Below are 57,671 nucleotides of genomic sequence, written 5' to 3' on the forward strand. Positions count from 1 at the left end.
GCCGACGGTGCCGGCAGCCCGGTACGCCGCAGCCTGGGTCTCCCCATGGTCGGGGAGACCAACCTGGCGCATCTCATCACCATCAATTTCGAGGCGGATATCCGGCATCTGGTCAAGGACAGTCCGTCGATCCTCTTCTGGGTCCTGTCGGCCGCGGCGCCCGGCACTTTCATCGTGCACGATGCGGCGCGCTACTCGGTTTTCATGACGCCGTACTTTCCGCAGTACGAATCTCCGGCCGACTTCCCCCCGGACCGCTGCGAGCGCATTCTCCGGGCCGCGCTTGGCGACCGCCGTTTGCCGTTGCGCATCACGTCGCTGTCGAACTGGACGATGCAGGCTCACATTGCCGCGCCATACAGCCAGGGGCGCACCTTCCTCGTGGGCGATGCCGCGCACCGCTTCCCGCCCACCGGCGGGCTCGGGCTGAACACGGGCGCCGCCGACGCGCACAACCTGGCGTGGAAGCTGGCCTGCGTGATGAAGGGGTGGGCGGGCCCGGGGCTGCTCGATACCTATGGCGACGAGCGCAAGCCTGTCGCCGAGACGAACAGCCGCGTCAGCGTGGCAAACCACCGCAAGATGCGGCAGGTCACCGCGGCATTGGGCCTTGATGAGGATAAGCTGCCGACGATGGCGCGGCTGCGCGCCAGTGCGCCGGCCCGCGCGCTGCCCACCGCGCTGCGCTCCGCCGTGAAGCGCCTGTTGGTCGCACCGATCGACTCGCGGACCCGGAAAGTGCAACGGGCGGCTACGCCCAGGTTCGCGGGCATCCGGCGAAACGTGCAACTGGCCGCCGAGGCGCAGATGGAGCATTTCAACACGCTCGGCCTGGACCTGGGCTACGTGTACCGGAGCGCGGCGGTCTGCGACGGCGGCGCGGCGGCCCCGATGACGTCAAATCCCGTACTCGAAGTGGCGCAGTCGCTCACGCCGGGCGCGCGGTTGCCGCATTTCCGGCTGCAAGGCGCGCCGGGGTCGCCTGCCACTTCGCATGATCTGATTGGCCATGGGCACTTCCTGCTCGCCGGCTTTGGGCACCATGGCAAGGCGTGCGCCGGGCTTGCCGAGTCAGCGAGCCAGCAGCTTGGCGGCGTAGCCGTGTACGGCGTGGACCTCGACGCCGTCACGCATCACGCCGACAGGCCGCAACTATCCGCATGGAACCTTGGGCTGCCCGACGCCGCCATCCTGGTGCGCCCCGATGGGCACATCGCATGGCGGCATGCAGCGGCGACGGACGCGCGGTTGGAGGACGTGCTCGGAGCCCTTTGCCGGGTGCTTCAAGTCCCCATCCCGTCACGCGAACCGCTGCCATCCGACGCACGGGCTGGCGCGCGTGTCTCGTAAGCGCGTCCGGTCCGGGCCAAGGCTCCCGGCTGTCGCCACGCCCCGCCGCGCAGGCACTCATCAACACTCTCGCGAAGGTTCACCTGTGACACACAATCCCGAAGCCGCGCCGCTCCGCCAGGGTGGACATCCCACCCCCGTTGCGATCGTCGGCGCCGGCACGGCTGGCTCCGTGCTGGCCCTGCTCCTCGCCAGCCGCGGCATCCGCAGCGTGCTGATCGAGCGCCAGCCGGATGCGGATACGCATCCGCGCGGACACGTCTGGTCTGCCCGCGCGATGGAGGTGATCCGCTCCATCGATGCCGAACTTGCCGAGGCGCTGCGCGAGATCAGTTCGGCGCCGCTCAAGCTTCGCTACATCACGTGGTGCACGTCGCTGGCGGGGGTGGATCTTGGGCGCTGCGTGCCGATCGGCAACGACCCGGTGCATACCGCCCGACTGCTGGGCAGCGGGCCTTGCCGCCCGCTGCACCTGTCCCAGAACGTGACCGATCTGATCTTGCGGCAGCGCGTTGCGGGCAGCGAGCTGATCGAGTTCCTGGCGGGATACGAGCTGGAGGCGCTGTCGCAAGACGATGACGGATGTGTGTTGACGCTGCGCGAACTGCGCAGCGGCCGGCGCGTGCGGCGCACCGCGCGCTTCATCGCGGGTGCGGACGGCGCGCAGAGCACCGTGCGGCGCCTGCTCGGGGTGCGCTCGGCCGAGACGCCGTTGCAGGCGGTCGCGCAGATCCATTTCCGTGCGCGGCTGGACAGGCTGACCACGTCGCGGCCAAGCCCGTTGTACTGGATTCTCAACCCCCGGGTGGTGGGCACGCTCACGGCCCACACCGCAGACGAAGAGGACTGGGTCCTGTCGACGGCGGTGCTGCCGGAAATCGAGCCGGGTGGCGAGATGCCGGCCACGCGGGCGCTGGCGCTGGTGCGGGCGGCGATTGGCGATGACAGCATCGACGTCAAGGTCCAGTCGGTCCGGCCATGGGCCATGGCGCTACGGCGCGCCGAGACCTGCCGGGTGGGCCGCGTAATGCTGCTGGGCGACGCAGCCGCCGGATTCTCCGCCATCGGGGGCTTCGGCATGAACCATGGCATCGAGGATGCGGCGAGCCTGGCGTGGCGGCTGCAGATCCTGCTGGGCAGCTTCGTGCGCGGGGACCTCGCGCAAGCGCTGTTGTCCAGTTACGCCGCCGAGCGGACCGCGAGCGCGGATGCCCATGCGCGCCGGACGCTGCAACTGAGCGAGCTGTCCGACGAGGTGTTGCGTGCCGCCGGCGTGGAGCCTGCCGGCTTCAAGACGTTGTCCGCGCTGTCCCGGTCCGCATGGGTGCGCATGCTGCCCAAGCGCGTGGCACGAGGGCTGTTCCGTACTGTGACGGGCGCCGGCCTGAAGCCGCTGGGCCGCCTGGCGGGCGCGGAGCCCGGCGGCGTCGATGCCCGGGCAAAAGTGCGAAGGGCGATCGACAAGCAGCGCGAAGTGTTCGTGACGCTCGGCACCGATCTAGGCTACGCGCATTCGGGCGGATTCGTCTGCCGCGAGCCGCATCCGCACCCGCAGTCCCCCCATGCCGGCGCCGAATACTGGCCGAGCACAAGCCCCGGCTCGCTGGTTCCCCATCTCTGGAGCGAACGCGATGGCGAGTCACTCTCGACGCGGGACCTGGCGCGGCGCGCACCGATGACGTTGCTGGTCAACGAGAAGGAGCGCGTGCGCTGGCAGGCGGCCCTGTCGCAACTGCATTCCGATTGGGGCATCGAGGTGGCGTGTCCGCTTGTCGGCAGCGGCGACGCCGCGCAGTTCCGCATCAACCCGTCGGCATTCGCCGCGGCGCTGGAGATCGACGAGTCCGGCGCCGTGCTGCTGCGCGGCGACGGCATCGTGGCCTGGCGCAGCCGGCGTCAGTGCGCCGATCCTCGGGCGGCGTTGCGCGACGTTGTCACCCGCCTGGTTTCCCAGTCCGTCACCACCATCACCACCATCAGCACCAGCGCCGCAAGCGCGGCCCACCTCACGAAGGAGAGGCAATGAGCGACATCATGGACCAGTTTCCTATCCCCTGCCCGGACCCGGACGCGCGCCCCCCAGCGAAGCTCGCCCATATCGTGCTCACCACGCGGCGCTTTGACGAAGCGATCCATTGGTGGAGCATCGTGCTGGGCGCTCGCGTGATGTTCCGAAATGCCTTGCTTTGCTTCCTGTCCTACGACGAAGAGCACCACCGCCTGGCACTGATCAACGCCGCGAATTTCGAGCCCAAGCGGCGCGAGAGTACGGGCCTGGACCATGTGGCATTCACTTTCGGCTCGCTCGGCGACCTGCTTCACACCTATGAACGCCTGAAGGCGCACGCCCTCATGCCGGAATGGTGCATCAACCATGGGCCGACCACGTCGCTGTACTACCGCGACCCCGACGGCGTACAGGCCGAACTCCAGGTTGACAACTTCGCGGCGCCGGAAGACCTGCAGGCCTGGTTCCGCTCGGGCGCCTTCGCCGAAAACTCGATCGGCGTCGAGTTCGATCCGGAGCATTTGCTCGAACGCTACAAGGCGGGCGAACCCGACAGCCTGCTGATGCGGCCCGGCGAGGTGACCAGCCGCCAGTTCCTGGCGTTGCGCTGAGGGAGTCAAGGCCGTGAGACTGTGTACGTTTTCCTCGGCGGACGTGGCAAGCCATGTGGGGCTCTCGCTTTCGGGCGGCCGCGTGCTGGACGTGACCGCTTCCTTTTCGGGCGACGCGCGCTTCGCTTCCCTGCTGGCGCTGATCGAGCATCAGGATGAGACGCTGCCGGTCATTCGGAAACTGGCGGCGGAAAGCGCCGGGGCGGGCCGCGCGCCGGGGGTCCATGCGCTGGGGGAGGTCCGGCTCCAGGTCCCTTACCGTCCCCCGCAGATCCGTTGCTTCAGCGTGTACGAGCAGCATCTCAGGAATGCGTTCCGGCAGGTCATGGCGCATGGCGTCAGCCCGCTGACAGGTTTGCTGATGCGCATGCTGGGCGCGGGGAAAGTCCCGAAGGCCTTCTTTGAAACGCCCATGTACTACAAAGGCGCGCGCCTCAATCTTTCCGGTCATGGGGGCAGGGTGCGCCGGCCCGCGCCGGGCACCAAGCTGGACTACGAGGCCGAGCTTGGGGTGATCGTCGGGCGTCCGGGCAAGAACATCGACAGCGCGGCGGCGATGTCGCACGTGTTCGGCTACGTGATCTTCAACGACTTCTCCGAGCGCGCGCAGCTGATGAAGGAGATGCGCGCCCGGCCCAGCGCAGGCCCGGCCAAGGGCAAGGACTTCGATGGCAGCAACAGTCTCGGCGCCTGGGTCGTCACGGCGGATGAGATCGGCGATCCGCATGCGCTCGACGTCATCGTGCGCGTCAACGGTGAGGTGCGCGGCAAAGGCAGCACCTCGGGGATGACCCATCGCATCGACCGCATCGTCAGCTATGCATCGTCCAACGAGACCCTGCACGGCGGCGAACTGCTCGCCACCGGATGCGTGCCGAACTGCGCCGGCATAGAGCAGTGGCGCTTCCTGCACGACGGCGATCGGGTCGAGGTTGAAATCGCCGGACTTGGCGTCCTGACCAATCTGATCACCGGCCACTGATCGCATCAAGCCCCCGCCGCGAGGAGGCAGAGACATTCCCGCGGCCATAACAATGACAATGGAGACAGCAGTGAATTCGAAACAGTGGATCGTCACGTCCGCGGCAGCCCTGTGTCCCGCGCTTGCGCTTGCCGACAACGGCTACTTCCAGATTGGCTACGGCGCCGAAGCGCGCGGCGTGGCCGGTGCCGCCGCCGCATCGACGCGCGATGCGTTCGGCGGCGCCAGCAACCCCGCTACCACGGTATGGGCCGGCAACCGCTTCGACGGCAACCTGATCGCCACCAACGGCCGGACCAGCATGAGCCGCTCGGCGGGCCTGCCGCCGCCATTGACCGGCGTGCTCGACACCCGCGCGGATAGCGCGAACCGCTGGGTGCCGCTTGCCGACATGGCGGTCAGCAAGATGATGAGTCCCGACCTGTCGCTGAGCCTCGTCGGCTACAGCAATGGCGCGGGCACCTACTTCACGGGCAGCGCCACAACCTGCCTCGCACCGCCGCCGGCGGCGCCCGGCGCCACCTACCGTGGCAATGTGCTATGCGGCAACGGCAGGGCCACCACCACCATCCAGCAGTTGACGATAGCGCCAACGGTATCCGCACGGGTTTCCGATACGTTCTCGGTCGGCTTCTCGCTATTGATCGCGGCCCAGTTGTTCAGTGCCGAGGGCTTGCAGGCGTTGGCCCCGCAGTCGGCGGCGCCGGACCACCTGACCAACCAGGGCACGGCGTCCTCGTTCGGCGTGGGGATGCGCATCGGTTCCTACTGGCGTGCCAGCGATACGCTCGGCTTCGGCGTGGCGTACTCGCCCCGTATCCGGATGGGACGGCTCACGGAGTATGAGGGCTTGCTGGCGGACCAGGGCCGCCTGGATATTCCGGAGAATATGCTGGCCGGCATGCAGTGGTCGCCCACGCCCGAGCTGTCCTTTCTCTTCGATTACCAGCGCATCAACTATTCGGGAACGTCCGGGCTCGGCAATCGCCCCTTCGACGGCACCGCCTTGCGCGGCAGCAGCGGCGGCCCGGGCAATGGGTGGAAGGACATGAATGTCTTCAAGCTCGGTGTGCGCTACCAGGTGACCCCCGCCTTGCACGTGTCGGGCGGCGTCTCATTCAACAGTGCGGCCTACGCGGATGAGGACACCGCTAGCAACGTCACCTCGCCTGCCACGTTCCGCCGGCACTACACCCTCGGACTCGGCTATGCGACCGGGCCGAACAGCAAATGGTCGGTCTTCTACTCCTTGTCTCCCGGCTACACCACCACCGGCAGCTCGGCACTGGGTTCGGCCGTTGCCACACAACTTTCAGGCAATCCCACGGTCGCGGGCCAGGAAACCCTGTCGACGCGGCAGCAGAGCATCGGCGTGCAGTACTCGCAGCGCTTCTGATTGCCATCGATACCTTAATCATTCATCACGGAGTTCGTTTCGATGACGGCTTGTCTTATTCCGCGTGCCAGCGGTAACCGGGTACTCACAGGCGATCAGCCATGAACGCGCGCACGGAGCCAACGGCATTGCCGTCGCCCCGGCTGGACGACCGCTTCGAGCAACTCGCCGGCAAGGTCTTCCTCACCGGGAACCAGGCAATCCTGCGCATCGCGCTGGACCAGCGCCGCATCGATGTGCGCCTGGGCAAGAATACCGGGGGCTTTATCTCCGGCTACCGCGGATCGCCGCTGGGCCGGCTCGACATGGAGCTGTGGCGCGTCCAGCCGCTGCTGCAGGCGATGAACGTGCGCTTCCAGCCCGGCGTCAACGAGGACCTGGCCGCCACTGCCATCTGGGGCACGCAATACGTCGGCACTTTTCCCGGCGCCACGGTGGAAGGCGTGTTTGGCATCTGGTACGGCAAGGGGCCGGGCGTCGATCGCAGCGGCGATCCGCTGAAGCACGGCAACCTGGCCGGCACCAGTGCCGCCGGCGGCGTGCTGGTCCTGGCGGGCGACGACCATAGCGCGAAGTCGTCGACCACCGCGCACCAGTCTGACTTCTCGCTGATCGCGGCAGGCATACCGGTGCTGTACCCGGCGAACGTCCAGGACATCATCGACTTCGGCTTGCGGGGGATCGAGATGTCGCGCCACAGCGGATGCTGGGTCGGCATGAAGCTTGTGACCGACGTGGTGGAATCCGCCAGCGAAGTCGAGGTGGGGCAGCGTGCCCCGATCGGTGCATTGCCCGCAGCCAATGGACCCCTGCATATTCGCGCCTTCGAAATGGCGCCGGTCGCGGAAGAGCGCCTGTACGTGCACAAGCTACCGGCAGCCGTCCATTTCGCCCGGGCGGCGGGGCTCAACCGGCTAGTGTGGCCTGCCCCGGCCGCGCGCGTGGGCATCGTCACCGCCGGCAAATCCTACGCCGATACGATGCAAGCCTTGCAGCGGCTCGGCATCGACGCTGCCAGTCCGCACGGCGCGGCGCTGCGCGTATTGAAGATCGGCATGGTATGGCCGCTCGAAGACGAAATCGTGCGCGCCTTTGCCGAGGGTCTCGACACCATCCTGGTGATCGAGGAGAAGCGGCCGCTGCTCGAGTCGCAACTGAAGTCCATCCTCTTCGATGCGCGCATGGCGCGGGCGCCCTTGGTGCGTGGCAAGTTCGACGGCGCGCCTGAGTGGTCCGCGTCGCGGGGCGCCCCGGTGCTGCCCATCTGCAATGAGCTGACGGTGCTCCAGATCGCCGATGCCATCCACCGGCTGCTGGGATTGCCGGGGCAGGCCGTGGCGGATGTGAATGCGCCATTGACGAGCGCGGCGGAACCTGCCGCGCCGCTGCGCCGGCCGAGCTTTTGCGCGGGTTGCCCGCACAACACGTCCACCAGGCTGCCGGACGGCAGCAGGGCGCTGGCGGGCATCGGCTGCCATACCATTGCCATGCTGAACGACCCGAAGAAGACGCACACCGTCTCGCACATGGGTGGCGAGGGGATGATGTGGATGGGGCAGGCGCCGTTCACTAGCGAGCCGCATGTCTTCGCCAACATGGGCGACGGGACTTACTTCCATTCCGGCTATCTGGCGATCCGCCAGGCGCTGGCGGCCAATCTGCGGATGACCTATAAGCTGTTGTTCAACGGCTTTGTCTCCATGACGGGCGGCCAGCCGGTCGATGGCGAGCTGAGTGTCGACAAGGCTGTCGCCCAGTTGCGGGCGGAGGGGATCAGGAAGCTCGTCGTGGTCACGGATGATGTGACGGCTTACGACCAGCGCCGCCGCGCAGCGCTGGACGTGCCGGTATACGACCGCGCGGCACTGGAGACCGTGCAGCGCGAACTGCGCGAATACGCCGGGCTGTCGGTGCTCATCTACGACCAGGCCTGCGCCACCGAGGCGCGGCGGCTGCGCAAGCGCGGCAAGCTGCCCGACCCGCCGGTGCGTACCTATATCGATCCCGAGGTCTGCGAGGGCTGCGGCGATTGCGGCGACCAGTCCGGATGCCTGGCCATCGAGCCGCTGGAGACGGCGCTGGGCCGCAAGCGGCAGATCAACCAGTCATCGTGCAACAAGGACATGTCGTGCGTGCGCGGTTTTTGCCCGAGCTTTGTGACGCTCGACGGGGCAAAGCCGCGCCGGCCCGAAACTAAGGGTGGCACGCCAGGCGACCTGAAGATTCCCGCGCTGCCGGACCCCGCCATCCCGGGCGATTTCGAACCGGCGTCGATCCTGGTGGCGGGCATCGGCGGCACCGGCGTCGTGACCATTGGCGCCGTGCTGACCATGGCGGCGCACCTGGATGGCAAGGCCGGCAGTTCACTGGACATCACCGGACTATCCCAGAAGTACGGTGCGGTCGGGTCGCATATCCGGATTGCCCCCAACGCGGAACTGCTGCACGCCGCGCGCATCGGCAGCGGCGAAGCCGATGTCCTGCTGGGATGCGACCTGATCGTCGCGGCCGGCGCCGACGCCCTGTCGCGGCTGCGACCGGGGCTGGCGCGCGCCTTCGTCAATACCGAGATCGTTCCCACCAGTGACTTCACCAGCCAGCCGGACTGGTCGGCCAATGAGACGGGTCTCAGGCATCGGCTGACCGCGGCACTGGGCGGGCGAGCCGAATTTGTCGACGTGGCAGCGCTGGCGCGGCAACTCCTTGGCGATGCCATTCTCTCGAACATGCTTTTGCTTGGCTACGCCTGGCAGAAGGGCTCGATCCCGGTGCGGCGGCCCGCGATGGAGAAGGCAATCGAACTCAACGGGGTGGCGGCCGCCACCAACCAGAAGGCGTTCGCGCTGGGCCGGTGGCTCGCGCATGACAACGCGGCGGTACTGCGGCTGCTGGCGCCCGTGCAGGTTGTCCGGATGCAGATGAAGGCGGGCGGATCGCTGGCCGGGCTGATCGAGGACCGGGCCCGGCGACTTGTCGGCTATCAGAACACGGCGCTTGCCGATCGCTACCGCAAGCGGATCGCAGCGGTCCAGCGCACGCTGGCAGGCCGTAGCGACGCCGAGGCCCTGGTCCGTCAGGTGGCGACGCAGTACTTTCGCGTGCTTGCGGTCAAGGACGAGTTCGAGGTGGCACGCTTGTATGCCAGGCCCGAGTTCCTGCAGTCCCTGCGCGATGCGTTCGAAGGCGAGTTCAAGATTGGCTTCCATCTGGCGGGCGGCCCCTTCGGCAAGCTGGACAAACTTACCGGAAAGGTCAGCAAGACACGCGTTGGCGGCTGGATACGTCCCGTGTTCCGCATGCTGGCCAGCGTGCGCTTCCTGCGTGGCAGCTGGCTCGACCCGTTCGCACGCGGCGCGGAGGCAGTACTGAATCGCCGCGTGCGCGATGCCTACGAAGAAGACCTCGACGCTATTGAACAGGTGGCGGCGCAATGGCCCGCGGAGCGCTTGCGGGAACTGCTGGCCTGGCCTGCCAGCGTGCGGGGGTATGGGCATGTCCGGGAACGGCTGGCGCAGTCCGGCTTCGCCAGGCGGGATAAGGCCCGCTCGAACCCATTCCCCAACGAGGAAGCATCTTGAACAAAGTCATCATCGCCTGCGCCATTACCGGGTCCATCCACACGCCATCCATGTCGCCCCATCTGCCTGTCACGCCTGACGACATTGCAGCGAGCGCGATTGGCGCCGCGCAGGCCGGCGCCGCCATCGTTCACCTCCACGCGCGCGATCCCGGCGATGGACGTCCTTCGCAGGACCCGGCGCTATTTCGCCGGTTCGCACCGGCCATCAAGGCGGCTTCGGATGTGGTGATCAACCTGACCACGGGCGGCGCGCCGACGATGAGCGTCGAGGAGCGGCTGCAGCCGGCGCTGCAGTTGCGGCCGGAACTCGCGTCCCTCAATATGGGCACGATGAACTTCGGCCTGTACGAATTGCTGGACCGCTTCAAGGACCTCAGGCACGACTGGGAGCGTCCCTACCTGGAGCAAAGCTACGACGGCATCTTCAGGAACACGTTCAAGGACATCGCATACATTCTCCAGTCCTGCGGTGAAAACCAGACGCGGTTCGAGATCGAGTGCTACGACATCGGGCACCTCTACACGGCGGCGCACTTCCTCGATCGCGCGCTCCTGACACCACCGCTGCTGATTCAGTCCGTGTTCGGGCTGCGGGGCGGCATCGGTGCGCATGTGGAGGACCTGATGCACATGCGCCGCACCGCGGACCGGCTGTTCGGCAGGGACTACGTCTGGTCGGTGCTGGGCGCCGGACGGCATCAAATGCCGCTGGCGGCGATTTCCGCGTCGGTCGGCGGCAATGTGCGCGTTGGGCTGGAGGATTCCCTGTGGGATGGCCCCGGCAGGCTTGCGCACAGCAATGCCGCGCAGGTACTGCGGGTGCGCAGTGTGATCGAGGCGCTGTCGCTCGAGATCGCTACGCCGGAAGAAGCGCGGTCGCTGCTGCTACTGAAGGGGCGCAATAGCGTCGGCTTCTGAAGCGGAAGGTGGCCCGGATCAACGCGTGCCGGGCCTCGTTCGAAGCTTGCAAGCAAGGGTGTGGAAGGGTGTGGAGGGGGGTGGACAATGGATCCGCCTTCTCCAATTTCATCAGAATCCTGATTTGTGCTCAATCCGTCTCATCGATATAATTCACCGACTATGCGGCCTGACCGGGGCATTTCATTCTTATATCCATTGAGCTGGAGCATTTAATGTTTTTGATTTGGCAAGGTTTAGGTTTTCTCGTTGTCATCGTTCCGCTTGCCGTCATGCTTGTCATGAGCCTGCTGGGCTCGGTGCTGAATCTTTCCAACGTGGCAACGATTGTCGTTGCACTGATTTTGTCCGCCGTGGCCGTCTTCTATCTCGGGCGCCGCCTCAACTCCCGCCCCGGGCGCATCCTGGTCGATCCCAAGACCCAGGAACCCGTCGAGCTTCGCAAGCGCCATACGCTGTTCTGGATCCCCATGCAGTATTGGGCGGTTCCTATCCTGATCATTGCCGGCATCGCCGCGATGGCGCTGTTTACCGCTGGCGCATAGTCTCCACGGGCAGGCCGGTTATCTTGTCCGCCCGTTCCCGCATCGCCGGATGACGAGCAGGGCCGGACGCCTGTCCGGTCCTGTTTTGCAAGCCTCGAACACCAATGCCAGCGGCGGATCATCGGGAGGCCGCGTAGAATGTCGGTCTTTCAACCTGAACGGCGGCCCGCCATGCAAGCCTCGGGCACCCAGGGCGCGCAGGCACTTTCAAGAGTCGACCTCGCCAAAGGTTGATGGTTTTCGTCAAGAGATTTCAAGTTGAAAAATCCGGTCAGTTACTGGCGCAATCGCCGGTTCTCCTCCGCGTTGCCTGAGGAGAGAGCATTGCATGGCGCCAGTACGGCGGCCCGGCGTGCCCGGCGCGGTATTGTCCTGCTGACCTTCGCCTTCGCGCTAAGCCAGTTCTATCGCAGCTGCCTGGCCGTGATGGCGCCCGAACTCCAGCATGACTTTGGCTTGACCGCCGCGGGTTTCGGCAGCTTGTCCTCCTGCTTCTTCCTGGCATTCGCTGTCGCGCAGATTCCCGTCGGGATCGCCTTCGACCGATATGGCGTGGGCAAGCCCACGGCCCTTCTTCTTGCCATCGGCGCGGTGTCTTCCTTGCTGTTTACGGCCGCGCCCAACGGCACGGTCGCCATGCTTGCGCAGGCGGGGCTTGGACTGGCCTGCGCACCGGTCTTCATGGGGCTGCTGCATTTCGCTTCCGAGCAGCTCTCCGAAAAGAACTACACCAGGGTTGTCAGCCAGTCCAACGCCACGGGCATGATTGGGGCACTGTGCGCAACGGCGCCGCTCGGGTGGGCCATGCACTTGCTCGGCTGGCGCGTTGCCATGTCCTTCGCGGCGCTTTGCATGGTTGTCGCCTGCTACGGCGTCTGGCGTTTCGTCCGGGACGAAGGGCACGCCGAGGCCCGCCATGTTCCGCTGTGGCCCATGCTCTCGCAGAGCGCGAAGCTGTTGGCCATCGCGCCCTTGTGGACCCTCATCCCGATGTGCGTCGCCATGTCGGCGGGCACGGCGTTCCGCAATGCGTGGAGCGGGCCCTATCTGGCCAATGTGTATGGCCTCGACTCCGGCGCCCGTGGCGTCGCGCTGGCCTTGCTCAGCGTCAGCGGGTTCCTGACCGCATTCTTCCTGCCTGTGCTGGTGCGGCGCAGCTCGCTCAAGACGACCATCGCGGCATGGTCCTGTTTCGCGATGACGGGTGCGATCTTCCTGACCATCTGGCCTGCGAGCGGCATGATTTCCGGCGTGGGCCTGATGGCGTTGCTGTCGACCATCGGCATGCTGCATCCGCTGGTCATGGCGCAGGGCCGTGGCCTGGTTCCGCCGTCTTCGCGCGGGAGAGGTCTCGGCGTGCTCAACACGTTCGTCTTCCTCGGCTCGGCGCTGACCTCGTGGGGCTTCGGCATGATTGCCCGGATGGGCGACCTCCAGCGATGGCCGGTATCGAAGACCTACGCCGCGATTTTCCTCACCGCAGCGGTGGTGGTAGCGCTGGCGGTGGTGCCGTATCTCTTTAGTCCGACGCCGAAAAGAAGCTGAGCCGCGCGCCGGCGCAAACGCATTTCACCCGACCCTGGCTATTATTTTGGAGGCACGGGTCGAAGCGAGCCTGGAAAACAATGAAAAAACGGATTCGCCTTATTTGCTTCGCCGTGGCGGTCGCCGTCCTGGCTTATCCATCGTATCTTTACCTGTACTACGGCGTGCCTCATGGGGCCAGGGTATATAGCCCGAACCAGGCGTTCTACTATCAAAAGTACAAACTGTTCAGTTGGATAAACCTGATCCCGACAATGTCCACCCCCGGGCAGGGATCGGACAAGCTCTACTATGTGAACGGCTATGTCCGGGTGTATACAGCCAATGGCATGCAGGTCGGCGAGACCCCTGCGTCCGGCGTGCCGGTGGCGGAAGTGCACTGGGCAGACGATGCGGTGGTGGTGATGGACGGCCACGACGGCGGCATCATCGAACTGCCGGGAAAGTCCGAATAACCGGGGCCAGAGGAGGGCGGGATATCAGGCAGGCGCGCGTGCGGAATGCGCCGCGCCCCTCGCCCCCGTTCGCCAGGCAGGCGGCGATGTGGTCGACAAGATGCAGCACCCGGATCTGGCATAGCGTTCCCGGTGGGGATCAACCCACGATCAGTTTCAACCCGGCGGGCAGGGACTCGCCAAACACGCGCCCCTCGTCGGCTTCATCGAGTTCCACCGTTTCGCGCACCATGGCGATCCAGCTTTGCGGTGCGTGGGCGGCTTCCAGCCGCCGGACTACGCTCGCGCGGATCTCGGGGGACAGGTCCCTGGAGCGGTCGCCTGTCATGCGGGCGATCTGGACGGCGGCGAACGCGGCCGGCTCGACCTTCTTCCAGTCGAGCGCAAGAATCGCTTCCAGCCATTGCGCGGCGACCTCGGCAGGCACGACGCTGTGCGCGCTGCCATAGAACGGCCGGCGTGCCCCGATGCGGCCCACGGCCCACCAGCCCTGGCTGTTTTCCGAGGGCTTGCGCAGCCGGGCCAGCAACCATTCGGCGAGTTCGATCTTGCGCTCGGCCGGGATGCGTTCGAGGGACCCGGCAAGGCGCACCATGTCGGCGTAGCCGGCCCTTGCGGGGCCGGCAGGCCGTTTATACCGCGTGCTGCCGGGCGGCTGCAGATGGAAGGCCATGTCGTCCAGCAAGCGCAGTTGCGCGCTCTCGTCCAGGCCGCCCGCCGCCCGCCGCCACAGCGTCCACCACTCCGACCAGATCTGGCTTTCGTTGACGTACTGGATCCCTTGCTCGTACAGCGACCAAAGCTGTTCGACGCGCCAGTCGTCGAGCGGGTAGCCGAACCCCGGCCGCACGCAGTAGCCGGCCAGGTTCAGCCACAGGCGTTCATGGTCGGCCGTGCGCCGCCGCCGCCGCGCGCGCTCCCAGAACGTGCCGAACAGTTCGCGCAGCAGCGCGCTGTCCCAGCGCTCGCGCGTGCCCAGGAGTTGCTCCAGTTGCGCCCGCATCCGCTTGACCTCCTTGGGGCCGACGTCTTGCGAGCGCGCGCCGAAGGTACGGTCGATGGTTTCGACCGCTTGCGGCAAGGCTGCGTTCGGCGTATCCGGCGTTTCAGCGGGCGTGGGCGCTGCCGTGCCGTTGGCGCGCAGCTGGAATTCGAGCAGCCATCGCTGCGAGGCATCGGCCATATCGATGCAGTGCACCTCCAGCGTGCCGACCTCGGTCAGCGATGTGGTGAGCTGCACCGGCGTTTCCCGGGGCCCGCTCGCGCCGCGCGGCTGCACGACCGTGGCAATCGGCGGCAGGCGAACGAAGTCGCCCTTCGACAGATCGGTCAGCTCGCCCGGCCGATAGGCCGTGTCGGCGACGGAGGAAACCAGGTGGAAGCGCACCGGATGCCCGAGCCGCAGGGCGAAGGCGCGATCCTCCAGATGGATCTCGTGGCCTTCTTCCGTGCCTCGCGGCAACAGGCAGATGCCTTGCTGCCCCTGCGCGCCATCGTCGAGAACGAGGAAGTAGCTGCGCGGCGATCCCCCGCCGATGCGCGGCGCCTGGCCGGTGCGCGCGCGCGCGTACGCTACCGCGCCACGGGCAACGGCTACGTCGGGGTTGTCGTTGTGCAGTACCTGCACGGGCGCACCGCGCCAGGTGCCCAGGGTGCCGGCAACGCGCCCCGCCAGCGCATCGGCGCGGAACACCCCGCCGTTGAGCAGCAGGGTGTCGGGCATCGCCAGCGCGTCATCATGCGTCTGCGCCGTGCCCAGTGCCGTTTGCGACTGCGCAGCGTGCTGGCTCAGGAAGGCCGCAACGTGCCGCGTGACCGCCGGGTCGGCCGCATAGGGCAGGCCAAACTCGACAATGGCGCCCCGTGCGCGGCCGGGCCGTTCGCTGGACGACACCGCAGGGAAGAATCCATCGACGATGAGCTGTTCGATTTCCTGCCGCGTCACTTCCACCGAGCGTGCCGCGCCGATCAGCCGGGAGCCCGCGCCCAGCAGCGTCACCGTGACCGAGTCCGGCGGCTGCGCGCCGAGGAGCTGCTCCTTGGCGGCGCGGCAGCGCGCGACGAGCTGCGACAGGCTGGCCGCCGACAGCCGTGTCTCTGCCGTGGCGAGACGCGCTTCGACAAGATGCGCCAGGGCGAGGTCCATATTGTCGCCGCCGAGCATCAGGTGATTGCCCACGCCGATGCGGGTCAGTTGCGGCTGCCCGTCCTGCATCTCCACCTTGATGAGGGTCAGGTCGGTGGTGCCGCCGCCGACGTCGCAGATCAGCACCAGGCGCGTTTGCGCAAGGTCCGTTTCCAGCGTCTGGCGATGATGGAACAGCCAGTCGTAGAACGCAGCCTGCGGCTCTTCGAGCAGGCGCAGGGCGGGCAGCCCGCCCATGCGCGCCGCTTCCAGCGTCAGCGCGCGCGCGCCTTCGTCGAATGAGGCGGGCACGGTAAGCACCACGTCCTGTTCTTCGAGCGGGGCCTGCGGGAAACGGTGATTCCATGCCGCGCGCACGTAGCCCAGATAGCTGGCGCTTGCCGCGACCGGCGAGATCTTGCCGACCTCTTCGTCCGCCCCCCAGGGCAGGATTGGCGCGGTCCGGTCGACCGAGGCATGCGACAGCCAGCTTTTCGCGCTGGCCACGAGCCTGCCGGGCACCTGCGCGCCCAGCGTGGCCGCGAGGCGGCCGATCACGGTCCGGCGCGCTCCGGCGCTCGCGGCGTGTTGCCACGGCAACTGCAGGTCGCCCCCGTTGAGTTCGCCGGGCGCCGCGTGGTAGCGCACGGATGGCAGGAGAGGCCGCGCGGCGACCTCTCCCAGGCTGACCAGCTGATCGATATCGAAGACGCGGATCTGCTCGGACCCCGCCTCCGCATAGGCGACGACCGTGTTGCTGGTGCCAAGGTCAATGCCGACGATGTACGGCTTCATCTCAATCAGGCATTGGGGTTGCCGCGCACGTCGAACTCGACCTTCCAGCGCTCGCCGGCGCCGCGGGGCACGGCTTCCAGTTCCAGCGTCCCGGCCTCGGTGACCCGCGCGTGCAGTTTCACTGGCACCACTTCGCCGGGCGTGCGCCCTTCGGGCGGCAGCGTGGCCTGGATTTCATCGAGTTCCTGCAGTTCCTCGGGCGACCAGGAGTCGAGCAGGGTGCCGACCTGGTCCTGGCGTCGCACCGACGAGCCGAAGAAGCGGAAGTGCACCGGCTCGCCCACCACCAGGCCGAATTCCTGCGGCGGCAACGCGGCCTCGGTCCCTTCTTCCATGCCGAACGGCGCCACGCACAGCGCCTGTATGGGCGGCTCGAAGCCAGGCACGGCGGGCATCGACGATTCCACGGCGATATAGTAGGCACGCGCGGTGCCGCCACGGATACGCACGCCCTTGCCGCGCCGCACGTAGCCGTAATACGCGGCGCCGCGCGCCACGGCCAGGTCCAGGTCGGCGCCTTCCAGCAGGCGCGCAGGCGCCGCGCCTTCCGCCGCAAGCCAGCCATTGAGCGTCTGCAGGATGCGCTCCACCAGCAAGCCCGACTTGAACACGCCGCCATTGAAGAGGACGGCGGTGGGGTGCAGGAAGGTCGCGCCTTCCGGCTGTGCGCTCTGGAAGCCTTCAAGTTCCGCGAGCGCTGCCACCTGGCGGCCCAGGAACGCGGCCAGATGCCGCGTGATGGCCGCATCCTGCGCATACGGCAGGCCGAGTTGCGTGAGCCCGCCGCGCGCCCGGCTTACCGGGCGGGCCGAGCCCTCCACTTGAGGGAAGAAGCCTTCCAGGATGGTCTGGGTGAGCTCGGCGCGGGTCAGCTCCGTGCGGATCGAGCCGCCAATCAGCTTGGACCCCCGGCTCGGCACGACCAGCGGCACGGCATCCGTAGCCGGATCGGTGAGCAGCGTTTCCTTGGCAGAGCGGCAGGCATAGGTGAGTGCGCGCAGTTGCCACGGATCGGCCTGCGTGCCCTGGCCAGCCAGCTTGCGCGCTACCACATGGGCCAGCGCGAGATCCATATTGTCGCCACCGAGCAGGATGTGCTCGCCCACGGCAACGCGGTGCAGTTCGAGGTTGCCATCGCGCTCGACCACGGCGATCAGCGAAAGGTCGGTGGTGCCGCCGCCGACGTCCACGACGAGGATGATGTCGCCGACCCTTACCTGCTTGCGCCAGTGGCCGTCGCTCTTCTGGATCCAGCTATAGAGCGCGGCCTGGGGCTCCTCCAGCAGGGTCATGCGTGCATACCCGGCTGCTTCGGCCGCTTCGGCGGTCAGCTCCCGCGCGGCGGGGTCGAACGAGGCGGGAATCGTGACGGTGATTTCCTGCTCGCCGAACGGGGCTTCGGGATGCGCGTGATCCCACGCCTCACGCAGGTGCGTGAGATAGCGCACGGAGGTCTCGAGCGGCGAGACGCGCGTCACTTCAGGCGGCGCGTCGTTCGGCAGGATCGCCGCCCGGCGATCCACGCCGGGGTGGCACAGCCAGCTTTTCGCACTCGACACCAGCCGGATCGGCGTGGCTGCGCCGCGGGTGCGCGCCAGCTCGCCGACCGCGAAGTCGCGCGTGGCGTTCCACGGCAAGCCCAGGTCGCCCGGGGCGAGTTCGCTCGGGTGCGGCAGGTAGAGGAAGGAGGGCAGCAGATCGAGGTCTTCGATGGCACCCGGCGCGGTGAGTTGCGTGACCGGCAGGACACCCTGGCTGGTCTTCTCGCCGTCGCTGGCAGTGAGGTCGACGTAGGAGAGGGCGCTATGCGTGGTGCCCAGGTCGATGCCGATGGAATAGCGTGCTGCGCTCATAGTTCCACCTCGGCCGGGGCGATCACGGTGGCGTCATGGCGTTCGGCCAGCCGGGGCAGACGGACTTCCGCGACTTTCCAGCCGCGGTGGCTGATGCTGCCGTTGAACGGCGCGCTGCCTACCACGTTGCCGGTCAGCCGGACGGCGGTGGCGTCGAAGCCGTCGGCCAGCGTCACGCGGCTGCCCTCGGCTTCCTCGCGCACCGGCTTGATGGTGAAGTGCTCACGCAGCACCGCGCGGCAGCCATCGTGCACGAGGCGGGCGGCGGCACCGATTTCCGTGTCGGAATAAGCCGCGATGTCTTCCTCGACAAAGTCCACAAAACGCGCGTCGCGCTGGAGCAGTCCCAGCAACTGGAGTGCCGCGGCCGGGCTCGCTTCCTTCAGCGCGGGGGCGGCAGGCTGCGGCGCCGGTGCGGCAGCTTGCGGCACCGGGGCCGGGGCTGCGGCTGCAAGGCCTTCGCCGCTGCGCAGGCGGCACACGCCGGCGGCGAAATCGCGGTCGCCCAGGATGGTGAAGAAGGTGCCGACGGCAAGAGAGACCCTGCCGAAGAAAGATAGATTCGAGTCGGTCATTAAATGCTCCTGGTGTGCTCTGTTCAAGGACGAGCTGTCCCCTCGCGACGCTGGACAAGCCCCGGAGGCTCATGCGATTCCGGACACCTGGGCACGAGCCGGGCGTCAGCGTCTTATGCTTTTGGCCCTGCCGGGCCTCTCAGGTGCGTATTTTGCCCTATTGCGCCTGCGAACCGGCCCCGCCGGTTATACAGCATCGCGGTGTGTTTCATATGGCGTCGGCACAGGCCTGCGCTTTTCAGGCAGCCACGAAGTCCTGGCGGCATGCCGCAACCAGCTCGCGCGCCGTCTGTTCCCGCCGTGTGCGCTCAAGCACCTGCGCCTGGCCAATGCCATCGGCAAGCGCCTGCACCGCCACAGTGCACAGGGCCTCCGGCGGCTCCCAGGTGGCGGCGAACGCGGCCTGTTTGCTGGTCCCCGGATCCAGCCCCGGCCGTATGATGTTCACGCTCGGCAGGGCAAATGCCATGGCCACGATGCGGCCGTGGAGGCTGCTGCCGGCAAAGCCGCGGCTGTGCGCGATCACGGCGCAGATGTCCCAGATATCCAGGGACTGGACGATGCCCGGCGCGGGCGTGCCCATGCGTTGCGCCAGCCGCCGGTAGCAGGACAGCTCGTCATGCCAGGGCGCGGCGCCGGCGCGGAACAGCACCACGCCGTATCCGGTTGCCCGCGCGGCGCGGTCGAGCTGGCTGGCGATCTCGCCGAGGGTTTGGTCGTCGCCGAAGTCCGCGCTGAACTGCACGGCAAGATAGCCCTGCGGGAAGGCGTCGGTCATGCGCGCCAGCTCACCGTGGCGGACCCGCTGGCGGATGCGCTCGCCAAACAGCGCCTCGACCATCACCGCCGGATCCGGGGCAAGGCTGGCCGCTATGCCGTTGGCCCGCAGGATCTGCCTGGTCCGGGCATCCCTCACGCTGACATGGGCCGCGGCCCTCAGCTTGCCCAGCACTTCCGCCCGCATGGCAGGGTCGCGCTGGTCCAGGCCGACGCCGCCCACGGCGTTGTAGATCACGGCCCGCGCCTGGGGGAACAGGCCCTGCGGCAGCACGTAAGGCGCCCGGTCCGCCACGCCCAGCACGCTGCGCGCCCATGCCTGGCGCTCCCGCGGCCGGTCGTCGAGCCGCGCGATCAGCACATCTGCCTTGCCCGGTGGCTGTAGCATCACAGCCGCCTCCCACGCTTCGCAGCAAAGAATCTCGCCACCCACATGGATGATGCCGGGCGCTTGCAGGTCCGGCTGCGCCGCCAGATGCAACAGGGAATCGACCCGGTGGCCGCCGTGCGGCAGCAAGTTGCGCCGCGCCAGCCCGGCATAACGCAGCGGCTGGTCTTTCAGCAGGCAGGTGAGGACATGGGGCAACAGCAGATCGCCGAAGTTATGGCGATCGAAGGCACCAAACAGGATGACGGGACAACCGGCTTCGAGGGCAGGGGGCACGGGGCGGGTGAGCCAGGGATCTCATCCAAGCATAGGCGGCCCGTGGCGGGTCTCTCCTATATTAGTGAGTGTCATTGAGCGCGCCGCCGCCATCCGGCGCCCGGGTTCAGGCATCGAGCGGCATCGCGCTGGTGCACTTGATCTCATCCAGGCAAACGCTGGACTTCACCCCGCTCACGCCAGGGATGCGCATCAGCGTGTCGAGCAGGAAATCCGAAAGCGATTTGAGATCGCGCGCCACCACCTTCAGCACGTAGTCGATATCCCCCGTGACGGAGAAGCATTCCTGGATCTGCGCCAGTTCGGCGACAAGCCCCTTGAAATTCGACAGATCCCGGATGTGGCCCCGCTCCATCGTGACATGGATGAAGGCGACGACGCCAAAGCCCAGGCTGGCGGAGTCCAGCCGGGCTTCGTAGCGCTTGATGATGCCGGCCTCTTCCAGCCGGCGGTGCCGGCGCAGTGTCTGCGCCGGCGACAGGCGGATAGCCTCGGCCAGTTCGAGGTTGGAGGCGCGTCCATTTTCCTGCAGCGCCGCCAGCAAGCGGCGGTCTATGCGATCAAGCTCAGGATTGTGCACTTTTGTTTCCTTTGTTCCTGCAATGATGAAATTTTATCTCATGATCTAGGGTTTGCCTGCGTGGATAACGAAATCCTATTTACCGGAGCGGAATATAAACTCAGTGCCAGATTGACGGTACGGACGGGGAGTTGAGAGCCCACGCCGTACGTGTCTGGCGCTGCGCACCAACGCGTTGGCGTACAGCTGCCGCAATATTATTTCTCTCGTCCCCCCAACTTCCTGTTGAGCACACCATGGCCGATCTGTTTGAAAACCCGATGCAGTTGATGGGCTTCGAATTCGTGGAATTCGCCTCGCCCACTCCCAACCTCCTGGAGCCGCTGTTCGAACAGATGGGCTTCAGCCTGGTCGCGCGCCACCGCTCCAAGGACGTGGTGCTGTACCGCCAGGGCGATGTCAACTTCATCGTCAACCGCGAGCCGAACAGCCCGGCGGCCTACTTCGCGGCCGAGCACGGCCCGAGCGCCTGCGGCATGGCATTCCGCGTGAAGGACTCGCACAAGGCTTATGCGCGCGCCCTGGAACTCGGCGCCCAGCCGGTGGAAATCGCCACCGGCCCGATGGAACTGCGCCTGCCGGCGATCAAGGGCATCGGCGGTGCGCCGCTGTACCTGATCGATCGCTTCGAGGAAGGCAAGTCCATCTATGACATCGACTTCGAATTCATCGAAGGCGTGGACCGCCACCCGGTGGGCCATGGCCTGCGCCTGATCGACCACCTGACGCACAACGTCTACCGTGGCCGCATGGCCTACTGGGCTAATTTCTACGAAAAGCTGTTCAATTTCCGTGAAATCCGCTACTTCGACATCCAGGGCGAATACACCGGACTGACCTCGAAGGCCATGACCGCCCCCGACGGCAAGATCCGCATCCCGCTGAACGAGGAATCGTCCAAGGGTGCCGGCCAGATCGAGGAATTCCTGATGGCCTTCAACGGCGAGGGCATCCAGCACATCGCCTTCCTGACGGACAACCTGATCGAAGTCATCGACAGCCTGCAGATGGCCGGCGTGCCCCTGATGACCGCGCCCAACGATTACTACTATGAAGGCCTGGAAAAGCGCCTGCCGGGCCACGGCCTGCCGGTGGACCAGCTGAGGGCGCGCGGCATCCTGGTGGACGGCACGACCGAAGGCGGCAAGCCGCGCCTGCTGCTGCAGATCTTCTCCAAGACCGCGCTCGGCCCGGTGTTCTTCGAGTTTATCCAGCGCAAGGGCGACGAGGGCTTCGGCGAAGGCAACTTCAAGGCGCTCTTCGAATCGCTGGAGCGCGACCAGATCGAACGCGGCACGCTAAAGGTCTGAGGCCCACAAGGCAGCGAGACACCGAGGCACTGAGCCGCGGACTGCAACAACACCGCCCGGCGCCCGCAGCAAGACTGCGCGCCGGCGGTGCCTGGCCAAAGCGCCCGCAACACGCGAGAGGCGCAGGCCCACATTCCAAAAGAGTGGGTAGAGACACAATATGGTTCCCAATTCCAAGAGCACGGAAGAGACACTCAAGCGCGGCTTGAAAAACCGGCATATCCAGCTGATCGCGCTGGGCGGTGCCATCGGCACCGGGCTATTCCTGGGCATTGCCCAGACCATCAAGATGGCAGGCCCTTCGGTCCTGCTCGGCTACGCGGTGGCCGGGATCATCGCCTTCTTCATCATGCGCCAGCTCGGCGAGATGGTGGTCGACGAACCCGTCGCCGGCTCCTTCAGCCACTTCGCCAACAAGTATTGCGGCAGCTTTGCCGGCTTCATGTCGGGCTGGAACTACTGGGTGCTGTATATCCTGGTCAGCATGGCGGAACTGTCGGCGGTGGGCATTTATGTCCAGTACTGGTGGCCGCACATTCCCACCTGGGTATCCGCGCTGGCGTTCTTCCTGCTGATCAACGCCATCAACCTGTCGAGCGTCAAGTCGTTCGGCGAGATGGAGTTCTGGTTCTCCATCGTCAAGGTCCTGGCCATCGTCGGCATGATCGTGTTCGGCGGCTACCTGCTGGCGTCCGGCACGGCCGGTCCGCAAGCGAGCGTGGCCAACCTGTGGCAGCACGGCGGCTTCTTCCCGAACGGCATCAGCGGCCTGGTCATGGCCATGGCGGTGATCATGTTCTCGTTCGGCGGCCTGGAGCTGGTGGGCATTACCGCGGCAGAGGCGGATGCGCCGGAAAAGACCATCCCCAAGGCCACCAACCAGGTGATCTACCGCATCCTGATCTTCTACGTTGGCGCGCTGGGCGTACTGCTCTCGCTCTACCCGTGGGAAAAGGTCGTGACCGGCGGCAGCCCGTTCGTGCTGATCTTCCATGCGATGAACAGTGAAATCGTGGCCACGGTGCTGAATGCCGTGGTGCTGACCGCCGCGCTGTCGGTCTACAACAGCGGCGTGTACTGCAACAGCCGTATGCTGTACGGCCTGGCCAAGCAGGGCAATGCGCCGCAAGCGCTGCTGAAAGTCAACAAGCGCGGGATTCCGCTGGCCGCGCTGGGTGTTTCGGCACTGGCCACGGCTGCCTGCGTTGTGATCAACTACTTCATGCCGGGCGAAGCCTTCGAACTGCTGATGGGCCTGGTGGTCTCGGCGCTCATCATCAACTGGGCGATGATCAGCATCATTCACCTCAAGTTCCGCCGCGACAAGCGCATCGCCGGCCAGGAGACGCGCTTCAAGAGCCTGGGCTATCCGTTCACGAACTACCTGTGCCTGGTCTTCCTGGCGGGTATCCTGTACGTGATGTACCTCACGCCGGGGCTGCGCATTTCGGTGTACCTGATTCCGGCATGGATGGCCGTGCTGGGCGTGAGCTACCGTTTGCGGCAAAAGAACGCGGCGCCGGCCCTGCAGCAGAGCGTATCGGCATAATGATGACCCTGGCGGCCCTCCGGCCGCTGGCCACAACCCATTCCAGCCAGAGTATCCAATGTTCGAACATATCGATGCCTATCCCGGCGACCCGATCCTTTCGCTCAACGAGAGCTTTCAACTAGATCCGAGGACCGACAAGGTCAACCTGAGCATCGGCATCTACTTCGATGGCGAAGGCAAGCTGCCCGTGATGCAGGCGGTGGCGGAAGCCGAAGGCGCGCTGATGGCCGACATGGGCCCGCGTCCCTACCTGCCCATGGCCGGCTTCGCGGCCTACCGTGACGCCGTGCAGGCGCTGGTTTTCGGCGCGCAATGCAAGGCGCGCGCGGAAGGCCGCATCGCCACCGTGCAGACCCTGGGCGGTTCGGGCGCGCTGCGGGTCGGCGCCGACTTCCTGAAGCGTTATTTCCCGGAGGCGCAAGTCTGGATCAGCGATCCGAGCTGGGAAAACCATCGCGTGATCTTCGAGCGCACCGGCTTCACCGTCAACACGTATCCGTACTACGACGACGCCACCGGCGGCCTCAAGTTCGACGCCATGATGGACGCGCTGCGGCTGATCCCGAAGCGCAGCATCGTGCTGCTGCACGCCTGTTGCCACAACCCCACCGGCGTGGACCTGAACCAGGACCAGTGGCGCAAGCTCATCGCGCTGCTGAAGGCGAACGAGTTGCTGCCCTTCGTCGACATGGCCTACCAGGGCTTCGGCGCCGGCCTGGACGACGATGCGTTCGCGGTGCGCGAGCTGGTGGCGCAAGGCGTGCCGTGCCTGGTGGCGAATTCATTCTCGAAGAATTTTTCGCTGTATGGCGAACGCTGCGGCGGGCTGAGCGTGGTCTGCGACAGCGCGGAAGAAACCGGCCGGGTACTGGGCCAGCTGACGGGCGCGGTACGTGCCAACTACAGCAACCCGCCGACCCACGGCGCACGGGTGGTGGCCAAGGTATTGACCACGCCGGCACTGCGCGAGACCTGGGAACGCGAGCTGGCGCAGATGTGCGATCGCATCGCCAGGATGCGCGCGGCGATCCACGACAGCCTGCGCGACCATGTCAGCGGCGAGGCGCTGTCGCGCTACCTGACCCAGCGTGGCATGTTCACCTATACCGGCCTGATGGCCGACCAGGTGGACCGCCTGCGCGCGGAGCACGGCGTGTACCTGCTGCGCTCGGGGCGGATGTGCGTGGCTGGCCTGAACGAGCGCAACGTGAAGCAGGTGGCGGGGGCTATTGCCAGCGTGCTGGCACCGGCTGCGTAAGGGCTGCGGGTTCGGCATTGGCCGGTATGGCAACGCCGCCTGCAACGACGACTGCTGAATCCGTTGATTCTTGTGTGTGGCCCCGGGGGGCCACACCGCCGCGCGATGCGCAGCGAGCGACCCGATGAAGCCTGTTCCGGCGCAATGAGCGAGTCCGCCCGGACTCATCCTGCCTCGTCTATCGATTAACTGTGCCACCCGGGCATGCCGCGCACCGCGGTGATCGTGTCATCGATGGGTTAATGGAGCGTGGCCCTCGCACGCGATGCTGCACTACGGGGGATTCCCTCCGGACTGATTTTCCAACAATGAGCCCGATGCCCGGTACCAGACCGGCTATTTGCGCTCGCACTGACTGTGCCGGGATGCAGATTCGCGCCCGGGATGCGCACTCGATTCTGTGTGGCTATTACGTTACTATGGAAGCGTTCTCCATGCTCTGCAAATAGCCAGTTGCGGGATTAGCCCCGGCCGACAGACGTTTGCAGTGTAATGCTCCCCATTTATCCAACGTCCCACATAAGGATAGCCTTGATGTCTCCCCGTCTTTTTCTTCGAAGCACGCTGCTCTGCGCTGTCACGCTTGTTCCGGCCGCGCCGGCTTTCGCATACTTCGACACGTTCATCCATGGCACCGTGATCGGGAGCATGAGCCAAAAGGAATCGGCCGCGCTATCCAGGGCAGTCGGCAAGACGCTGAACGAAGGCGCCGACGGAGCGGAGGTGCCATGGACCTACCCGGCGTCGGGAAAGCGCAAACCGATCGAGGGTAATCTGACCCCGATGGGCGCGAAGACCGACAAAGGCCAGTCCTGCCGGCAGTTGAAGGTTCAGCTGAAACGCTCTGACCTGGAAGACAACTGGACCGGCTGGTTCTGCAAGCAGAGCGACGGGCACTGGCGCTCGCGCCAGCTCAGCGAAGGTTGAGCGCCAGTCAACTTCAATGGCTTAAAGCCTTAAAGACTTAAAGTCAAAGGCGGTTTCACCACCCCTGCGGGGCGGCGACCTACTTTTTTGTCTTGCCAAAAAAGTAGGCAAAAAAGGCGCGCCGGATGGGGCGACCCCCCCCTCGTCGGCAGACAAAAAGAGCGGCCGGGACCCAAACTCGCATCGCCTTAAGGCGATACTCAAACATGGGTCCCTCTTTTCCGCTCTTTTTGCCTGCCGACGAGGCGCCCCATACGGCTTGGTACACCTTGACGGCTCGCTTCGCATCGCGGGGTGGTGTGGCCCGCCCCTCGGGCGCTCCACACGGCTACGCCAATCTTGTTCTGGCGGCGGCGCTGTTATTCGCGGTCCTCGAATATTGCGCGTGGGGCTTCCGGGGGCTCTGATTCTGCGGTCGCGGCTCAATTGGACATGATGCGCTCGATAGCAGAGACCGCGCCGGCCAGGCCGTTCTCCGTCCGCATGCTGGCACCTAGTGCCTGGGCACGGGAGCGCGCTTCGGGGCTCTCGGCGAAGGCGATGCCGCGTGCCAGGGCAGTGGCTTGCAGGTGCTTCCCGTTCACGGCGCCGGCGGCAATGCCTGCGCGCCTGAGCCGGTCGGCCCAGAAGAACTGGTCGCCCGCGAACGGCACCACCACCGACGGCACGCCGGCCCGCGCCGCGGAATGGGTTGTGCCGGAACCGCCATGATGGATGACCAGCGAGGTCCTGGGAAACAGCCAGTCATGGGGCGTGTCGCCCACGACATGAAAATTCGCCGGCAGCACGGTGGCGTCCGCACCGCTCCAGCCCTGATAGAACAACGCCCGGCGGCCCGCGGCGGCGGCGATCAGCGCTTCCAGCGTTTTCTGCCGGTCAAAACCCGCCATGCTGCCGAAGCCGATGTAGATCGGTGCCTCCCCGGCCGCGAGGAAGTCGAGCAACGACTGCGGCGCGGACCAGTCCGGCGACGGCGGGATCCATTGCCCGCAGACATGCGTGTTGCCGGGCCAGTCGCCAGCGCGGGGCAGCAGGCTGGGCGATATCCCGTACAGCATCGGGTGCCGGGTCCAGAGTTCCCGCTGTGGCGGCAGCCCGCACACGGCCGCGCGCGCTGCGTTGGTCTGCTTGCGGAACGCGCGCCACAGCAGCCCGTTGACGAAGTGATGGCTCGCGCGGTTGAGCAGGCCCGGCACCCGGTTCGGCGGCAGGAAGGGCGAAGCGAATGCCGCGGTCGGTGTGATCGGGATGAGTCCGGTGCCGATGGCCTTCACGCCGAGATGTTCTGCCGCCGACAAGCCGACAAAGGCGGCCAGCGCCGAGACGATGATGGCATCGCAGCCCTCGCCGGCCGCCACGATCGCCCGCAGCCAGGCCTCGGCATTGGCATTGGCAATGCCCGCCAGCGCGCTCGCGGTGCTGGTGAGCCCGCTGTTCCCGGCAACGACGCTGGCGATCGCGTTCTCGGGCTGCAGCGTTCCCTTGATGTCTCCCGCCAACGCGGTCGTCGGGATGCCAAGGGACCGGGCGCTGCCCAGGGTGGCTTCATCGGCGAGCAGCCGGGTTTCGTGACCGGCGTCCATCAGGGCGTGGCACAGTGCCGCCAGCGGGCGGGTATCGCCTTCCGTTCCATAGGTAACAACGACGAATTTCATGTTTTCTTGCGGCTCCTGGTGCTCGGTACGGCTGGCCGGTTCAAGCCAGAGGCGAAGGCCGGCAGCGGCACCAACTATTAGGCAACCCTGCAAATAAGCACAATCCCGGATCCGTTCTCCTAGACTTGAAAACCGCGAGGCCGCCACCGGGCGATCCGGGATGTGGCGTTCGAAGATCTTACTGATACGGGGCGCAATATGGAATTCCTGAACTCCGGCAAGATTCTGCCCGCAGGGCTGCCTTTCTCCGAGTGCGTGCGGGTTGGCGAGCTGTTGTACCTCTCCGGGCAGATGGGCATCGTGCCCGGCACCACCCGCCTTGTGCCAGGCGGAATCCGCGAAGAAGCCAGGCGGGCGCTGATGAATATCCGCATCGCGCTCGAAGCGCACGGCCTGTCGCTAAAGCATGTGGCCAAATGCACCATCATGCTGGCCGATATCGGCGAGTGGCAGGTGTTCAACGAGGTCTACAAGGAGTTTTTCGAGGAACCGTATCCGGCGCGCAGCGCGCTCGGCGCCAACGGGCTGGCGCTCGGCGCGAGGGTGGAGGTGGAGTGTATTGCTGCGTTTGGCGGCTGAACGGCGATTCCGGCGCCGTCGCGCCGGATGCCAATTTACTTGCTGGCGTCACGGCTGTCGCCGCCGATCATGTCGAGGATGATCATGGTGCGGTCCAGTACGCCGCGGTCGTCAAAATAGGCGCTGAAGTGGGCCGGCATGTAGCCGCCTGTATAAAGCCGGTACGACCATGCCTCGCGCTTCATGAGGGGGTAATACTGGACCGGCTCGCGCGGCATGCCAAAGCGCTCGGCTACGTCGCGCTTGGTCCAGACACCCGGCCGTGCCTCGTAGATCTCCTTCTCGGTCAGCATCTGGCGGAAGTTGGAAAGGTTTCCGCTTGCGTCGAAATCCGCGGCGTAGACCTCGAATCCGAGCGGCTGCTTGGAGTAGATCCAGCGGCTGGTGCCCCCGGCGAGCTGATAGGTCTCGGTGGGGGCGCCGAACGTGTCGCGCACGGTACTTTGCGGACTGCCGATCATTTTTTGCGCGGTCTGCACGGGGTTCAGGCTCGCGCAGGCACACAGCGCGAACGCGGCGGCGGCCGCGGCCATCCATCTGACTAAGCGATATTGCATGACCATTCTCCAGCGTCTGCGCGGGTCGTGTTTATCGGGGACATCCGTCCAGCATAGCGCATGCGCACGCACATGCACATGCCGCACCCGTCGCGCATCCCTTGCCCTCACGGTAAACGCATCGGGCGAGGGATTTATTCCACCAGCCCAAATCGCGCGGCGCCCGTGATTTTCCGCCTTGACTTTCATTTAACCAGAAGGTTAAATGAGTCCATGCCATCCTCCATCGACCCGCTCACCACCATCTTTGCCGCCCTGGCTGACCCGACCCGCCGTGCGATCCTGGCGCGCCTGGCCGAAGGGGAGGCGCCGGTAAGCGAGTTGGCGCGTCCGTTCGAGATGTCCGCTCCGGCGATTTCGAAGCACCTGCGCGTGCTTGCGGAAGCCGGACTGATCGAACGCGAAGTCAACGCGCGCTGGCGCATCTGCCACCTGCGGGCCGATGCGTTGCGCGACGCGCATGACTGGCTGGGTACTTACCGGCGCCATTGGGAAGGCAACCTGGATCGCCTCGTTGAGTTCGTCGAACGCACCCATGCGGCGGGCGTCACCGAAGGCGCCCGCAGCGAAAGCAAATCCCGAGGGAAAAAATCATGACCCAAGCCGCTACCTTTCACCTGGAAATGGAACGCTTCATCCGCGCCCCGCGCGAGAAGGTCTTCGATGCATTTACCAGCCAGGCCGCGCTGGCCGCGTGGCATTGCCCGCGGGGCATGAGCGTGCTGGAAGCCAGCGCCGACGTACGCGTCGGCGGCAAGTACCGCATCGTGATGGGCGGGCGCGATGGCGCGAAGCACATCGTGGGCGGCGAGTACCAGGCGATCGACCGCGCTGACTTCCTCGCCTATACCTGGACCTGGGAATCCGGCGAAATACCGCGGGAGATCAAGACGCTGATCGAAGTCACGCTGACGGAGACGGAGGGCGGCACCCGTCTGCACATGCGCCACAGCGGCTTCCCGGAAGCGCGCGAGCGCGACTCGCATATGGGCGGATGGCAATCGGTGTTCAACCGCCTCAGCGACTACCTCGATCCGGCGGGCAGCGCTGGCACCGTGACCGTGATCGGCGATCCGCGCAGCAGCTACTGCCGCACGGTGCGCATGGCGCTTGAGGAAAAAGGCGTGGCTTACACGCTGAAGCCGGTGCCGCCGCATTCGCCGGAGGTGCTTGCGCACAATCCGTTCGGGCGCATTCCCGTGCTGACCGACGGACCGATCGCGTTCTACGAAACCCGCGCGATCCTGGGCTATATCGAGGAAGCCTTTGACGGACCGAGCCTGCTTGAAAAATCCGGCCCCATCGCCCGTGCGCGCTGCGAGCAGTGGATCAGCCTGATCAACTGCCATGCCTATGACACGATGGTCCGCCGCTATGTCCTGCAGTACATCTTTCCAAAGGGAGAGAACGGCCAGCCCGATCGCGGGGTGGTCGATGCGGCGCTGCCGGAGATAGCCGCGCAACTCCAGGCGCTGGAGGGCGCATACGGCGATCGCGACTACCTGGCTGGCACGGCGCTGTCGATGGCGGACCTGTTCCTCGCGCCGATCCTGACGTATGTGGGCATGTTCCCTGAAGGGGCCGAGTTGCTGGAGAAGTGCCCCAACGTGCGGCGCGCGCAGGCGGTCATGCGCGAGCGGCCCAGCTTTGCCGCCACGCAGCCGCAGCTTGGCTGACGGCGGGACCTGAGTGGAGGCGGATCAGCTATCCGTGCCGCTTGTCCGGGTACAACGCCTCCAGGCGGGCCCGGACAGCGGAAATGTGATCGCCTGTGTTTGCCACGGCCTCCTGGAGTTCGGACTGCGTGCAGTTAAGCTCCGTGCACCAGTACTGCACTTCAAGTGCGTCCATCATGTTGATCCTTCCCGGATCCAGTGGCCTGAAGTGCTTCGGATCGTTGCTCATGCGGTTCTCCCAGCCTTTGCCGGCCGCGTCACATGGGGTCGTGAGCGGGGCGTGTTGCTGTCGAATGGCTGCCTTGCATTGTAGTCATTGATCGGCCGCGCATGGCAGCGTGTTAGCGCGTGCGGCCGCTTGGTTCAGCGCAGCGGTGTCATGCGGCCGGAAGGACGACCGCCGTGGCCTCCACTTCGACCTTTAGCCCGAAATGCAGCGGACCGGTCGGCACGATCGCCCGCGCCGGGCGCGCGTTGCCCGCCCATGCCGCGTAGATGGCGTTGAATGCCGGCCAGTTCTCGATGCTGTCCACGTAGACGCGGACCTGGACCAGCCCGGCGATGCCGCTCCCGGCGGCAACCAGCGCCGCCTCCACGTTTGCCAGCACCTGCCGCGCCTGCTCGTCGAAGGGGGCGCCGGAGAGCTTTTGCCCGTCAGGCGTGACCGGAAGCTGGCCGGACACGAAGACAAAGCCATTGGCGACCGTTGCGTGGCTGTAGTGTCCGCCCGGCGCGGAGAGCCCGGCGGGCGAGACCGTCTGCAGAGACTGCACAGTCTGTGCAGTCTGGACTGCGTGATTCTGATTACCATCCATGAAACCGGCTCCAGGTGGCGAGCTCGCCGTCTTGCGCGAGCACGTGATATTCAGGAAATTGCGCCCCTGTCGCGCAGGCATGATTGGGCGGGATGCGCAGCAGCGTGCCGACAGGGAAGCGCGTTGCGATGTCGGGCTCCGGGGAGCCTTCTCGCGAGAGAATGCCATGTTCCTGGTTGGCGCCGCTGAGCACGTACCCCGGCAGCACGGCGCCGATCCGGCGAGCCCGATGGGCTTGAAGTCCGCGACCGGGTCGTAGGGCAGCTTCTTGTACAAGGCCACGTTGGTCACATGGGTTCCGTCGTGCCGAAGCCCGGCGTGTAGCCGTTAGGCGCGGCCTTCGCCAGCCTGGCAAGGCCTATGGTGCCGCCCGCGCGGGCGAGATTCTCGATGACCATGGGCTGGCCGAGCTGATCGCCCATCTGTCTGCCAAAGCCCCGCGCGAGCGCGTCACTGGGTCCGCCAGCCGGAAACGGCACCACCAGCGTGATGGGCCGCGCGGGAAACGCCGGACTTTGTGCCATGGCTTGCGAATCCAGGGGCAGGGTGGCTGCCGCCAGCAGGCGGCGGCCAAAAGGAGATGGAATGCCGGACATGGCGGGCGTTCCCTAGCAAGTTGCAGCGTGAAGGGACCGCAGCCAAGGTAGCGCCGGCTCCAGCGTCGCGAACTCGGCCTCAGGCGCCGGCGCGCCCGCGGGCAAGGCCAGGCGCACCCGGTTATGCCAGTAGGTGCGCAAGCCCACGGCCGAGGTCCCGAACATGTCATAGCCCGAGCCCGCGACGAAGGCGGCACTCGCGGCAGGCACGCCGAGCTGCTTCAGCGCCAGTTGATACGGGCGCGGATCCGGCTTGTAGAAGCCGGCTTCCTCGGAGGTGACGACCACATCCCAGTCGATATCGAGCAGGGCAGCGGCACGGCGCCCCAGGCGTTCGGAGCAGTTGGTCACCACCGCCAGGCGGCAATGCGGCCGCAGCGCCCGCAGCAGTTCGCGCGCGCCATCCCATGCCGGGAGCGCGTCCCAGCCGGCCTCGAGCGCTTCCGGCGCGCTGGCGGGCAGGCCGACATGCCGGGCTGCCTCCCGCACCAGTTGCTCATAGCTGACGTAGGCGCCGCAGCCATAGGTCCGCTTCAGGTACTCCGCCCGCCACGCCCTGCCTTGCGCCTCCGATCCGGCGGCGGCGTTCCAGATAGTCCAGGAATCCAGCAAGGCAGTGAGCAGGTCGAACAGGACGGCGCGGGGCCAGGCAGGGGCGGGAGAATTGTCGGGGGTATCCATGGGGGCCTTTTACGTGAGTGGGGTGGTTGTCAGTGGCAATCGGCAGTCGCGACAGGCCCTCAGTGTACGAAGGAGTCTGTGGCTCGTGGTTAAATACCGGAACATCAATCGTTAAGCTGAAGTGAATGATCCAGATCGAGGACCTGCGACCGGTCGGCGCGGTACGGGACTCCTCCTGGATCGCCCGCACGCTCGCGCCGAATGCGCGCTGGCTGTGCGCAAGCCCGGCTTACCTGCGCGCGCATGGTACGCCCGCCGATTCGCGTGAGCTGCTGGAACACGCCTGCATCTGCATTCGCGAGAACGACGAGGACGTGACGCTGTGGCGCTTTCGCCGGCCGGGTCAGGGCGCCGCGCGCCGGCCCCCGGCAGTGGGCGGAACAAGGGCTGGGCCTGGTGCTGCGCTCGGAACGGGATACGGCGGAGGCGGTGGCGCGCGGCTCGCTGGTCCGCGTGCTTGCCGACTGGGAGTTCGACAGCGCCCCGGTGACTTTGCTGGTGCCGACGCGGTGTGGGCGTACGGCACGGGCGCAGGCGCTACAGCAGTTCTTCGAGGAGGGATTGGGGAAATAGCGATCCGGAAAATGCGGGTTTGCCGAGGCGAGCTTTCCCGGCGCGTATGCAGGCGTCTATTGCTCCGGGTTGGCGCAGTAGCCGTCGAATGATTCCAGGGTGAGCTTAAAGCCCTGTTTCCGGGCCAGCTCGCCGGGACGCACACATTGCCTGGTGCGCGTGCACCAGGCGTATCCGGCCGAGGGGATGCAGCCATTCGCATCCCGATCGGAGCCAGGCATATTCGCCGCGGGAGCGGGCGTTTGCGGCTTCGCCGGTGCCACCGGCGCTTGCGTTGCGCATGCGGCAACGCAGCAAAAGAGTAGCGCGCTGAAGGGGCAGGTCACTCGCATCGGCATCGGTCTCTCCATGATTTCCGTGCGCGGGATTTAGCGGCAGGGGCGAGCCGCGCGGCGCAAATGATCAGATAGTGACAAGCACGTCGAATCTTTGAAACTATTTTAGCGAACTCCTGCATTGCACCGGACGCTGATGAGCGATCCCGATCTCATCATGATCGACGAACCGACCGAGGGCGTAGCGCCCAAAGTGGTTGAAGGCATTGCTGCGTTGCTGCGCGATATCGCAAAGGCGGGTGTGTCGACCGCAGTCCGTGCAAGACCGCAGGCGGCGCCTTCAAGGCGCCGCCTGCGGCGTGACAATATTGAAGTACCCGTCAAAGCTATCCAGCATGCCGAACAGCGACGCCACCGCCTTGGGATCTCCGTCAATGCGGATGCTGCCATTGCTGATCGCTTCCGGCAGCGTCAGTTGCCTGAGGCTGATGCGGTCGAGCGTGGCCTTGTCCAGGGTGAGCGACGCCGTGGGCTGCGGATGTTGCGTGTCGGCCAGGTAGGTCAGCGCGCTGTTGCGCAGGGTCATGGCGTAGCGCTGCCGCAGGTCTGTGAAGTTCCAGTTCAGCGTCATCGCCTTGCCGGCCGCCTTGTCGGCGTTCAGGCGTACGGCAAGGTAGTCGAAGAAGTACGGTACGGTCAGCGCGCGCACCATGTCGGGCGATGTGGTGCCGCCGGACGCGCCCCGCTTGACGCCGTTGCGCAGTTCCTGCGCGCCGGTGAGGTAGGCGTTGCGCCAGGTGGCGTTCTCGGTCTGGTAGCCGAGCTGCTCCAGCGCATCGGCCTGCAGCGCGCGGGCCGCCGCGTTGGACGGATCGGCAAAGACGAGTTCATTGCCGATCTGCGCCACCCAGCGGTATTCGCCGCGGGCATAGGCTTCGCGCGCCTTGGCCAGGACCGCGTCCGGCCCGCCCATCCATTCAATCGTCTTCTTCGCGCCCTGCACCGGCGGCAGCGGGTTCAGGTGGGCGGGATTGCCGTCGTAGAAGCCCAGGTAGCGCTGGTAGACGGCGCGTACGTTGTGGCTGATGGAGCCGTAGTAGTCTCGCGCATACCATTTGCTGGCCAGCGGCTCGGGCAGCTTGCGCAGCGTGTCGGCAATGTCCATGGGCGTCATGCCATGGTTCATCAGGCGCAGCGTCTGGTCGTTCAGGTAGGCGTACATATCGCGCTGGTCCAACAGGAACTCGATGATGCGCGCCTGGCCCCAGGTGGGCCAGTGGTGCTGCGCGATCAGGATGTCGCTGCGCTCGCCATAGCGCGCCAGTGCCTGGCCGATGTAGTACGACCACGCCTTGGCGTCGCGCACCTGCGCGCCACGGATGGTCAGGATGTTGTGCTGGGTGCGGGCGGCGTTCTCCGCGATGCACAGGGTGCGCATCTGCGGGAAGTAGAGGTTCATCTCGGCCGGCGCCTCGGTGCCGGGCGTGAGCTGGAACTCGATGTCGATGCCATCGACGCGGCGCGTCTCTATGGTCTTGGTGATCAGGTCGGTGGGTGCCAGCAGCGTGACCGTGCCGCGCGAGGTGGCCTTGCCCAGTCCCGCGTCGACTTGCCCCGTCGCGCTGCGGGGCAGGGTGGCGCCGTACATGTATTGCGCGCGCCGGCTCATGGCGTTGCCTGCCAGCACGTTTTCGCTGACGGCTTCTTCCATGAAGCCGGCCGGCGCGATCACGGCCACCTTGCCGGCCTTGACGTCGGCTTCATCGGCGATGCCCTTGGCGCCGCCGAAATGGTCGGCATGGCTGTGCGTGTAGATCACGGCGACGACCGGCTTGCGGGGCCGGTGCGCGTAGTACAGCGCCAGGGCCGCGCTCGCGGTCTCGGCGGTGATCAGCGGGTCCATCACGATGATACCGGTGTCGCCCTCGATGATGTTCATGTTCGAGAGGTCGGCCCCGCGCACCTGGTAGATGCGGTCAGTGACCTTGAACAGGCCCGCTTCGTTGTTGAGTTGCGCGAGCCGCCACAGGCTGGGGTTGACCGTAGGCGGCGCGGCTTTGGCGCGCTCGAAGGCATAGGCGTTGAAATCCCACGCCACCCGGCCATCCGCGGTGCGGATGGTGGCTTCGGGGAAGCGTGCCACCAGGCCGCGATGGGCATCCTCGAAATCCTGCCGGTCGCCGAAGGGCAGCGCCTGCAGCCACGCCGCATTGGCCTGCGCGGTCGCGGGCGAAGCCGGCGCGCTGGCCGTCTGGGCGGTGGCAGCCTGGAAGGCAAGGAGCGCCAGCAGGGCGGGCAAGGTACGGCGAAGGGACATGGCAAGGCTCTGTGAAACGGGCAAGGCGACTATTGGAGTCGACTGGGACCTATAATTCAATTGCAAGTTTTTTATCCCAGCGATGCATGGAGCGCATGTCTTGAACCTGAAGCGCCTGGAACACCTGATCGCGGTGGCGGAAGAGGGCTCGCTGGCGGCCGCCGCCCGCCGCGTGCACCTGAGCCAGCCCGCGCTGACCCGCAGCATCCAGGCGCTGGAAGCCGAGGCCGGCATGCCGCTGTTCGACCGCGGCGCGCGCGGGGTCACATTGACGTCGGCGGGGCGCATGGTGGCTGAGCGGGCCCGCCGCATCCTGTTCGAAACCCGTTGCCTGTCGCGCGATCTCGCGCTGGTGCAGCAGCACGAGATCGGCAGCGTCCAGCTGGGGATGGGGCCATTTCCCGCGGCCATCCTGCTGCCCGAGGTGCTATCCGCCATGAATCGCCAATGGCCGAAGCTGCGCGTGACGGCCGAGGTAAATGGCGCGCCGGCGCTGCTCGCCGCCTTGCACGCGGAGACGCTGGATTTCCTGGTGGCGGAACACCGCACGATTCCGCCGGTGGCGGAACTGGAGGTTCGGCGGCTGCGGCCGGAGCGCTCGGGCTGGTATGTACGCCCGGACCATCCGCTTTGCCGCGGGCGGGTCACGCCGGCGCTGTTGCGCGAGGCGGCCCTGGTGTCGGTGACGCTGCCGCCGTACGGCCACGGGCAACTGCGCAGGCTGCTTGGCTGCCGGCCTGGCGAAACCCTCCCCTTGCAGGTGGAGTGCAACGACTTTCGCGCACTGGTGCACCTAGCGCGGCATTCCGATGCGGTCCTGCTGGCGCCCGCGCGCGCGCTCAGGGCCGAGCTGGAGGCCGGCGCGCTCGTGCCGCTGGAACTGGCGGGGAGCCCTGCCATGACCGTGGAGTTCGTGATCGTGCGCCTGGCGCAGCGCACGCTGTCCCTGGCGGCGGAAAGGGCGGTGGCGGTGGTCGAGGCGGCTGCATAGCCGGTTGCGCGTGCCGGGGCACCGTCGACGCACTGGCGAACCTGCTGCGGATCGCCGAAGCGGGTGGCAATCCCATCCAGCGTGTGGCGGGCACGATGCGTGTGCTCGGGGTCGAGCTGGAAATGGAGCCGCTGGTCCTGATGTCACAGTCCCGCGCCGTGGTGCTGGCTATCGGGACAGCCGGTGCCGGCGTAATGCCGGGCGCGAACGCCGCGGCGCACTGGTGGGAACTGGCCTTGTGGCTGGCAGAGGTCGAGAGCGCGGCGCTGCATCCAGGGTTGGAGGCTGGGCCTGCTGGCTGAGCCGGCGTCCGTCACCGGCGCGCGAGGGCAACCTGACGGGCCGCAGGCACCCGAAGCAGGCACACCGGCAGAAGCGCCTTATCCAGCGTCGCTGCCAGCTGTCTGCTCTAGTCGGGGATCACCATGAGATGTTGAAGCCGAACACGCAGGCGTCAATATGGAGGATTCACGACCATATATTGGGATCCTTGCGGCTGATACCAGGTAGTGCCGCATTGCTGGTAGACCATTCCGCCATAGTTGACTGGTACGCAACCTGGCGGCACGGTTCTCACCATCGAGCCGATAATGGCCGAAGTCACGGCAACCGTGGCACCGACCGCGACAGCGGCCCCGACCGGGTGGTAGTCATTGTCCCAACCGCCACTATTACCTTGGACATTCACGTTGACATTCTTGTTGACGTTGTTGACGTTATTCACACTGCTGTTGCGGACATTGTTGGTCCGCGCGTCGGCCTTGCTATTGTTGACCTGAGCGTTCTGCCTGGCGCCACCACCAGCCGCTTGCGCTTGAGCGCCGGCACCGCCTCCACCACCAGCCGCTTGCGCGCGCGCACCGCCGCCACCGCCACCACCGCCGCCACCACCGCCACCACCGCCACCACCGCCACCACCGCCAGCACGACCTGCCGCCTCTCCCGCGGGAACCAGCGCGAGGCTGGCGAGGACAAGCAAGGCCAGCGGCATCTGAAGCAACTTGCTGAATGATCTCTTCATGATGGCTCCTTTACTTTGTCTTGACCGGCAGGATCTCGATCTTGGACGAGCCTTTCGGCGGCGTGAAGCTGAACACCGAGTCCGTGAAGCTCGGCTTCAAGTTCCACTCAAGCAGGGAGACCGATTGCGGACGGGCTTCATCTGCCCGATTGGTGATGACGATCTTGCGCGGCAGCGGCTTGCCTCCGGTAGTAATCCAGATCTGCCAGTCGATAGTGCCCTGGCGAAAAGCGTAATGGTCGCAAAGGTCCTTTCCGACAAAGTCCTGGCCGGCATTCATTGCGGACTCAATCTTGTCGAGTGGCGCGGCAGGGGTACCCCAGATGAAGAGATCCGATAGCGGCAGTTCCACGCCGTACTTTTCCTGCAACCGTCCGATCAGGGCACCGATCGTGTCGGCAAATTCGACCGACGAGTAATACTTTTGCGCAGGGGTATAGAGGGTAACGGTCTTGCCGTCGTAGATCAGTTCGCGTTCAGAGCGTGGACTTAGCATCATGACGCGTAGCTTGTTCGGACGGACGACATCCAGATCTGCCCTTGCCATGTGCTGTAGTTTCTGGCCATCCGCCAGCACCCGTTCGGCGGTCAGATCGTTCGATACCCGGAAGCGCCCCAACGTCTGCAGATGGGCGCCCATGTCCTTGAGTGCCTGAATCGATCCTTGATCGACAGCGCTCGCCGCGGACTGGGTCGTGCCCGCCGGCGGCGTCTGAGCATGAATAGGCGGTGCCGCGAGCGCCATAGCCAGAAGGCTGAGCACCAGAATCTTCCGTTCCATGGCTGTCTCCTCTTTTGAAATGAAATTCACTACAACAATATGGACGCCTCGCCGCCGGCGATATATCGCTTTAGCAGATCGAGGGAGGTTGGCCGCCTATTCGCAATCGGCCGCCTCGACTTCGGCATGGCGCCGGACTTTCATCCAGTGCCCCGTTCTTTGCCCGATCGGTTCCGGCTGCGCCGCGCCGTTGAACTCACTCCCACGCTGCGGGAGAAGCCCGGAGTTCGCGATGACAGGAAACGCATGCCGATTGCAAGACACTTCCAACGTAGTCAAAGCCGGCGGGTAAACTTTGATCCAGGACAAGAAGCCCATTCATAGGCGCGGGCGGCCCAGGCTTAGCGCGTCTCCAGTCTGAGATGCGGCATTTGCAAGCTGCGTCTCGCCTGCTTCTCTATAGTGCAGAGAGGGCTACACGCGGTCGCGAGGTCGCAAAATGGCGTATAAGGTGCACGCGCAGGTCGCGGCTCCGACCCCGCCGCCTGCTATGGAAGGGGAGGCGATCACCTGGACTGCAAGTAGGCGGCCACGGCGCTGGCCTCGTCGTAGCTCAAATCGTGCGCTACCGCGCTCATCACAGGCGAGTTGCCGCGCGAACGGTTCTTGAACACTTCGATCTGGCGTAGCAGATAGGCGCGATGCTGCCCCGCCAGTCGCGGGAATGCGCCGGCGCCCTCGGCCCGAGCGCCATGGCAGGAAGCACAGGCGGGCACCCCGCGGTCTGCGAAGCCTTGCTCGAAAATCGTTTGTCCTTTGCTCGTCAACCCGGGGTCGCCGGCCACACCCGGTGCCGGCGTCTGACTCCCGTAATAGTCGGCCAGCGATTGGATCGTCGCGTCATCGAGTTGCGCGGCGATTCCCCACATGTGCGAGCGTGCATCGGATTCTCCGCGTTCATGATCGCGGAAGCCTTTGAGCTGTGCCTGCAGATATTCGGGGGTCTGGCCAGCCAGTCGCGGAAACCTGGGCGAGTCGCTGCGGCCATTCGCGCCATGGCAGGTTGCGCATAGCTGCTGGGCCAGCCCCGCGCCACCTTCCGCGCGCGCCGGCATCACCGTCAGCGTCACCGTCAGCGCAATGCTTGCGGTCAGAAGCAGGGAATGCATTCGCATACTCGTGACGAAGGGCAGTTTCATGGTCATTCAAGGCCGGTAGCGTTGGGGAATCTGGATCGGAATGCAAGCCGGGCAATCGGACATAAGGTGTTGTTGTCGCTCGCGATTCCGTTGCTGCCGTTGCACTTTGCACTCGCACCTTTGAGCCCTGGACCAGGTTTGGATTGGTAATCGGCCTCAGCCCGGATCGGGGAAGCGGAAACGGCCATCCGGAGAGCATAGGAAGTTCCAGCGAATTGCCGTTGACATGGATCAAACAAGCATCCGGCCATAGGCGGCGCGCGTCAAGGCAGATGTCGCCTCATTCATGCAGCCAAACGCTGTTTTTTGGCGCCTGGCTTGATACCGCTGGGCACGGCAATCTCGCGCTCCGGGTTGAGCGTGACCGTGCCGATTGGCGTCCAGTTTCGCGTGTGGCGTGACCAGCGACGTGGGTTGCGCTCGCGGGCCTCGGCATAGAGCACATGACGAGCGGCGAGAATCCTATCGTCGTGCCCGGCGTGGCGCTGTGCCGGGCTCACGTAGCGGATGCCGCTGTGCCGATGCTCGTGGTTGTACCAGTGCACGAAGTGCGCCGCCCAGGCGCGCGCCTTGCTCAGATCGGCGAAGCCGCTGGACGGGAACTCCGGCCGGTACTTGGCCGTGCGAAACAGGCTCTCCACAAAGGCGTTATCGTCGCTCACGCGTGGACGCGAATACGAGGGCTTGACACCCAACCAGTGCAACATCGCCAGCACCGTGGTGGCCTTGAGTGTGGCGCCGTTGTCCCCGTGCAGCACCGGCTTGGCCGCCATGGCGTGGATGCCCTCGGCCAGCGCCGTGCGCTTGACCAGATGCGCCGCGTGGTCGGCGTCGTCGCGGTCGTGGACTTCGAAGCCCACGATCTTGCGGTACACGTCCAGGATCAGGTACAGATAAAACCAGCGCCCGGTGATCTCGGCAGGCAGGTACGTCATGTCCCAGCACCATAGCTGGCGCGGTGCGGTAGCCACGTGCGTGGTGGGCGGGCGGCTTTGACGGGGCGCCTTGGCGCGGCCTCGATGCCGGCTCTGGCCATGCGCGCGCAGCACGCGGCCAAAGCTCGATTCGCTGGCCAGGTACACGCCTTCGTCGGCCAGCATGGGCACGATGCGCGCCGGCGGCATATCGGCGAAGCGCGGCTCGTTGGCCACGCGCAGGATCTGCTCGCGCTCAGCCTCGGTGAGGGCATGAGCGGGCATTGGCCGCACCGCCTGGGGCCTGCCGTCACCCGATATGAGACCTTGGCCGTCCGTCCAACGCTGCAGCGTGCGCGCGCTGATGCCAGCGGTCTCGCAGGCCGCGTGCAGCCTTGCCCCAGCAGCGTGCGCCACTTCGATGTCGCGGGCCAGAGTCTGGCGATCTTCGAGGCCGATCATTCGTCCTCGCCCTTGTTGAAGATCGCCGCGACTTTTTTTGAAAGTACCAGCAATGCAGCAGTCTCGGCCAACGCCTTCTCCTTGCGCCGCAACTCGCGTTCGAGCTCCTTGATGCGGCGGCGATCATGCTGGGTCTGCTTCGGACTGGCGCGCACCTCCTCCGGTTCAGCCAGCGCCTGCGTGGCGGCTTGGCGCCACTGTTCAAGCTGTTGGGGGTACACACCGTGCTCGCGACACCAAGCACTGCGCGCAGTCTCGTCCATGGCCGCCGTGGCGATTACAGCCTCCAGCCGGGCAGGCGCTGTCCATGCCCGCTCGCGAGCGGGCATGGACAGCGCATCCGCACGCCACCGCTCCAACGTGGCCACTGCCACACCCAGTTCCCTTGAAACCACTTCCACCGCCACACTCTCCGGCGGCAACAACCGCGCTACTGCACGGTCCTTAAACACTTGTCCGTATCGAGCCACTTCCATCTCTTATCGCCCCCAAGGTTCAGATTCTATCTGGGCGACATCTATTCTGACGCGGGGGGTAGGTATGGGAGCGTGTCGTTCAGGGCATCGTCACTGAAATCCAGGAAAAAAGAATCGAGATCTATTGCGTCCATCTTCGCTCGCGCAATATGAGTGCATTAAGCGTGAAATGCACCCGACTCGCAAGAATAAACATCACCCGGCAACGTCTGCGTGCCCAACACCGCATCCCGCTTATCAAGCAAATGCCGCTGCAGGATCCCGGCAAGCCTGGCGCCATCGCGCGCCTCCAGCGCCAGCAGCATCTGCGTGTGGTCCTGCACCGCGCTGTCCCATTTCGGTGCCTGGAAATTCGACCGATATCGCAGCGCCTGCAGGCGCCGGTTGACAGTCTGGTAGATTTGGCGCAGCGCTGGGTTTCGCGCTGCCTCGTTGATCCTGTCATGGATCGTCTGGTTTCGTGCGTAGTAGCCGGCAAGATCGTTGCGCGTGCGGCACGCGATCATATCGTGGTGCAGGCGCCTGATTTCCAGCAGCTCCGCGTCGGTCATCCGCTCGCACGCGAGTTGCCCCGCCAGGGCCTCGAGCCCCCCAAGGACTTCGAAAGCCTCGCGTATCGCGGGTTCCGACATGCTGGCCACCGACGCACCACGGTTGGGGGTGAGTTCAATCAGTCCTTCGGCGGCAAGCACCTTCATCGCTTCGCGTAGCGGCGTTCGCGAAATGCCAAAGACCTCGCAGAGTTCGCGCTCATTCATCTTCTGGCCGGCCACCAGCTTGCCTTCGACAATGAGACTCCTGATATGGTCCACCACCGCGTCATGGAGGCGTTGGCGCATCACCTTCGGGAGCGATGGCGCGGATCCGGGCCGGGCCGGCGGCGGTGCCGTTTGCATGCAGGACTCCAGTTAGCTTCCTTGTGCGGAAATACTAACGGAAATGTCGACAAATCGATGCTCAAACGGGATTGAGAAAACTTCAAGCCGGCTTGCCGGATTTATGGAGATCGTTCTGCTAAATTGAATTGTATTCAAAATTCATCAGAGGAGAACGCAATGCTTAAGCTGGATTTTCATCCTTCCGGTCGCCACTTTCTTCAGATTCCGGGGCCGAGTCCTGTCCCCGACAGGATCCTGCGGGCGATCAGCTATCCGACGATCGACCATCGCGGACCCGAGTTCGGCGCGCTTGGCCTGAAGGTGCTCGATGGTATCAAGAAGATCTTCCAGACGCGGCATCCGGTCATCATTTATCCCGCGTCCGGGACCGGCGCCTGGGAGGCCGCGCTGGTGAATACCCTGAGCGCGGGTGACAAGGTCCTGATGTACGAGACGGGACATTTTGCGACGCTGTGGGACAAGATGGCGCGCAGTCTCGGCCTGCAGCCGGAGTTTCTCGGGCTTCCCGGCATCGAGGGATGGCGGCGCGGCGTGAATGCCGCGATGATCGAAGAGCGGTTGCGGGCTGACACGCAGCATGAAATCAAGGCGGTTTGCGTCGTCCACAATGAGACGTCGACGGGCGTGACCTCGAATATCGCGGCGGTACGGGCCGCCATCGATGCCGCCGGGCATCCGGCGCTGCTGATGGTGGATACGATCTCCAGCCTTGGCTCGGCGGACTACCGGCATGACGAATGGGGCGTGGACGTGACCGTCTCCGGTTCGCAGAAGGGCTTGATGCTGCCGCCGGGGATCAGCTTCAATGCGCTGTCCCCCAAGGCCATCGAGGCCAGCCGTCACGCCACGTTGCCCCGCAGTTTCTTTGGCTGGTCGGAGATCCTGGAGATGAACAAGACCGGATACTGGCCCTATACGCCGAATACGAATCTGCTCTACGGCTTGTCGGAAGCGCTGGACATGATCGAGACGGAGGGGCTTCAGGATGTCTTTGCCCGCCACAAGCGTCTCGCCGAGGCATGCCGGCGCGCGGTGCGGGCCTGGGGGCTCGAAATCCAGTGCGTGGACGCCGCGGTGTACAGCCCCGTGTTGACCGGAGTCATGATGCCGGACGGTGTCGATGCAGACGTGGTTCGCAGGAATACCTACGAGCGTTTCGATATTTCCCTGGGCGCCGGGCTGGGCAAGTTGCGTGGCCGGATGTTCCGGATCGGCCATCTGGGCGACTGCAATGACCTGACGCTGGTCGGGGCGCTCGCAGGATGCGAGATGGGCCTGAAGATCTCCGGCGTGAAGACCGCCGCCAGTGGCGTGCTGGCAGCGATGGAATTCCTTGGCGATCAAGTCGTTCCGTCTCTGGTCAAAAGCTGAAGACCACCCGTTAGCGCAGCGCCAGGGATGTGACTGACGGTCCGGGACGGGTGCCCGGACCGGGCCGCATTCACTTCATCTTCCGTCAGCGCGGCTGGGCTTCCCCCGAGACATTTTCGTGGTCTCGCCGAAGCCCCGCTCGCGTGGCCGGCATCCGCCAGGCCCACCGCCACCTATCATGACAATCCTATCCCCGTCTCCGCTGGTGAAACCCGTTCATCTCGTGCCTTCGCGTGCCGGTTCAGGCAGTCCGCTCTCCAGGCTTCTCCGCAAGGAACTCAGGGGAGACGTACTCTTCGATGCCGCCAGCCGTGGTCGTTACTCCACCGACGCATCGATCTACCAGATCATGCCCCTGGGCGTCGTGGTGCCGCGTGACCAGGCCGATCTGATCCTGGCGCTGGACATAGCAAGGGATAGCGGAGCCCCGATCCTGGCGAGAGGGGCGGGGACCAGCCAGTGCGGCCAGACCGTGGGCGAGGCGCTCGTCATCGACAACAGCAAATGGCTCAATAACGTAGTCAGCTTTGATGCGCAGGCCAGGCTTGTCACCGTTGAGCCGGGCATTGTCCTGGACCACCTGAATGCCTGGCTGAAGCCGCATGGCTTGTGGTTCCCGGTGGACGTCTCCACGGGGGCGCAATGTACGATTGGCGGCATGGCAGGCAACAATTCGTGCGGCTCCCGCTCGATCGAGTACGGCAACATGGTGCACAACGTGCACGCCATCGACGCTGTCCTTGCCGACGGGACGCAGGCCAGTTTTGCTTCGGTGCGCGGCGGTCCGCAGCCGGGACGGCTGGGCGAGATACTGGCGGGACTGCGGCACATCGCCGAACGCGAGAATCGCGAGATTGTCGAACGGGTCCCGAAGGTGTTGCGCCGGGTCGGTGGCTACAACATCGATATCTTCGATTGCCAGAATCCGCGGTCGTACACGGACGATGGCCTGGCAAACCTGGCGCATATCCTGGTCGGGTCCGAAGGGACGCTGGCGGTAAGCCGGCAGCTCACGCTCAGGCTCTCGCCGCTCCCGACGCATAAAGTCCTCGGCGTCGTCAGCTTCCCCACCTTCTACCAGGCAATGGATATGACCCAGCACATCGTCAAGCTGGGTCCGTGCGCGGTCGAGCTGGTCGACAGGACGATGATCGACCTGGCGATGGGCAATCCCGCCTTCCGCCCGGTGATCGAGCAGGCGCTGGTGGGCAATCCACAGGCCATCCTGCTGGTGGAGTTCGCGGGTGAGCAGCAGGATTCCCTGCTCAGGCAACTGGATGGCCTGGTCGAGTTGATGGGCGACCTGGGCTTGCCCGGCTCGGTCAAGCCAATGGCCGACATGGGGCAGCAAAAGGCCTTGTGGGAAGTCCGGAAAGCGGGCCTGAACATCATGATGAGCATGAAAGGCGACGGGAAGCCCGTCTCCTTCATCGAAGACTGCGCGGTGCCGCTTGAGCACCTGGCGGAGTACACCGACCGTCTTACCGGCGTGTTCCATCGGCATGGCACGGAAGGAACCTGGTACGCCCACGCCAGCGTGGGTACCCTGCATGTCCGGCCGATCCTGGACATGCGGCGCGATGGCGCCGCGAAAATGCGGGCCATTGCCGAGGAGGCTGCCGAGCTGGTCCGCGAGTACAAGGGCGCGTTCTCCGGCGAGCATGGGGACGGACTGTGCCGGGGCGAATGGGTGGCGTGGCAGTACGGCCCCAGGATCCACCAGGCATTCCGGGAGATCAAGTCGCTGTTCGACCCGGATAACCGTTTCAACCCGGACAAGATTGTCCAGCCGCCGCGCATGGACGACAGCCGGCACTTCCGCTACTCCCCGGAGTACCAGACGATTGCGCTGAAGCCCGCGCTCGACTGGACCGCATGGAATGTCATGCGGGACCCCATCTCGGGCGTGGAGACTGCCCCCGGCCTGGGCGGCGACCGCGCCCAGGGACTGGCGAAGGCCGTTGAGATGTGCAACAACAACGGCCACTGCCGGAAGTTCGATGCCGGCACCATGTGCCCCAGCTACCGCGTGACGAAGGATGAAAAGCACGTGACCCGCGGGCGCGCCAACACCCTGCGGCTGGCATTGTCCGGCCAGCTTGGGGCGGAAGGGCTGGCCAGCCCCGAGGTCAAGGAAGTACTGGACCTCTGCGTTTCCTGCAAGGGCTGCAAGCGGGACTGCCCGACCGGCGTGGACATGGCAAAGGTAAAGATCGAGGCGCGTTCGGCCTGGACGCAACGGCACGGACTGGGATTGCGCGACCGCCTGGTGGCATTCATGCCGCGGTATGCGCCGCTGGCGAGCAAGTTCGCGCCGCTGGTCAACCTGGCGGACCGGATCCCGGTGCTGTCCTCGCTGATGAAGCGCTGGATCGGCTTTGCTCCCGAGCGGTCGCTGCCGCGCTTCGAGAGTTCGTTTCTGTCGAGACGCAAGACGGCAGGCCGGACAGCGATCGGCGAGAAGACGGTCTTGCTCTTTGTCGATACGTTCAATAACTATATGGAGCCGGCGAACGCGGTTGCCGCGGAGCGTGTGCTGAGCGCGGCCGGGTATGACGTTCACTTCAGTGTCTCGCCGGACCAGCGGCCGCTTTGCTGCGGGCGCACCTTCCTGGCGGCGGGCCTTGTCGACGAAGCCAAAGCCGAGGCAAGGCGCGCACTGGATGCCTTGAAGCCTTACGTCGATGGCGGTGTACCCATCGTCGGACTGGAACCATCCTGCCTGCTCTCCCTGCGGGACGAGTTCCTGAGCTACGGATTCGGCGACGAAGCCCGGCGTCTGGCAAAGTCCGCCTACCTGTTCGAGGAGTTCCTGGTGGCGGAGAAGGAAGCCGGCCGGCTGGCGCTCAAGCTCACAGGCATTCCCGGTAACAAGGTGCTTGTGCATGGCCATTGCCACCAGAAGGCGTTCGATGCCTTCCGCCCGGTACAGACCGTATTGAAATGGATTCCGGGACTCAAGGTCGACACGGTGGAGTCGTCTTGCTGCGGAATGGCTGGCAGCTTCGGTTATGAAGCGGAGCACTTTGAAGCGTCCAGGGCAATGGCGGAGCTATCCCTGCTGCCAGCGGTCCGAAGCGCCGGCAGCGACGCGGTTGTCGTCGCCGATGGAACGAGCTGCCGTCACCAGATCCATGACGGGACGGGCACGCCGGCGGTGCATGTTGCCCGCTTGCTGGCGTCCGCGCTCGACGAGGATTTCGATGCCTTGCTGCGCGCAGGCTGACCTGTGTTGTCCTGCGGCGATTGCGAAACCGCGATCGCCCGCGGGACTGCGCCGGTGAAGTCCCGTCGGCAACGCGCACGATCTATGCGGTTATACTTGCGCGAGGTTCCGTTGCCGCAGGCATCCGCGCACCGGGCATGGAGGATACGCCCCGATAGCGTGCTCCGGCGTCTCGGGTTCTCCTCCCTCGCGTAGTTCTGAACGCCTGTCGTCCGTCGCATCCGCAGCGGTTGGGGTAGGTACACTCGTGAGCACTTTCCATGACGTATAGAGTTCCACCGCTGCAATGCCTGACCGCGTTCGAAGCCGTCGCGCGGCTGCGCAGCGGGACGTTGGCGGCGCAAGAATTGTGCGTCACGCCTAGTGCGATCAGTCATCGCATCCGCCAGCTTGAAGACGTCATGGGCATCGAGCTTTTCAATTCGGTCCAAGGCGGGTTCACCCTGACGGCGCGAGGGTCCGAGTATCTCGAAGTGGTGAAGGAAGCGCTGAACGCGTTGAGCCACTACAGCGCCCGGCCAAGGTCTGCCGGAGAGATCCGCCAGTTGCGCGTCGCCGCACCGCCGACCTTTGCGCGCCAGGTGCTGGTGCCGCATCTCACCGGTTTCCAGGATGCGCACCCTGATCTCGAGCTGATTCTTCAACTGTCCGTGCCGCTGGTGGGGCTCAAATCCGAGAACGCGGATATCGAGATCCGCTTTGGCACAGGGAGTTATCCGGGTCTCGAAACGGTGAAGATACTGGATGAGCCGGTCTTTCCTGTCTGCAGTCCCAGCTACCTTCGCGATGTCGGGCCATTCCAGTCGCCCGAGAAACTATCCACGGCACGCCTCCTGCGTTGTCCGCTTGAGCCCTGGCGGCCCTGGCTGGTGGCCGCCGGGCTTGACTGGCCGGAGCCGAGCATCGGCGCGCAATTTGTCGACCTCGGGCTGATGCTGGAAGCCGCGGTGAACGGCCAGGGCGTTGCACTGGCGCGTAACAGGATGGCGCGGAGCTGGATCAGTTCGGGCGTCCTGGTTCCCTTGTTCGACCTTCAGGTGCGCTCGATCTACGCGTACTACATCACCTACCCGCCGGGATGCGAAGAGGGGAGCGATATTGTGAAGTTCGTCCGCTGGATGACCGACATACTGCGCAATCCGCTGAAATAAGCCGGAATCAGCCTGAATCAACCGCCTGAGGCTCCGCCGCGCATCTCGTGGGCAACCGACAGCATCGTGGCGGCAGCGGTTGCCGCCATATCAGCGGAGATGTCGAGGTGGGTGGTGACGCGCACGAGGCCACGGTCGATAGCCCGGACCCTCACGCCGCGCTCAAGGCATCGTCCGGCAAATCCCGCATTGTCGATCCTGGCGTCGGAGAACGCGAAGCGCAGGATGTTGGTCTGCGGCACCGGCGGATCGAAGCGGAAGAGCTGGCTGGCGGCCAGCGCCCGCCAAATCAGCGCGGCATTCTCATGATCGCGGGGCAATTGTTCCAGGTGGTTTTCCAGTGCATACAGGCCGGCTGCCGCGAGGACGCCGGACTGGCGCATGGCGCCGCCTAGACGGTACTTCCATTCCCACGCGCGCTCGATGAAACGCCCGGTGCCGCATAGCACGGCCCCGACAGGGCACCCAAGTCCTTTGGTCAGGTCGATCCACGCGCTATCCCATCCCTGTGCATAGTCCGACGGCGCCATGCCGGTAGCGGCGCTGGCGTTCAGCAGGCGGGCGCCGTCCATGTGGCATGCCAGGCCGGCACCTTGCGCCACATCACGCACGCCCTTCAGTTGCCCGATGCTCCAGACTGCGCCGCCGGCGAAATTGGTCGTTTGCTCGACGCACAGCATGGCGGTTCGCGGCGAGGTACGGCCAGGTGGACGGATCGCGCCGGCGACCTGTGCCGCATCGAAGATGCCGTGCGGCGATTCGAGCGGATAGACGGCGACTCCGCCAATCGCGGCGGCACCGGCGGCCTCGGTGCACACGATGTGCGACTGGCTGTCCGCGATCAGCTCGTCGCCGGGCCGGGCATGCACCAGGATCGCGACCAGGTTGGCCATCGTCCCGGACGGAAGAAAGACGCCGGCCTCCATGCCCAGGAGACCGGCTACCCGTGCGCAAAGGGCCAGCGTCGCCGGGTCCTCGCCGGCTTGTTCGTCGCCAACCGTGGCGTCCGCCATTGCCGCGCGCATGCCGGGCGAAGGCCGGGTCTTCGTGTCGCTGTAGAGATCGATCCGCGTATGCATGGAATCTTGCCTCGTGATAGGGAAAGCGGCGAGGAAAAAAGCCGATCCGGGGGATCGGCCAAAAGCTTGCCTCTTTGGGGAAGGGGCAGGCGCTAAGCTAATGGATGACCATCTGCGTGAACGGGTAGAGATACGCCTGCAGCGTAATGAAGAGTCCAACTAGAACGGCCAGGATCAGGGAGTGGAAGAAAACGTAGCGCAGGATGTCGCCTTCATGCCCGTACCACTTGGTGGCGGTCGAGGCAACCACGATGGATTGCGCATCGATCATCTTTCCCATGACGCCGCCGGAGCTGTTGGCGGATGCCATCAGGTACGGCGACAGGCCAAGTTGTTCAGCGGTGGTCTTCTGCAGGCCGCCGAACAGCACGTTGGCGGCCGTGTCCGATCCGGTCAGCGCAACGCCAAGCCAACCGAGCATCGTGCCGAAGAGCGGATAGAGGACACCGGTATGGGCAAAGGCAAGCCCCAGCGTCGCGTCCAGGCCGGAGAACTTGGTCAGGTAGCCCACGCCGAACATGGCGCAGATGGTCAGCAGCGAATACCGGACCAGCTTGATGGTCTGCCAGTACTCCCGCAGCAGCCTGGGCAGCGAGTATCCCATCAGGATCCCGCTGATCACCGACGCGACCAGGATGCCGGTGCCGGCCATCGACAGGACGTTGAACGAGTACACGGCCGATTCGGGAATCGCCGCGGCGACCACCGGCGGCACCTTGAGCACCATCTTGTCCAGGCCGGGGATGCTGTATTTCCAGGTCCAGAGGGCATCCAGGTACTTCTTGAACTGCGGAATCCCCCACAGGAAGACAAACACCGTCAGGATGACCCACGGCATCCACGCCTTCGCCGCGGAGATGCGGCGCGCAGGGGCTTCCGTTTGCGGCGGTTCGTGGTTCTCGACCTTGGAATCATCGTGACGGTTGAACAGCTTTGCGGATGTCCAGATCTTGCGGGGCTTCCAGACCTTCATGAACAGGGCCAGGCAGCTCATGGAGACGAGCGAGGAGATGACGTCGACAAGCCAGGGCCCGTGGAAATTGGAAACGAGATACTGCGGGACCGCGAAGCTGACACCGGCGACCAGGATGGCCGGCCAGATCTCTTTCATGCCCCGGAAACCGGCAAACGCCCAGATCAGCCAGAACGGCACCAGGACCGAGAAGAAGGGCAACTGCCTTCCGATCATGGCCGAGAGTTGCAGGAGATCCAGCCCCGTGACGGAAGCGAGGGCAAGGACAGGGGAGCCAAGCGCGCCGAATGCCACCGGCGCCGTATTCGCGATCAGCGCGAGCCCGGATGCGGCGAGCGGGGAGAAGCCAAAGCCGATCAGGATCGCGCCAGTGACCGCGACCGGCGTGCCGAATCCGGCCGCGCCTTCAAAAAAAGCGCCAAAACAAAATGCGACCAGCAACAGCTGGATGCGCTTGTCTTCCGTGACCCCGGAGATCGAGTTCTGGAGCGCCTTGAAGAAGCCGTTCTGCGTGGTCAGCCGGTGCAGGAAGATGATGTTGAGAACGATCCAGCCGATCGGGAAGAGGCCGGAGGCAATGCCGTATGTGGCTGCCTTTCCCGCCATGCTCGCCGGCATCCCGAAGACCGTGCAGGCAACTACGCCGCCGGCCAGCAGGGCCAGGCCCGCGGCCAGGTGCGCTTGAATGTGGAAGAAGGCCAGTGCGGCCAACAGTACGACGATCGGGATCGCTGCAACGAGTGTCGAGAGCAACGGGCTTCCCAATGGATCATAGATTTGACTCCATGCCATGTTTGTCTCCTAGCAATGCATTTTTATGCGGCTGAATCGATATGTTTCGATACTTCGCCGGTGGGGCACGGAGCGGTTTTAGACTGGTTTTAATTCACGCCGTGAAGAGATCGGCGGTCCGGCGCTGCGGGGCCGGACCGCGATTGACCATTGCAATATTGACTAATGCGCTATCGCAATATCGCGCCATCGCGCTTCGGGTCAGGCGTTGTGCCGTGCGGGGACAGTGCCCGCGGAATTGAAGAGGAGATCGTTCAGGTCGTCGTCCTCGGCTCCGGCAGTGCGCTCCTCCGGATGCGAGGAGAATTCAACTGGCGCCAGCGCGCGCCGGTTGACCTTCAGCTGGAACACATCGAAGCGGTTGTAGTAACCGACCACGTCCTGGAACTGCTTCGGCACCACGCATTTCGCGAGGTCGATATCCGCATAGACGATGCCTTCCTCGTCGCGGATCACCTCGCTGATGGGCTGGCCATCCGGTCCCAGGATCATGGAAACGCTCTTCGGCGACTCTTCCAGCAACTGGCGAGCCCTGGAATTGTCGCGGCTGATCATGTCGATGGCTTCGGGGGGAAGGAAGCCCGATGCGACGATATTGAAGAGCTTGCCTTCGAAGGCATGCGCGCCGGCCCGCAGGCGGATCGCCGCTTCAAGGTCGTAGCCCGACTCTCCCGGCGGATTGGTCGGCCAGCGCGGAGAGAAGGACGAAACGTGCACGTTTTCTCCTTGCGCGAGCAGCGTAAAGCGTGCGAGGGCATTGGTGTTCTCGCCACAAACCAGCGCACCGATGCGGCCGATGCGGGTATCCGACACGCGCAGGCCGTTGCCGTCGCCCGGTGTCCACGTGAGCTTCTCCCAATACGTGGGAACGAGCTTGCGGTGTGCATTCAGGATGGACCCGTCGTCGCCGATCAGGATGTTGGTGTCCCAGATGCAGGCGGGGCTGATGGGCGTGCCCTCGTTGATGCCCAGTGAAACAAAGACACCGTGGCGCTTGGCGCAATCGCGGATCTGCCTGACCTCGGGGCCATTCACTTCCACTGCCGACGAGGCCAGCTTGACGAAGAACTCATGCACATCCACCGGCGCCCAGACGCCGGACCAGACAGGGAAGGAGGAGATGAAGGCTTCCGGAAACGCGATGAGTTCGGCGCCGTTGCCGGCGGCTTCGGCGATCCATGCGCAGGCCTTGTCGACGGTCGCCGGCGTATTGAAGTAGATCGGTGCCGCATGGCACGCGGCGGCTTTGAACTTGGGATAGGTTTTCATTTGAGGTTGTCTCCGAAAGAAATGCCGTTGCCGGCAGTTGGGTGCTTTAGGTGCTTTAGGTGCCTTGGGTGCCTGATCATTCAGGCTCTGGCGTTCGAAAGCCGGGTTCCGGGAACCGGGCTCCAGGAAAATCAGGCGGCGAAACGGCGGACCGCGTCTTCGTTCCACCGGATGCCCAGTCCGGGAAGCTCGCCGGGCTCGACAGCGCCTTCGGTTACCTGCAAGGGATCCAGCAGGACCGCGTCAGCGAGCCCGAAGTACTCCAGGTAGTGCGCGGTCGGGGTAAGGCTCTGGAGATGCGCGCTCGCTTCCTGGAAGAAGTGCGTGGAGACCGGAATGGCGGTAGCGGCACAGACCGCCGAGGCGTCGAGCCACCCCGATACGCCGCCGATCTTCATCAGGTCGAGCATCATGAGGTCCGATGACGCTTGCTGGATGCTGCGCAGCACCTCGCGCGGGCCGTAGAGATTCTCGCCAAGCTGAATGGGGGTCCTGACCGCGGCGGCGATCTTCGCGTGGCCGGCGAAATCGTCGTACCTTGTCGGTTCCTCTATCCACTCGATGCCCTCTTCGTCGAGGGCCTCGCCCCTGCGGATGGACTCGGGGACGGACAGGGACTGGTTGTAGTCGACCATCAGCTTGCCGTCCGTGCCGATCAATGCCCTGGCGGCGCGCACAGCCCGGAGGTCTTCCTCCAGGGTCGGGTAGCCAATCTTGATCTTGATGGCGCGGAAGCCCGCTTGTACGGCGGCTTCGATCAGCGGCGCGGCATCATTGGGACGCTCCATGCCGAAGCTCGCATAGGCAAGGGTCTTTGACGGCGTGCCACCCAGCACCCGCACCAGCGGCAGCCCGATGACGCGCGAATGTGCGTCCCACAGGGCCATGTCGATCGCGGCCAGGGCCATGTCGAGGAGGCCTGGCGTGCCGATCAGGACGAACCTGCGCCGAAGCGCTTCCATATTCGCCTTCGGTTCCAGCGCCCACGACTCCATCACCGGCAGGATGTCCTTCAGTACCTGGACAACTCCCCGCAGGACGAGCGGCGTATAGGTGAAGATGTAGGCGCTGCCGGCGATGCCGCTGCTGGTCTTGATATCGAGCAGCACTAGCGGCGCCGTTGCCATGACACCGCTTGCGGTACGCAGGGGAGGGTGCAGTGGAACAATGACCGGGCGCACATCGAAGCCGGTGATCAACGGGGAGTTGGACATGATCGCTCTCGCTGGGTTTCTCAAAAAACGGATGACGCTAGTATGCGTTGAGAATCGGGAGCAGCAGTATGGGAATACTTTGAAAGTATTTCACGAAACATTGAGCCCGTTTTTGTCCGCCGCTTTGAATAAAAGCGAAGTACCTTGAAATACGATCAAGCGGGATTGAAATATTCGGCGGCGGCTGCCTTTCCGTTGCCTGAGCCGGTGGAGCCGCTGTATGGTGCTCATGCCAGGCGCCAGTGCGCGCGGAGCCTGTGCGGGACGGGGCGCTCCGCGGGATGCCCTTGACCATGCACGGCGATAAAACATGCCAGGGGAATATGCTGTGATTCGAAAGAACCCAAGCGGAGATTTACCGGTTATTCACGAGAGTGCATTTGTCGACCCCACCGCAATCATATGCGGGCGCGTGGTGGTCCGTGAGAATGTGTTCATCGGGCCCTATGTCGTTATCCGGGCAGATGAGGCCGGGCCGGATGGCGGCATGCAGCCGATCGTCATCGGCGCGAATTCAAGTATCCAGGATGGGGTAATCATTCATTCCCGGGCGGGCGCTGGCGTGCTGATCGGGTCGGACACGTTCATTGCCCACCGCGCCATCGTCCACGGACCCTGCGACGTGGGGGACCGCGTCTTTATCGGGTTCAACAGTGTTCTGTACAACTGCTCGGTCGGCCATGGCTGCGTTGTGCGGCACAACGCCGTGGTGGATGGCTGTCGCCTGCCGTGCGGATTCCATGTGCCGTCCACGGAGCGGATCGGGCCGGCGACGGATCTTGAACAGATCCCGCGGGTGACAGCGGAAGCCGCCGAGTTCTCTGAAGATGTCGCACGTACGAATAATCAGTTTGTAAGCGGCTACAAACGCATCCAGAACGAGCTGTGAAGGGAGCGGGCTCGCGCATTTGACAAGGCCGGCCCTCGCTGACAATCCTGTATCGCTGATCACCGCCGGGCATCTGCAGTCCCGGCGGTGATCGCTTGCTCTTGCTTCTGGCGCCGGTACCCGGCGACTCAGCCCCGGGGCGATTGCATTGCCGCGGCGCCCACCACCACCAGCGACGTCATATTGACGATACGCCGCACCGTAGCCGAAGGCGTCAGGATATGCACCGGCGCCTTGACCCCGAGCAGGATCGGCCCGATTGCCACATTGTTGCCCGCCGCGACCTTGAGCAGGTTGTAGGCGATGTTGGCCGCATCGATGTTCGGGCACACCAGCAGGTTGGCTTCGCCCTTGAGCGCGCCGTCCGGCACCAGCGTGTCGCGCAGCTTCGGGTCGAGGGCGCAATCGCCGTGCATCTCGCCATCCACCTCGAGTTCCGGCGCGCGTTCGCGCAGGATCGCCAGCGTTTCGCGCATCTTCTGCGCCGACGGCGCTTCGGACGAGCCGAAGTTCGAGTGCGACACCAGCGCCACCTTGGGCACGATGCCGAAGCGCTTGAGCTCTTCGGCGGCCATCAGGGTGATCTCGGCCAGCTGGTGGGCGGTCGGGTCGATATTGACGTGCGTGTCGACCAGGAAAATCTGGCGGCCCGGCAGCACCAGCCCGTTCATCGCCGCGTACACCTCGTTGGCACCGCCCAGGATCTGGTCGATGTAGCGCAGGTGGGCTGCGGTGGTGCTGACGGTGCCGCAGATCATGCCGTCGGCCTCGCCCTGCTTGACCAGCATGGCGCCGATCAGCGTGGTGCGGCGGCGCATTTCCAGCTTGGCGTACTGCTGGGTGACGCCCTTGCGGGCCATCATCTTGAAGTACGCCTCGGAGTAGTCGCGGAAGCGCGCGTCGTGTTCCGGGTTGACCACGGTGAAGTCGATGCCGCCGCGCAGGCGCAGGCCGAAGCGCTCGATGCGGTGGGCGATCACGGCCGGGCGGCCGATCAGGATCGGGTTGGCCAGCTTTTCATCGACGATCACCTGCACCGCGCGCAGCACACGCTCTTCCTCGCCCTCGGCGAAGACGATGCGCTTCTTCTCCATGTCGACCTGGCGGGCAGCCGCGTAGATCGGCTTCATCAGCGTGCCCGAGTGGTACACGAACTGCTGCAACTGCAGGCGGTACGCGTCCATGTCCTTGATCGGGCGCGCGGCCACGCCGGACTGCATGGCGGCCTCGGCCACCGCCGGCGCGATCTTGACGATCAGGCGCGGGTCGAAGGGCTTGGGAATCAGGTACTCGGGGCCGAACGACAGGTCCTGGATGCCGTAGGCGGTGGCGACGATGTCGCTCTGCTCCTGGCGCGCCAGTTCCGCGATCGCATGCGCCGCGGCGACTTCCATCTCACGCGTGATGGTGGTCGCGCCGCAATCCAGCGCGCCGCGGAAGATGAAGGGGAAGCACAGGACGTTGTTGACCTGGTTCGGGTAGTCGGTACGGCCGGTGGCGATCACCGCATCCGGACGCACTTCCTTGACCAGCTCCGGCAGGATTTCCGGGTTGGGGTTGGCCAAGGCCAGCACCAGCGGCTTGTCGGCCATGCGCTGGACCATGTCCTGCTTGAGCACGCCGGCGGCGGACAAGCCCAGGAAGATGTCGGCGCCGTCGATCACTTCGGCCAGCTTGCGCTTGTCGGTCTTTTGCGAGAAACGGGCCTTTTCCGGGTCCATCAGCTCGGTGCGGCCTTCGTAGACCACGCCGGCCAGGTCGGTCACCCAGATGTTTTCAAGCTTCATGCCCAGGTCGAGCAGCAGGTCCAGGCACGCCAGCGCCGCGGCGCCCGCGCCGGAAGCCACCAGCTTGACCTTGTCGATGTCCTTGCCGACCACCTTGAGGCCGTTGACGACCGCCGCGCCGACCACGATGGCGGTGCCATGCTGGTCATCGTGGAAGACGGGAATCTTCATGCGTTCGCGCAGCTTGCGCTCGACGTAGAAGCACTCCGGTGCCTTGATGTCTTCCAGGTTGATGCCGCCGAAGGTGGGCTCGAGCGCGGCAATGATCTGCACCAGCTTCTCGGGGTCCTTCTCGTCGAGTTCGATGTCGAACACGTCGATGCCGGCGAACTTCTTGAACAGGCCCGCCTTGCCTTCCATGACCGGCTTGGACGCCGCCGGGCCGATGTCGCCCAGGCCCAGCACGGCGGTGCCGTTGGTGATCACGCCGACCAGGTTGCCGCGCGCGGTGTAGCGGAAGGAATTGGCCGGATCGACCACGATTTCCTCGCACGCGGCGGCCACGCCCGGCGAGTAGGCCAGCGCCAGGTCACGCTGGTTGGACAGCGGCTTGGTCGGCGTGACCGAGATCTTGCCCGGCGTCGGAAACTCGTGATATTCCAGGGCAGCCTTGCGCAGTGATTCGCGGCTTTGGTCAGGTGTGCTATCCGGCTTTGCTTCGTTATTTTCGGGTGTGGTGGTCATGATTTGCAGTACGAGATTGGCAAGCCAATCGTGCTTCGAGCTGGACTAACGGAATTCTGTGATTCCATCAATCTTCGGGAGTGTCGGCTTCGGCTTCGGTTTCGCGAGCGATATTCCGGCATGTTCATGCCGAAAAAAACGCGGCGTATCGGGAGCGATACAAACCGCTGCAACCGCGGTTGGCATGGCCTGATCGCCATGAGAATGATCGCGCGGAGAGTATCGGACCAAGCGTAGCCGTGCCCCAGGCTGCCGTACAGTATCAGAGCGCGCCTAATTTACCGTATCAGCGAAGTGCGGGCGAAATCAGGAGGAGACGGGAATATAACCATGGCCGGGATTTGAAATAATCTCAACCCGCCTTGAATTCGATCGAGGCATTGCGTGAATGCCGGGGCTAGCCGGCCGGCCTCGATTCCCGTTGTGCCGGCAGTGCAAGCCCCCGGCGCTCGATCGGCGTCGAGAAGACAATGGAAGTCCTTGTCTCGCCGAACCCGTTGATCTCGGAGAGGAACAGCTCCAGGTCGTCCAGGTCGGTGGCCACCACGGATAGCATGTAGGAATCGTTGCCGCTGACATGATGGCATTCCAGTACGCGCGGCGAGTTGCGGAGCTTGTCCAGCAACGCCTGCTTGCCCGGCTGAGGCACATTGATCCCCACGATGGCGCGCACGCTGTAGCCCACCGCCTTCGGGTCGATGTCCGCATGGAATCCTCGCACCACGCCGGCCTCTTCCAGGCGGCGCAGGCGCTCCAGCGTAGCGGGGATGGACAAGCCTGTGGCTTCGGCCAGTACCTTGAGCGGTTGCCGCCCATCGGCCTGGATGGACTGAATCAGGCGCCATGCCTTGTCGTCGAGTTCAAGCATAGGGTTTCCGTATTTTGGCTGGGCGGCTTAAAAAATCGAAAGCACGTCTGCCGAACCACAGAATTTACATGATTCATTCACCGCGGAGAACGGGATACCATCGGTGCATGGACTCGACGACACTTCTCCTCTTCCTCAAGGCGGCCCTGGTCGGG

Annotated in this window: 48 protein-coding genes and 3 pseudogenes (2 of these 51 cut by a window edge); 26 read left to right on the forward strand and 25 right to left on the reverse strand. The window is 65.1% G+C overall.

The genetic code is table 11. The features are described 5' to 3' along the window. The 10 genes from ACZY0R_RS11400 to ACZY0R_RS11445 form a co-directional block, all read left to right on the forward strand. Window positions 1-1,350, forward strand: the 3' portion of a protein-coding gene (locus ACZY0R_RS11400; RefSeq protein ID WP_488858457.1) for an FAD-dependent monooxygenase. It extends 525 nt beyond the left edge of the window; 1,350 of the gene's 1,875 nt are visible here — the last part of the coding sequence; its start codon lies off the left edge, out of view; the stop codon is at window positions 1,348-1,350. An 85-nt stretch (window positions 1,351-1,435) separates the two neighbouring features. Continuing rightward, window positions 1,436-3,376 (forward strand): FAD-dependent monooxygenase, encoded by a 1,941-nt coding sequence (locus ACZY0R_RS11405; RefSeq protein ID WP_488858459.1) that lies wholly within the window; start codon window positions 1,436-1,438, stop codon window positions 3,374-3,376. Then, on the forward strand, window positions 3,373-3,969 hold the full coding sequence (locus ACZY0R_RS11410; RefSeq protein WP_488858460.1) for a VOC family protein: 597 nt from the start codon (window positions 3,373-3,375) through the stop codon (window positions 3,967-3,969). Before ACZY0R_RS11405 ends, ACZY0R_RS11410 begins: the two co-directional genes overlap by 4 nt. A gap of 13 nt (window positions 3,970-3,982) precedes the next feature. After that, window positions 3,983-4,951 carry a fumarylacetoacetate hydrolase family protein gene (locus tag ACZY0R_RS11415; RefSeq protein WP_488858461.1) on the forward strand — a complete coding sequence of 323 codons (969 nt, stop codon included), beginning with the start codon at window positions 3,983-3,985 and terminating at the stop codon, window positions 4,949-4,951. 70 nt (window positions 4,952-5,021) lie between these two features. Continuing rightward, on the forward strand, window positions 5,022-6,347 hold the full coding sequence (locus tag ACZY0R_RS11420; protein WP_488858462.1) for an OmpP1/FadL family transporter: 1,326 nt from the start codon (window positions 5,022-5,024) through the stop codon (window positions 6,345-6,347). 101 nt (window positions 6,348-6,448) lie between these two features. After that, window positions 6,449-9,925: an indolepyruvate ferredoxin oxidoreductase family protein gene (locus ACZY0R_RS11425; protein WP_488858463.1), complete on the forward strand. Its 3,477-nt coding sequence runs from the start codon at window positions 6,449-6,451 to the stop codon at window positions 9,923-9,925. Continuing rightward, window positions 9,922-10,845 (forward strand): 3,5-dioxohexanoate:acetyl-CoA acetone transferase, encoded by a 924-nt coding sequence (gene kce / locus ACZY0R_RS11430; RefSeq protein WP_488858464.1) that lies wholly within the window; start codon window positions 9,922-9,924, stop codon window positions 10,843-10,845. Before ACZY0R_RS11425 ends, kce begins: the two co-directional genes overlap by 4 nt. A 215-nt stretch (window positions 10,846-11,060) precedes the next feature. Beyond that, complete coding sequence (locus tag ACZY0R_RS11435) at window positions 11,061-11,390, forward strand: hypothetical protein (protein WP_045240898.1); 330 nt, start codon at window positions 11,061-11,063, stop codon at window positions 11,388-11,390. 324 nt (window positions 11,391-11,714) lie between these two features. Beyond that, the gene (locus ACZY0R_RS11440) at window positions 11,715-12,935 is read left to right on the forward strand and encodes an MFS transporter (RefSeq protein WP_488858465.1); all 1,221 of its coding nucleotides are present in this window, start codon (window positions 11,715-11,717) and stop codon (window positions 12,933-12,935) included. A gap of 80 nt (window positions 12,936-13,015) precedes the next feature. After that, window positions 13,016-13,390: a hypothetical protein gene (locus tag ACZY0R_RS11445; protein WP_488858466.1), complete on the forward strand. Its 375-nt coding sequence runs from the start codon at window positions 13,016-13,018 to the stop codon at window positions 13,388-13,390. Window positions 13,391-13,529: 139 nt separating this feature from the next. Here the strand turns inward: ACZY0R_RS11445 and ACZY0R_RS11450 are convergent, their stop codons facing one another. From ACZY0R_RS11450 to ACZY0R_RS11470, 5 genes are all read right to left on the reverse strand, one after another. Continuing rightward, window positions 13,530-16,310 (reverse strand): Hsp70 family protein, encoded by a 2,781-nt coding sequence (locus tag ACZY0R_RS11450; protein ID WP_488858467.1) that lies wholly within the window; start codon window positions 16,308-16,310, stop codon window positions 13,530-13,532. 5 nt (window positions 16,311-16,315) lie between these two features. Then, window positions 16,316-18,163 (reverse strand): Hsp70 family protein, encoded by a 1,848-nt coding sequence (locus ACZY0R_RS11455; RefSeq protein WP_276288285.1) that lies wholly within the window; start codon window positions 18,161-18,163, stop codon window positions 16,316-16,318. Further along, window positions 18,160-18,738: a DUF2760 domain-containing protein gene (locus ACZY0R_RS11460; RefSeq protein WP_045240892.1), complete on the reverse strand. Its 579-nt coding sequence runs from the start codon at window positions 18,736-18,738 to the stop codon at window positions 18,160-18,162. The genes ACZY0R_RS11455 and ACZY0R_RS11460 overlap by 4 nt, the downstream gene beginning before the upstream one ends. A 238-nt stretch (window positions 18,739-18,976) precedes the next feature. After that, the gene (locus tag ACZY0R_RS11465; RefSeq protein WP_488858469.1) at window positions 18,977-20,179 is read right to left on the reverse strand and encodes a polysaccharide pyruvyl transferase family protein; all 1,203 of its coding nucleotides are present in this window, start codon (window positions 20,177-20,179) and stop codon (window positions 18,977-18,979) included. A gap of 106 nt (window positions 20,180-20,285) precedes the next feature. Next, on the reverse strand, window positions 20,286-20,759 hold the full coding sequence (locus ACZY0R_RS11470; RefSeq protein ID WP_045240890.1) for an Lrp/AsnC family transcriptional regulator: 474 nt from the start codon (window positions 20,757-20,759) through the stop codon (window positions 20,286-20,288). 236 nt (window positions 20,760-20,995) lie between these two features. On the opposite strand from ACZY0R_RS11470, the gene hppD reads away from it, so the two are divergent. From hppD to ACZY0R_RS11490, 4 genes are all read left to right on the forward strand, one after another. Beyond that, window positions 20,996-22,069 (forward strand): 4-hydroxyphenylpyruvate dioxygenase, encoded by a 1,074-nt coding sequence (gene hppD / locus ACZY0R_RS11475; protein WP_045240889.1) that lies wholly within the window; start codon window positions 20,996-20,998, stop codon window positions 22,067-22,069. A gap of 160 nt (window positions 22,070-22,229) precedes the next feature. Beyond that, entirely contained in the window at window positions 22,230-23,618 is a 1,389-nt protein-coding gene (locus ACZY0R_RS11480) for an amino acid permease (protein WP_488858470.1), read from the forward strand. A gap of 58 nt (window positions 23,619-23,676) precedes the next feature. Then, entirely contained in the window at window positions 23,677-24,879 is a 1,203-nt protein-coding gene (locus tag ACZY0R_RS11485) for an amino acid aminotransferase (RefSeq protein WP_488858471.1), read from the forward strand. Between the two features lie 534 nt (window positions 24,880-25,413). Next, complete coding sequence (locus tag ACZY0R_RS11490; RefSeq protein WP_488859643.1) at window positions 25,414-25,806, forward strand: hypothetical protein; 393 nt, start codon at window positions 25,414-25,416, stop codon at window positions 25,804-25,806. Between the two features lie 422 nt (window positions 25,807-26,228). Here ACZY0R_RS11490 and ACZY0R_RS11495 read toward each other — a convergent pair whose 3' ends face one another. Further along, the gene (locus tag ACZY0R_RS11495; RefSeq protein ID WP_488858472.1) at window positions 26,229-27,461 is read right to left on the reverse strand and encodes a glycosyltransferase; all 1,233 of its coding nucleotides are present in this window, start codon (window positions 27,459-27,461) and stop codon (window positions 26,229-26,231) included. 198 nt (window positions 27,462-27,659) lie between these two features. Between ACZY0R_RS11495 and ACZY0R_RS11500 the strand changes: the two genes are divergently transcribed. Further along, complete coding sequence (locus tag ACZY0R_RS11500; RefSeq protein WP_052686187.1) at window positions 27,660-28,040, forward strand: RidA family protein; 381 nt, start codon at window positions 27,660-27,662, stop codon at window positions 28,038-28,040. Window positions 28,041-28,075: 35 nt separating this feature from the next. Here the strand turns inward: ACZY0R_RS11500 and ACZY0R_RS11505 are convergent, their stop codons facing one another. Further along, window positions 28,076-28,597 carry a hypothetical protein gene (locus ACZY0R_RS11505; protein WP_488858473.1) on the reverse strand — a complete coding sequence of 174 codons (522 nt, stop codon included), beginning with the start codon at window positions 28,595-28,597 and terminating at the stop codon, window positions 28,076-28,078. A gap of 213 nt (window positions 28,598-28,810) precedes the next feature. On the opposite strand from ACZY0R_RS11505, the gene ACZY0R_RS11510 reads away from it, so the two are divergent. Both ACZY0R_RS11510 and ACZY0R_RS11515 read left to right on the forward strand, forming a co-directional pair. Further along, window positions 28,811-29,194 (forward strand): ArsR/SmtB family transcription factor, encoded by a 384-nt coding sequence (locus ACZY0R_RS11510; RefSeq protein ID WP_045240882.1) that lies wholly within the window; start codon window positions 28,811-28,813, stop codon window positions 29,192-29,194. After that, the gene (locus tag ACZY0R_RS11515) at window positions 29,191-30,273 is read left to right on the forward strand and encodes an SRPBCC domain-containing protein (RefSeq protein WP_488858474.1); all 1,083 of its coding nucleotides are present in this window, start codon (window positions 29,191-29,193) and stop codon (window positions 30,271-30,273) included. The genes ACZY0R_RS11510 and ACZY0R_RS11515 overlap by 4 nt, the downstream gene beginning before the upstream one ends. 28 nt (window positions 30,274-30,301) lie before the next feature. Here ACZY0R_RS11515 and ACZY0R_RS11520 read toward each other — a convergent pair whose 3' ends face one another. From ACZY0R_RS11520 to ACZY0R_RS11540, 5 genes and pseudogenes are all read right to left on the reverse strand, one after another. After that, on the reverse strand, window positions 30,302-30,502 hold the full coding sequence (locus tag ACZY0R_RS11520) for a DUF3606 domain-containing protein (RefSeq protein WP_488858475.1): 201 nt from the start codon (window positions 30,500-30,502) through the stop codon (window positions 30,302-30,304). Window positions 30,503-30,650: 148 nt separating this feature from the next. Further along, entirely contained in the window at window positions 30,651-31,088 is a 438-nt protein-coding gene (locus tag ACZY0R_RS11525; protein WP_488858476.1) for a RidA family protein, read from the reverse strand. Beyond that, window positions 31,078-31,302: pseudogene (locus tag ACZY0R_RS11530) on the reverse strand (DSD1 family PLP-dependent enzyme); the annotation flags it as partial. The pseudogene ACZY0R_RS11530 and the gene ACZY0R_RS11525, both read right to left, overlap by 11 nt. A 73-nt stretch (window positions 31,303-31,375) precedes the next feature. Next, window positions 31,376-31,684, reverse strand: a complete 309-nt coding sequence (locus tag ACZY0R_RS11535) for a Bug family tripartite tricarboxylate transporter substrate binding protein (protein WP_488858477.1) — start codon at window positions 31,682-31,684, stop codon at window positions 31,376-31,378. Window positions 31,685-31,696: 12 nt separating this feature from the next. Continuing rightward, complete coding sequence (locus ACZY0R_RS11540) at window positions 31,697-32,365, reverse strand: HAD family hydrolase (protein ID WP_488858478.1); 669 nt, start codon at window positions 32,363-32,365, stop codon at window positions 31,697-31,699. A 152-nt stretch (window positions 32,366-32,517) separates the two neighbouring features. On the opposite strand from ACZY0R_RS11540, the pseudogene ACZY0R_RS11545 reads away from it, so the two are divergent. Further along, a pseudogene (locus ACZY0R_RS11545) lies at window positions 32,518-32,938 on the forward strand (LysR substrate-binding domain-containing protein); the annotation flags it as partial. A gap of 456 nt (window positions 32,939-33,394) precedes the next feature. Beyond that, window positions 33,395-33,520 (forward strand): annotated as a pseudogene (locus ACZY0R_RS11550) (ABC transporter ATP-binding protein); the annotation flags it as partial. Window positions 33,521-33,553: 33 nt separating this feature from the next. Here the strand turns inward: ACZY0R_RS11550 and ACZY0R_RS11555 are convergent. Further along, window positions 33,554-35,530: an alkyl/aryl-sulfatase gene (locus ACZY0R_RS11555; protein WP_488858479.1), complete on the reverse strand. Its 1,977-nt coding sequence runs from the start codon at window positions 35,528-35,530 to the stop codon at window positions 33,554-33,556. Window positions 35,531-35,630: 100 nt separating this feature from the next. On the opposite strand from ACZY0R_RS11555, the gene ACZY0R_RS11560 reads away from it, so the two are divergent. Both ACZY0R_RS11560 and ACZY0R_RS11565 read left to right on the forward strand, forming a co-directional pair. After that, entirely contained in the window at window positions 35,631-36,521 is an 891-nt protein-coding gene (locus tag ACZY0R_RS11560; RefSeq protein WP_488858480.1) for a LysR family transcriptional regulator, read from the forward strand. 95 nt (window positions 36,522-36,616) lie between these two features. Next, window positions 36,617-36,823, forward strand: coding sequence for a hypothetical protein (locus ACZY0R_RS11565; RefSeq protein WP_488858481.1), 207 nt, complete (start codon window positions 36,617-36,619; stop codon window positions 36,821-36,823). A gap of 152 nt (window positions 36,824-36,975) precedes the next feature. Here the strand turns inward: ACZY0R_RS11565 and ACZY0R_RS11570 are convergent, their stop codons facing one another. The 6 genes from ACZY0R_RS11570 to ACZY0R_RS11595 all read right to left on the reverse strand — a co-directional run bounded on the left by ACZY0R_RS11570 (window position 36,976) and on the right by ACZY0R_RS11595 (window position 42,210). Beyond that, window positions 36,976-37,245: a hypothetical protein gene (locus tag ACZY0R_RS11570; RefSeq protein ID WP_488858483.1), complete on the reverse strand. Its 270-nt coding sequence runs from the start codon at window positions 37,243-37,245 to the stop codon at window positions 36,976-36,978. Then, window positions 37,242-37,496: a hypothetical protein gene (locus ACZY0R_RS11575; protein WP_488858484.1), complete on the reverse strand. Its 255-nt coding sequence runs from the start codon at window positions 37,494-37,496 to the stop codon at window positions 37,242-37,244. Before ACZY0R_RS11575 ends, ACZY0R_RS11570 begins: the two co-directional genes overlap by 4 nt. Window positions 37,497-37,552: 56 nt before the next feature. Further along, window positions 37,553-38,323 carry a DUF2092 domain-containing protein gene (locus ACZY0R_RS11580; protein WP_488858485.1) on the reverse strand — a complete coding sequence of 257 codons (771 nt, stop codon included), beginning with the start codon at window positions 38,321-38,323 and terminating at the stop codon, window positions 37,553-37,555. A gap of 506 nt (window positions 38,324-38,829) precedes the next feature. Next, window positions 38,830-39,432, reverse strand: a complete 603-nt coding sequence (locus tag ACZY0R_RS11585; protein ID WP_488858486.1) for a c-type cytochrome — start codon at window positions 39,430-39,432, stop codon at window positions 38,830-38,832. A 314-nt stretch (window positions 39,433-39,746) separates the two neighbouring features. Then, a protein-coding gene (locus ACZY0R_RS11590; protein ID WP_488859636.1) for an IS3 family transposase occupies window positions 39,747-41,308 on the reverse strand; the annotation gives its coding sequence in 2 pieces (ribosomal slippage) (window positions 39,747-40,870 and window positions 40,870-41,308; 1,563 coding nt in all). A gap of 164 nt (window positions 41,309-41,472) precedes the next feature. Next, window positions 41,473-42,210: a GntR family transcriptional regulator gene (locus ACZY0R_RS11595; RefSeq protein ID WP_488858487.1), complete on the reverse strand. Its 738-nt coding sequence runs from the start codon at window positions 42,208-42,210 to the stop codon at window positions 41,473-41,475. Window positions 42,211-42,369: 159 nt separating this feature from the next. Between ACZY0R_RS11595 and ACZY0R_RS11600 the strand changes: the two genes are divergently transcribed. The 3 genes from ACZY0R_RS11600 to ACZY0R_RS11610 all read left to right on the forward strand — a co-directional run bounded on the left by ACZY0R_RS11600 (window position 42,370) and on the right by ACZY0R_RS11610 (window position 47,961). Continuing rightward, entirely contained in the window at window positions 42,370-43,584 is a 1,215-nt protein-coding gene (locus ACZY0R_RS11600) for a pyridoxal-phosphate-dependent aminotransferase family protein (RefSeq protein WP_488858488.1), read from the forward strand. Window positions 43,585-43,762: 178 nt separating this feature from the next. Next, window positions 43,763-46,810: an FAD-binding and (Fe-S)-binding domain-containing protein gene (locus tag ACZY0R_RS11605; RefSeq protein WP_488858489.1), complete on the forward strand. Its 3,048-nt coding sequence runs from the start codon at window positions 43,763-43,765 to the stop codon at window positions 46,808-46,810. Window positions 46,811-47,070: 260 nt separating this feature from the next. Next, a complete protein-coding gene (locus tag ACZY0R_RS11610) occupies window positions 47,071-47,961 on the forward strand; it encodes a LysR substrate-binding domain-containing protein (RefSeq protein ID WP_488858490.1) in 891 nt (296 codons plus the stop codon). A 17-nt stretch (window positions 47,962-47,978) separates the two neighbouring features. Here the strand turns inward: ACZY0R_RS11610 and ACZY0R_RS11615 are convergent, their stop codons facing one another. The 4 genes from ACZY0R_RS11615 to ACZY0R_RS11630 all read right to left on the reverse strand — a co-directional run bounded on the left by ACZY0R_RS11615 (window position 47,979) and on the right by ACZY0R_RS11630 (window position 53,288). Then, window positions 47,979-49,040, reverse strand: coding sequence for a threonine aldolase family protein (locus ACZY0R_RS11615; RefSeq protein WP_488858491.1), 1,062 nt, complete (start codon window positions 49,038-49,040; stop codon window positions 47,979-47,981). 97 nt (window positions 49,041-49,137) lie between these two features. Further along, window positions 49,138-50,805, reverse strand: a complete 1,668-nt coding sequence (locus ACZY0R_RS11620; protein WP_488858492.1) for an L-lactate permease — start codon at window positions 50,803-50,805, stop codon at window positions 49,138-49,140. 201 nt (window positions 50,806-51,006) lie between these two features. Next, complete coding sequence (locus ACZY0R_RS11625) at window positions 51,007-52,074, reverse strand: carbon-nitrogen hydrolase family protein (protein ID WP_045240866.1); 1,068 nt, start codon at window positions 52,072-52,074, stop codon at window positions 51,007-51,009. Window positions 52,075-52,205: 131 nt separating this feature from the next. Next, window positions 52,206-53,288 carry an enolase C-terminal domain-like protein gene (locus ACZY0R_RS11630; RefSeq protein WP_488858493.1) on the reverse strand — a complete coding sequence of 361 codons (1,083 nt, stop codon included), beginning with the start codon at window positions 53,286-53,288 and terminating at the stop codon, window positions 52,206-52,208. A gap of 328 nt (window positions 53,289-53,616) precedes the next feature. Between ACZY0R_RS11630 and ACZY0R_RS11635 the strand changes: the two genes are divergently transcribed. Beyond that, a complete protein-coding gene (locus ACZY0R_RS11635) occupies window positions 53,617-54,177 on the forward strand; it encodes an LbetaH domain-containing protein (protein ID WP_488859645.1) in 561 nt (186 codons plus the stop codon). A 128-nt stretch (window positions 54,178-54,305) separates the two neighbouring features. On the opposite strand, the gene ACZY0R_RS11640 is transcribed toward ACZY0R_RS11635, so the two are convergent. Then, entirely contained in the window at window positions 54,306-56,648 is a 2,343-nt protein-coding gene (locus ACZY0R_RS11640) for an NADP-dependent malic enzyme (protein WP_488858494.1), read from the reverse strand. A 397-nt stretch (window positions 56,649-57,045) separates the two neighbouring features. Next, window positions 57,046-57,516, reverse strand: a complete 471-nt coding sequence (locus tag ACZY0R_RS11645; protein WP_488858495.1) for an Lrp/AsnC family transcriptional regulator — start codon at window positions 57,514-57,516, stop codon at window positions 57,046-57,048. A 107-nt stretch (window positions 57,517-57,623) separates the two neighbouring features. Between ACZY0R_RS11645 and ACZY0R_RS11650 the strand changes: the two genes are divergently transcribed. Beyond that, window positions 57,624-57,671, forward strand: partial view of a LysE family transporter gene (locus ACZY0R_RS11650; protein WP_428179538.1) — the 5' end (the start) only. 579 nt of this gene lie beyond the right edge of the window; 48 of the gene's 627 nt are visible here — the first part of the coding sequence; the start codon lies at window positions 57,624-57,626; the stop codon falls past the right edge of the window.

This window comes from Cupriavidus sp. F041, assembly GCF_057814235.1.

Bases quoted from the DNA above. Each gene is read 5' to 3' on its own strand.
- ACZY0R_RS11410 (WP_488858460.1), top strand. From the start codon at position 3,373: ATGAGCGACATCATGGACCAGTTTCCTATCCCCTGCCCGGACCCGGAC.
- ACZY0R_RS11425 (WP_488858463.1), top strand. From the start codon at position 6,449: ATGAACGCGCGCACGGAGCCAACGGCATTGCCGTCGCCCCGGCTGGAC.
- ACZY0R_RS11435 (WP_045240898.1), top strand. From the start codon at position 11,061: ATGTTTTTGATTTGGCAAGGTTTAGGTTTTCTCGTTGTCATCGTTCCG.
- ACZY0R_RS11445 (WP_488858466.1), top strand. From the start codon at position 13,016: ATGAAAAAACGGATTCGCCTTATTTGCTTCGCCGTGGCGGTCGCCGTC.
- ACZY0R_RS11450 (WP_488858467.1), bottom strand. From the start codon at position 16,310: ATGAAGCCGTACATCGTCGGCATTGACCTTGGCACCAGCAACACGGTC.
- ACZY0R_RS11455 (WP_276288285.1), bottom strand. From the start codon at position 18,163: ATGAGCGCAGCACGCTATTCCATCGGCATCGACCTGGGCACCACGCAT.
- ACZY0R_RS11460 (WP_045240892.1), bottom strand. From the start codon at position 18,738: ATGACCGACTCGAATCTATCTTTCTTCGGCAGGGTCTCTCTTGCCGTC.
- hppD (WP_045240889.1), top strand. From the start codon at position 20,996: ATGGCCGATCTGTTTGAAAACCCGATGCAGTTGATGGGCTTCGAATTC.
- ACZY0R_RS11480 (WP_488858470.1), top strand. From the start codon at position 22,230: ATGGTTCCCAATTCCAAGAGCACGGAAGAGACACTCAAGCGCGGCTTG.
- ACZY0R_RS11485 (WP_488858471.1), top strand. From the start codon at position 23,677: ATGTTCGAACATATCGATGCCTATCCCGGCGACCCGATCCTTTCGCTC.
- ACZY0R_RS11490 (WP_488859643.1), top strand. From the start codon at position 25,414: ATGTCTCCCCGTCTTTTTCTTCGAAGCACGCTGCTCTGCGCTGTCACG.
- ACZY0R_RS11495 (WP_488858472.1), bottom strand. From the start codon at position 27,461: ATGAAATTCGTCGTTGTTACCTATGGAACGGAAGGCGATACCCGCCCG.
- ACZY0R_RS11500 (WP_052686187.1), top strand. From the start codon at position 27,660: ATGGAATTCCTGAACTCCGGCAAGATTCTGCCCGCAGGGCTGCCTTTC.
- ACZY0R_RS11505 (WP_488858473.1), bottom strand. From the start codon at position 28,597: ATGCAATATCGCTTAGTCAGATGGATGGCCGCGGCCGCCGCCGCGTTC.
- ACZY0R_RS11510 (WP_045240882.1), top strand. From the start codon at position 28,811: ATGCCATCCTCCATCGACCCGCTCACCACCATCTTTGCCGCCCTGGCT.
- ACZY0R_RS11515 (WP_488858474.1), top strand. From the start codon at position 29,191: ATGACCCAAGCCGCTACCTTTCACCTGGAAATGGAACGCTTCATCCGC.
- ACZY0R_RS11520 (WP_488858475.1), bottom strand. From the start codon at position 30,502: ATGAGCAACGATCCGAAGCACTTCAGGCCACTGGATCCGGGAAGGATC.
- ACZY0R_RS11525 (WP_488858476.1), bottom strand. From the start codon at position 31,088: ATGGATGGTAATCAGAATCACGCAGTCCAGACTGCACAGACTGTGCAG.
- ACZY0R_RS11535 (WP_488858477.1), bottom strand. From the start codon at position 31,684: ATGTCCGGCATTCCATCTCCTTTTGGCCGCCGCCTGCTGGCGGCAGCC.
- ACZY0R_RS11540 (WP_488858478.1), bottom strand. From the start codon at position 32,365: ATGGATACCCCCGACAATTCTCCCGCCCCTGCCTGGCCCCGCGCCGTC.
- ACZY0R_RS11555 (WP_488858479.1), bottom strand. From the start codon at position 35,530: ATGTCCCTTCGCCGTACCTTGCCCGCCCTGCTGGCGCTCCTTGCCTTC.
- ACZY0R_RS11565 (WP_488858481.1), top strand. From the start codon at position 36,617: ATGCGTGTGCTCGGGGTCGAGCTGGAAATGGAGCCGCTGGTCCTGATG.
- ACZY0R_RS11580 (WP_488858485.1), bottom strand. From the start codon at position 38,323: ATGGAACGGAAGATTCTGGTGCTCAGCCTTCTGGCTATGGCGCTCGCG.
- ACZY0R_RS11585 (WP_488858486.1), bottom strand. From the start codon at position 39,432: ATGCATTCCCTGCTTCTGACCGCAAGCATTGCGCTGACGGTGACGCTG.
- ACZY0R_RS11595 (WP_488858487.1), bottom strand. From the start codon at position 42,210: ATGCAAACGGCACCGCCGCCGGCCCGGCCCGGATCCGCGCCATCGCTC.
- ACZY0R_RS11600 (WP_488858488.1), top strand. From the start codon at position 42,370: ATGCTTAAGCTGGATTTTCATCCTTCCGGTCGCCACTTTCTTCAGATT.
- ACZY0R_RS11605 (WP_488858489.1), top strand. From the start codon at position 43,763: ATGACAATCCTATCCCCGTCTCCGCTGGTGAAACCCGTTCATCTCGTG.
- ACZY0R_RS11610 (WP_488858490.1), top strand. From the start codon at position 47,071: ATGACGTATAGAGTTCCACCGCTGCAATGCCTGACCGCGTTCGAAGCC.
- ACZY0R_RS11615 (WP_488858491.1), bottom strand. From the start codon at position 49,040: ATGCATACGCGGATCGATCTCTACAGCGACACGAAGACCCGGCCTTCG.
- ACZY0R_RS11620 (WP_488858492.1), bottom strand. From the start codon at position 50,805: ATGGCATGGAGTCAAATCTATGATCCATTGGGAAGCCCGTTGCTCTCG.
- ACZY0R_RS11625 (WP_045240866.1), bottom strand. From the start codon at position 52,074: ATGAAAACCTATCCCAAGTTCAAAGCCGCCGCGTGCCATGCGGCACCG.
- ACZY0R_RS11630 (WP_488858493.1), bottom strand. From the start codon at position 53,288: ATGTCCAACTCCCCGTTGATCACCGGCTTCGATGTGCGCCCGGTCATT.
- ACZY0R_RS11640 (WP_488858494.1), bottom strand. From the start codon at position 56,648: ATGACCACCACACCCGAAAATAACGAAGCAAAGCCGGATAGCACACCT.
- ACZY0R_RS11645 (WP_488858495.1), bottom strand. From the start codon at position 57,516: ATGCTTGAACTCGACGACAAGGCATGGCGCCTGATTCAGTCCATCCAG.